Annotated in this window: 41 protein-coding genes (1 of these 41 running past the window's edge); 23 read left to right on the forward strand and 18 right to left on the reverse strand. The window is 68.4% G+C overall.

Annotation, left to right across the window (positions count from 1 at the left end; genetic code table 11):
• Both OF819_RS19610 and OF819_RS19615 read left to right on the forward strand, forming a co-directional pair.
• Positions 1–1,159, forward strand: partial view of an ATP-binding protein gene (locus OF819_RS19610; protein WP_267244887.1) — the end only. It extends 1,589 nt beyond the left edge of the window; only the last 1,159 of its 2,748 coding nucleotides appear in the window; the start codon falls outside the window, past its left edge; it ends in the stop codon at positions 1,157–1,159.
• A 48-nt stretch (positions 1,160–1,207) separates the two neighbouring features.
• Positions 1,208–1,948, forward strand: coding sequence for a hypothetical protein (locus OF819_RS19615; RefSeq protein WP_267244888.1), 741 nt, complete (start codon positions 1,208–1,210; stop codon positions 1,946–1,948).
• Here the strand turns inward: OF819_RS19615 and OF819_RS19620 are convergent.
• Positions 1,938–2,687 carry an SDR family NAD(P)-dependent oxidoreductase gene (locus OF819_RS19620; RefSeq protein WP_267244889.1) on the reverse strand — a complete coding sequence of 250 codons (750 nt, stop codon included), beginning with the start codon at positions 2,685–2,687 and terminating at the stop codon, positions 1,938–1,940. The two genes, OF819_RS19615 and OF819_RS19620, sit on opposite strands and share 11 nt — an antisense overlap.
• 224 nt (positions 2,688–2,911) lie before the next feature.
• Between OF819_RS19620 and OF819_RS19625 the strand changes: the two genes are divergently transcribed.
• Complete coding sequence (locus tag OF819_RS19625; RefSeq protein ID WP_267244890.1) at positions 2,912–3,259, forward strand: hypothetical protein; 348 nt, start codon at positions 2,912–2,914, stop codon at positions 3,257–3,259.
• Between the two features lie 93 nt (positions 3,260–3,352).
• Here the strand turns inward: OF819_RS19625 and OF819_RS19630 are convergent, their stop codons facing one another.
• From OF819_RS19630 to OF819_RS19640, 3 genes are read right to left on the reverse strand one after another with little or no spacing between them, the layout of a single operon-like run.
• Entirely contained in the window at positions 3,353–4,810 is a 1,458-nt protein-coding gene (locus OF819_RS19630) for an amidase (RefSeq protein ID WP_267244891.1), read from the reverse strand.
• Positions 4,801–6,027 carry an MAB_1171c family putative transporter gene (locus tag OF819_RS19635; protein ID WP_267244892.1) on the reverse strand — a complete coding sequence of 409 codons (1,227 nt, stop codon included), beginning with the start codon at positions 6,025–6,027 and terminating at the stop codon, positions 4,801–4,803. The genes OF819_RS19630 and OF819_RS19635 overlap by 10 nt, the downstream gene beginning before the upstream one ends.
• Positions 6,028–6,030: 3 nt before the next feature.
• Positions 6,031–6,525, reverse strand: coding sequence for a hypothetical protein (locus tag OF819_RS19640; protein WP_267244893.1), 495 nt, complete (start codon positions 6,523–6,525; stop codon positions 6,031–6,033).
• A 404-nt stretch (positions 6,526–6,929) separates the two neighbouring features.
• On the opposite strand from OF819_RS19640, the gene OF819_RS19645 reads away from it, so the two are divergent.
• From OF819_RS19645 to OF819_RS19685, 9 genes are all read left to right on the forward strand, one after another.
• Complete coding sequence (locus OF819_RS19645; protein WP_267244894.1) at positions 6,930–7,313, forward strand: DUF6083 domain-containing protein; 384 nt, start codon at positions 6,930–6,932, stop codon at positions 7,311–7,313.
• 121 nt (positions 7,314–7,434) lie between these two features.
• Positions 7,435–9,117 (forward strand): SWIM zinc finger family protein, encoded by a 1,683-nt coding sequence (locus OF819_RS19650; RefSeq protein WP_267244895.1) that lies wholly within the window; start codon positions 7,435–7,437, stop codon positions 9,115–9,117.
• Positions 9,118–9,460: 343 nt separating this feature from the next.
• Positions 9,461–10,447 (forward strand): alpha/beta hydrolase, encoded by a 987-nt coding sequence (locus OF819_RS19655; RefSeq protein ID WP_267244896.1) that lies wholly within the window; start codon positions 9,461–9,463, stop codon positions 10,445–10,447.
• 38 nt (positions 10,448–10,485) lie between these two features.
• Positions 10,486–12,024, forward strand: a complete 1,539-nt coding sequence (locus OF819_RS19660) for a peptidoglycan DD-metalloendopeptidase family protein (protein WP_416370577.1) — start codon at positions 10,486–10,488, stop codon at positions 12,022–12,024.
• A 28-nt stretch (positions 12,025–12,052) separates the two neighbouring features.
• A complete protein-coding gene (locus OF819_RS19665; RefSeq protein ID WP_267244898.1) occupies positions 12,053–14,083 on the forward strand; it encodes a family 43 glycosylhydrolase in 2,031 nt (676 codons plus the stop codon).
• A 70-nt stretch (positions 14,084–14,153) separates the two neighbouring features.
• Positions 14,154–15,815 (forward strand): peptidase M23, encoded by a 1,662-nt coding sequence (locus tag OF819_RS19670; RefSeq protein ID WP_267244899.1) that lies wholly within the window; start codon positions 14,154–14,156, stop codon positions 15,813–15,815.
• A gap of 95 nt (positions 15,816–15,910) precedes the next feature.
• Positions 15,911–16,828 (forward strand): hypothetical protein, encoded by a 918-nt coding sequence (locus OF819_RS19675; RefSeq protein WP_267244900.1) that lies wholly within the window; start codon positions 15,911–15,913, stop codon positions 16,826–16,828.
• 162 nt (positions 16,829–16,990) lie between these two features.
• Positions 16,991–17,413 carry a peptidase inhibitor family I36 protein gene (locus OF819_RS19680; RefSeq protein ID WP_267244901.1) on the forward strand — a complete coding sequence of 141 codons (423 nt, stop codon included), beginning with the start codon at positions 16,991–16,993 and terminating at the stop codon, positions 17,411–17,413.
• A 229-nt stretch (positions 17,414–17,642) separates the two neighbouring features.
• Positions 17,643–18,557, forward strand: coding sequence for a phosphotransferase enzyme family protein (locus OF819_RS19685; protein ID WP_267244902.1), 915 nt, complete (start codon positions 17,643–17,645; stop codon positions 18,555–18,557).
• Between the two features lie 9 nt (positions 18,558–18,566).
• Here OF819_RS19685 and OF819_RS19690 read toward each other — a convergent pair whose 3' ends face one another.
• Positions 18,567–19,808 carry a hypothetical protein gene (locus OF819_RS19690; protein ID WP_267244903.1) on the reverse strand — a complete coding sequence of 414 codons (1,242 nt, stop codon included), beginning with the start codon at positions 19,806–19,808 and terminating at the stop codon, positions 18,567–18,569.
• A 424-nt stretch (positions 19,809–20,232) separates the two neighbouring features.
• Here OF819_RS19690 and OF819_RS19695 point away from each other — a divergent pair, with 424 nt between their 5' ends.
• Entirely contained in the window at positions 20,233–20,784 is a 552-nt protein-coding gene (locus tag OF819_RS19695) for a bifunctional DNA primase/polymerase (protein WP_323748945.1), read from the forward strand.
• Positions 20,774–21,091 (forward strand): hypothetical protein, encoded by a 318-nt coding sequence (locus tag OF819_RS19700; RefSeq protein ID WP_267244905.1) that lies wholly within the window; start codon positions 20,774–20,776, stop codon positions 21,089–21,091. The genes OF819_RS19695 and OF819_RS19700 overlap by 11 nt, the downstream gene beginning before the upstream one ends.
• 320 nt (positions 21,092–21,411) lie before the next feature.
• Here the strand turns inward: OF819_RS19700 and OF819_RS19705 are convergent, their stop codons facing one another.
• Both OF819_RS19705 and OF819_RS19710 read right to left on the reverse strand, forming a co-directional pair.
• On the reverse strand, positions 21,412–23,619 hold the full coding sequence (locus OF819_RS19705) for a GmrSD restriction endonuclease domain-containing protein (RefSeq protein ID WP_267244906.1): 2,208 nt from the start codon (positions 23,617–23,619) through the stop codon (positions 21,412–21,414).
• A gap of 1,202 nt (positions 23,620–24,821) precedes the next feature.
• Complete coding sequence (locus OF819_RS19710) at positions 24,822–24,971, reverse strand: hypothetical protein (protein ID WP_267244907.1); 150 nt, start codon at positions 24,969–24,971, stop codon at positions 24,822–24,824.
• A 212-nt stretch (positions 24,972–25,183) separates the two neighbouring features.
• Here OF819_RS19710 and OF819_RS19715 point away from each other — a divergent pair, with 212 nt between their 5' ends.
• From OF819_RS19715 to OF819_RS19735, 5 genes are read left to right on the forward strand one after another with little or no spacing between them, the layout of a single operon-like run.
• Entirely contained in the window at positions 25,184–25,894 is a 711-nt protein-coding gene (locus tag OF819_RS19715; protein ID WP_267244908.1) for a restriction endonuclease subunit S, read from the forward strand.
• Positions 25,895–25,907: 13 nt separating this feature from the next.
• Positions 25,908–28,433 carry a type I restriction-modification system subunit M gene (locus OF819_RS19720; protein ID WP_267244909.1) on the forward strand — a complete coding sequence of 842 codons (2,526 nt, stop codon included), beginning with the start codon at positions 25,908–25,910 and terminating at the stop codon, positions 28,431–28,433.
• Between the two features lie 40 nt (positions 28,434–28,473).
• On the forward strand, positions 28,474–29,658 hold the full coding sequence (locus OF819_RS19725; RefSeq protein WP_267244910.1) for a hypothetical protein: 1,185 nt from the start codon (positions 28,474–28,476) through the stop codon (positions 29,656–29,658).
• 11 nt (positions 29,659–29,669) lie between these two features.
• Positions 29,670–33,029 (forward strand): type I restriction endonuclease subunit R, encoded by a 3,360-nt coding sequence (locus tag OF819_RS19730; RefSeq protein WP_267244911.1) that lies wholly within the window; start codon positions 29,670–29,672, stop codon positions 33,027–33,029.
• Positions 33,022–33,756, forward strand: coding sequence for a M48 family metallopeptidase (locus tag OF819_RS19735; RefSeq protein WP_267244912.1), 735 nt, complete (start codon positions 33,022–33,024; stop codon positions 33,754–33,756). The genes OF819_RS19730 and OF819_RS19735 overlap by 8 nt, the downstream gene beginning before the upstream one ends.
• Before the next feature lie 104 nt (positions 33,757–33,860).
• Here OF819_RS19735 and OF819_RS19740 read toward each other — a convergent pair whose 3' ends face one another.
• The 11 genes from OF819_RS19740 to OF819_RS19790 all read right to left on the reverse strand — a co-directional run bounded on the left by OF819_RS19740 (position 33,861) and on the right by OF819_RS19790 (position 44,557).
• Entirely contained in the window at positions 33,861–34,703 is an 843-nt protein-coding gene (locus tag OF819_RS19740; protein ID WP_267244913.1) for an IS3 family transposase, read from the reverse strand.
• Positions 34,704–34,818: 115 nt separating this feature from the next.
• Positions 34,819–35,589: a transposase gene (locus tag OF819_RS19745; RefSeq protein WP_267244914.1), complete on the reverse strand. Its 771-nt coding sequence runs from the start codon at positions 35,587–35,589 to the stop codon at positions 34,819–34,821.
• Positions 35,590–35,632: 43 nt separating this feature from the next.
• Positions 35,633–35,899, reverse strand: a complete 267-nt coding sequence (locus OF819_RS19750) for a transposase (RefSeq protein ID WP_267244915.1) — start codon at positions 35,897–35,899, stop codon at positions 35,633–35,635.
• Between the two features lie 160 nt (positions 35,900–36,059).
• Positions 36,060–37,196, reverse strand: coding sequence for a glycine amidinotransferase (locus OF819_RS19755; RefSeq protein ID WP_267244916.1), 1,137 nt, complete (start codon positions 37,194–37,196; stop codon positions 36,060–36,062).
• 49 nt (positions 37,197–37,245) lie between these two features.
• Positions 37,246–37,440, reverse strand: a complete 195-nt coding sequence (locus tag OF819_RS19760; protein WP_267244917.1) for a ferredoxin — start codon at positions 37,438–37,440, stop codon at positions 37,246–37,248.
• A gap of 26 nt (positions 37,441–37,466) precedes the next feature.
• A complete protein-coding gene (locus OF819_RS19765; RefSeq protein ID WP_267244918.1) occupies positions 37,467–38,648 on the reverse strand; it encodes a cytochrome P450 in 1,182 nt (393 codons plus the stop codon).
• Entirely contained in the window at positions 38,645–39,934 is a 1,290-nt protein-coding gene (locus OF819_RS19770; RefSeq protein ID WP_267244919.1) for a PLP-dependent aminotransferase family protein, read from the reverse strand. Before OF819_RS19770 ends, OF819_RS19765 begins: the two co-directional genes overlap by 4 nt.
• Before the next feature lie 7 nt (positions 39,935–39,941).
• Positions 39,942–41,312, reverse strand: coding sequence for a (3,5-dihydroxyphenyl)acetyl-CoA 1,2-dioxygenase DpgC (gene dpgC, locus OF819_RS19775; protein ID WP_267244920.1), 1,371 nt, complete (start codon positions 41,310–41,312; stop codon positions 39,942–39,944).
• The gene (dpgB, locus tag OF819_RS19780) at positions 41,309–42,043 is read right to left on the reverse strand and encodes an enoyl-CoA-hydratase DpgB (protein WP_267244921.1); all 735 of its coding nucleotides are present in this window, start codon (positions 42,041–42,043) and stop codon (positions 41,309–41,311) included. The genes dpgC and dpgB overlap by 4 nt, the downstream gene beginning before the upstream one ends.
• Before the next feature lie 20 nt (positions 42,044–42,063).
• The gene (gene dpgA, locus OF819_RS19785; RefSeq protein ID WP_267244930.1) at positions 42,064–43,137 is read right to left on the reverse strand and encodes a 3,5-dihydroxyphenylacetyl-CoA synthase DpgA; all 1,074 of its coding nucleotides are present in this window, start codon (positions 43,135–43,137) and stop codon (positions 42,064–42,066) included.
• A gap of 259 nt (positions 43,138–43,396) precedes the next feature.
• Complete coding sequence (locus OF819_RS19790) at positions 43,397–44,557, reverse strand: glycine amidinotransferase (protein ID WP_267244922.1); 1,161 nt, start codon at positions 44,555–44,557, stop codon at positions 43,397–43,399.
• A gap of 342 nt (positions 44,558–44,899) precedes the next feature.
• Here OF819_RS19790 and OF819_RS19795 point away from each other — a divergent pair, with 342 nt between their 5' ends.
• The 4 genes from OF819_RS19795 to OF819_RS19810 form a co-directional block, all read left to right on the forward strand.
• On the forward strand, positions 44,900–45,940 hold the full coding sequence (locus OF819_RS19795) for a methyltransferase (RefSeq protein ID WP_267244923.1): 1,041 nt from the start codon (positions 44,900–44,902) through the stop codon (positions 45,938–45,940).
• A gap of 205 nt (positions 45,941–46,145) precedes the next feature.
• The gene (locus tag OF819_RS19800; RefSeq protein ID WP_323748943.1) at positions 46,146–46,364 is read left to right on the forward strand and encodes an MbtH family protein; all 219 of its coding nucleotides are present in this window, start codon (positions 46,146–46,148) and stop codon (positions 46,362–46,364) included.
• A gap of 34 nt (positions 46,365–46,398) precedes the next feature.
• On the forward strand, positions 46,399–47,208 hold the full coding sequence (locus OF819_RS19805; RefSeq protein ID WP_267244924.1) for a phytanoyl-CoA dioxygenase family protein: 810 nt from the start codon (positions 46,399–46,401) through the stop codon (positions 47,206–47,208).
• 36 nt (positions 47,209–47,244) lie between these two features.
• The coding region (locus OF819_RS19810; RefSeq protein ID WP_267244925.1) for a non-ribosomal peptide synthetase at positions 47,245–52,231 on the forward strand (4,987 nt) is incomplete at its 3' end.

Genomic DNA, 52,231 nt, shown 5'->3' on the forward strand with positions numbered 1-52,231 from the left:
CTCTGAGGCGAGCGCGGCCGCCGAACGCACCGGAGATCCCGCCCTGCGCGCCCGTGCCCTCTTCCTGGAGGGCAAGACCCTGCTGCGCACCTCCGGCGTGGACGAGGCGCTGCCCCGGCTGCGGGAGGCCGTCACGCTCGCCGAGGCGGGCTGTGATGTCGTCACCCGGTTCATCGTCACCGCCGAGTACGGGCATCAGCTGGCCAAGCAGGACCTACGGGCCGGGCTGGACCTGCTGCACCGCGCCGAAGCGCTGTATGACGGAAGCCCTGTGCTCTCCGCGAGCGACGACCCGACGGTCGCTCATATACTCGACGAGGCGCGGATGCAGCTGGGCATCAACAGCTTTGACGTCGGCGACTTCCAGGACGCCACGCGCCGCATCGACGCCTGCGTGAGCAGCCTGCGGGCCCGTGACCGACGTGCCGAGCTGGCCGGGGCGCTCAATTACCGGGCGCAGATCGAACTGGCCCTCGGCGAGCTGCCGCAGGCGGTCGTCTCGCTGCGTGAGGCCATCGCCTCCGAGGAGAGCCGGGACGAGGAGCGGACCGGCTGGTTCGCGTGGAATCTGGGACTGCTCGCCCGCACGCTCGCCCAGCAGGGCGAACTGGACGAAGCACGGCGGCTGGCCGACGCCGCCTGGGCGGACGCCCAGCGCCTCTGGCTGATCAACATCGTCCCGATCGTGCGCATCTTCCACGCTGAGGTGTCGATGCGGATGCTGCCCGACGCCGCCGCGTGGGACAGCGCCCACACCATGCTGAGGGCAGCGCTGGACGATGCTCGCAGCGGAGGGCTGCCGCGCAGCCAGGTCAACGCGCTTTCCCTGCTCGCCCGGTTGCGCCGCTATCACGGCGAGCCGTCGGAGGCCCTGCCGCTGAGCACGTCGGCAGTGGAAATCATGGAGCGCTGCGGCCCTTTGTCCACTGTCCGCAGCGAGGAGATCCTCTTTCACCATGCGTGGATTCTGCATGCCGACGGCAATGCCGACGACGCCCGTCACTGGCTGAATCGCGCCTGGGAGGAGATCCGGCGAAAATCCGCCTCGATCGCCCAGGAACCCGCGCGCCGGAGATTCCTCGAATCGGTTCAGCTGAATCGAGACGTAGCTCTCGCGCGCCGCCTCGGTTTCAATCGCCTCAGCGGATACGGCTGGTGACCGCCGGCCTGCGTACTGCCGCACACATCCGGATCAGGGAGGCTGTCGGTGCGATTGCACGAGCTGGAGGGGCGGCTTGCTGAAGCAGTGCGCTCTCATGAGAACGGCAGTGCCCAGGCTCTGTCGGATGCGATGCACGGCCTCACTGAAGCCGAGATGCCGCATACGCTCATCCACAGCGTGCGGGCGACTCCCGAGCTTCTCTCGTCCGCCGCCGAACGCTCGTATCTCCATGCCAACGGCTTTACGAAGATTGTTCTTCTGGCCGGGGAGTCCTACAAATTGCGGCTTCATCTCTGGTGGCCGGGCGCCGCCTTTGGCGGTCGCGACGTCGAGGATATCCACGATCACCGCTGGGACTTCGCGTCCTGTCTGCTGGCCGGGTCATACAGATATCAGGAGTTCCATCCCGGCTCGGTAGGCTCTGGCTGCTCGGCGGAGACGTATCACGCGTACACCTACCGGTCACCTGGAGACGCTTCGTCCTTTCCGCTCACCTCGCTGGGCCGCCAGAGGCTGAGCTGCGTCTTCGACGCCACGCTCACGGCGGGCACTTCCTATGTGCTGCGGGCCGAGGTGCCGCACCGTGTGATCAACGACCCTGGGCGGTTCACGGCGAGCCTGATGCTTCAGTGCACGGCCCGCCGCTCACAGACCCATGTCTACACCGCCCGCGACCTGGGGCCCGGAGTCGACGTTCCGATCACCCGGCTGACCCCTGACGACCTTGACGAGCAGTTACGCAACTACCTGGCACACACGGGACGGCCCCCCGATGTCAGATCTTGAGCAGCTGTCCGCCGTCGACAGCGATGATCTCCCCGCAGATGAAGGTCGTGCGGACGAGGAACGTGACCGCCTCGGCCACTTCTTCCACCGTGCCCAGCCTTCCCAGGGGGGTGGTGTCGATCGACCACTGAACCAGATCCTCACCGGCCGATCGCGTCAGCTCCGTATCGATATTCCCCGGAGCCACCGCATTGACCAGAACTCCCCGAGGACCGAGCTCGGCGGCCATGGCCCGCGTCACCGTGTTCACACCGGCCTTGGCAGCCGTATACGAGAGCACCGGGGCAGCGCCGTTGAACGAGTACGTCGTCGTGATGTTGACGATGCGGCCCCATCCGGATTCCACCATCGGCCGAGAGAAGGCGCGCATCCCATGAATGACCGATTCCAGATCCACAGCGAGCGTCCGTCGGATCTCATCCGGTTCCTGTACGTTCCACTCTCCTGGACGCAGGATCGTGCCCGCATTGTTGATCAGAATTGCGGCATGGCCGAGATCGCGCTCCACTTCCGTGCGCAGTTCCGTGAAACGGCCGGATTCGGCGGCTTCCACCTGGTAGGCAAAGGACTTGCGGCCCAGTGAACGAATCTGCTCAACGACCTCTTCGGCCGACTCGCGTCGCTCGCGGTACGTCACTGCGACGTCGCAGCCGAGACCGGCCAGAGCCACGGCTGACGCGCGGCCGATCCCGCGTGAACTCCCGGTGACCACGGCCACCTTGCCATCGATATTCTCCAATGGCCAACCCTCCCAGCGCTTTTCGCATCAGAGCGGCCCAAGGTACTCCGTCCGCAGTGCCCGTGGGTGCGGTTCACCCTTTCGAGCTTGAACTCTTGCCGAGAATTGGCCGTTCCCCTCTCGCGATGCCCGTACGAAGGTCACGCTGTGGCCGTTCGCTGACCGCAATCTGGTCATTTTCATCAACCCAACCACCAGCACAACCATCAACGAAGGCGGCTGTCTTGATCAATCGACTGAGCTCCGAAGCTCCTCGCTTCGCCGCGGACGACGCCATGACCATCACCGACCTCCTGCCCTCGACCGACTCACCCGACGTCAGCCTGGTGACCGGCCGCCTCAACGGCCTCCACGCCCCCCGGGTGAACCATCGCAGCGCCAAGGTCTACCTGCTGCTCAGCGGCTCGCTGACCGCCAGGACCCCTGCCAAGGAGGTGTCACTCGAACCGCGTGACCTGCTGATGGTTCACCCGGGAGAGGAAGTGACGCTTGAGGGGGATGACGCCGATCTCGTCATCGTCTGCAGCCCGGGCTTCGACCCGGCGGACGAGAAGGAGACCCAGGCCGACTGACCACCGCGCTGACCCGGCCGGCGGCGGACCCATGGGCCCGCCGCCCCTGGCCGCGGCGGACCGTCTGCCCCGGCAGGGAGGAGTCCCGTGCCCTCAGCGCTTTTGCCCGGGGCGCGCGCACCCCGCCTGAGCGAGCAGCGCGGCCAGGTGGGTGACGGTGTGGTCGGCGAGGTAGGGGCCGATGATCTGGAGGCCCAGGGGCAGGCCGTCGGCCGTGCTGCCCGCCGGGAGGGTGGCCGCCGGGAGGTTCGCGGGGCCGGCGAGGTTGAGCCAGGAGGTCTGGTCCCAGTAGCTGCGGCGCTCACCGTCCACGGTGATGTAGCGCTCGGGGACGGGCACGCCGGTCTGGTCGGGCACGGCGGCCGTCGGGGCGGCGGGCGTGATGAGGACGTCCACGTCGCCGAAGTACGCCGCCCACTGCCTGCGCAGCTGCTGGCGTTCCTCGTTCGCCAGCAGCCAGTCCCGGTGCGGCATGGTGCGGGCCCGCAGGTATGCAGCGCCGGGGTGGAGGTCGTCGGGGGCCAGGTCCCGCGCGGCCGCGAGCTCGCCGGCGAACGCCTCGGGGGAGGCGCTGGCGGACGAGCCCGCGAACATCAGGGTCTGGAAGAGCCGGTCGGAGGCGGCCATGCCGACCGGCCGCGTCGATTCGTCGACCTGGGCGCCGGTGTCGCGCAGGGTCTTGCAGACGCCTTCCAGCAGCGCGCGGGTCTCGGAGTCCACCGGGCAGTACGGGTCATCGGCCCAGATGCCGATGCGGTAGTCACGCAGCCGCTCGCGGCGGGGGGCGGGCAGCTCCAGCCGCCAGGCCGCGCTGTCGTCGGGGGACGGGCCGGCCAGTACGCCGAGGGCGAGATCGAGGTCGGCCGCGCTGCGTGCGACAGGGCCCACGGTGAGCATGTCGGAGGCCGACAGCCAGCCGGGCGGGCGGGGGATATGGCCGCGGGTCGGCACGATGCCGTAACTGGGGCGCAGGCTGTAGACGCCGCAGTAGTGGCCCGGCAGCCGCAGTGACCCTCCGAGGTCGCTGCCGATGCCCAGGGAGCTCAGCCGGGCCGCCACGGCCGCCGCCGCGCCGCCTGAGGAGCCGCCTGCGGTGCGCCGCGGGTCGTGCGGGTTGGGAGTGGCCCCGAAGAGCGGATTGCCGGTCTGGAGGTCCTGGCACATCGGCGGGGTGTTGGTCTTGCCCAGGATGACCGCGCCGGCCGCACGCAGCCGCGCCACGGCGTCGGCGTCCCGTGCGGGTATGTGGGCGGCCAGGTCTGCCGCTCCGCACGTGGTGCGCAGCCCTTCGGTCTCCAGCGAGTCCTTGAGGACGATCGGCAGCCCGAGCAGCGGGCCGGGCGGCGGCCCGTCCGCCCGGCCCCGGGCCCGCCGCTCGTCCGCGGTCGCGGCCGCGGCCAGCGCGCCCTCGTGGTCGGCGGTGACGACCGCGTTGTACTCGGGGTGCCGGGCGATGCGCTCCAGATGCGCGGCGGTCAGTTCGCGGCTGGAGACCTCTCCGCTTTCCAGCGCGTGCAGTTGCTCGGAGGCGGAGTGGTGCGTCAGGTCCATGAAGGAGCGGCTTCCTGTGCGTCGGGTGCGGCGGGTGCGGAGGTGAAGTGGACGGCGATACGGAGCAGCGCGCGCACATCGTCATCCGGGGTGCGCACGTCCTCCCGGGTCGCGGCGTCGGCGTATTCGGTCGGGCGCTGCGGGGATTCGCCGCGGCTGTAGGCGGCGAGCGCGGCGCGCAGCTGGTCGGCGGTGACGGCGTCGGCCAGTTCGACGCCGGTGAGACCGGCGGCGCGACGGCGCTGCTCGGCCGCGCTGCGTACGGATTCGTCCAGATGCTGCTGCAGGGCCCATTGGCCGTCCCGTATCTCCACGGCGCGGCGGTACAGCCGCCAGGTGATGTCCCAGACGCGCAGCCCGGTCACGGCGTCGGCGCGGGAGGGCTGGAGGGCGATCGTGGGCATGGCGTGGTGCACGGCCTTCCACAGAGGGGCCAGCCGCCGGTAGTCGCGGTGCGCACGCAGCCAGGCGCGTGTCTGCGGGACGGCGTGTACGGCGAGCGTCGGGATGAAGAACCCGGCAAGCGTGAGCGTGGTGCCGCCGTCCGCGCAGATCCACGCGAAGTTCTCGGCGGCCGCCGACGGAGGGGTGAGGTCCAGCAGGGAGGAGCCGACTCCGGCGAGGCGTACGCCGCTGTAGCCGAAGGTCAGCACCGCGCCGACGCCCACGACCCGCAGCCCGCGGGCGACCCACACCTGGTCCGTACGGCGGGCGGCCGTCCAGCAGCCCACGGCGAGCACGGTTTCGCCGATGGTGTAGGCGACGATGTAGAGCGTCAGATACGCCTGATACGCGCCGGTGTGCAGATAGTTGGCGGTGAAACCCTGCGGCGTCGACCGGCCGGCCGGGGTGAGCTGGAAGAACAGCACCGCCAGGGCCAGGATGACCACGGCCCCCGCCGCCAGGCACAGGCGCGCCCGCTTCCGTGCTTGCTCCGGGGGCAGCGCCCAGTAGGCGAGGACGACCGGCTGGAGGGCCAGCAGTGCGACCACGGAGCCGAACGCTCCGAGGATTCCGGTGGAGGGCCGGCCGGTGATGTCGTCCAGGAGCCGCCAGACCGGCTCCAGGGACACCAGGAAGGAGAGGGCGGAGAAGCCGTAGACACCGGCGAGCGCGGCCAGCGCGCGGTCCTGGCGCAAGTGCCGCGGGGGCCAGCACAGCAGCAGGAAACCGGTGACGGCCAGCGCCAGGCATATGGGATGGAGGATTTGCTGCACGGCTTACTGTCTCCTCCTGCGCAGCAGCGTTTCCGCCGCGCGGTCGTGATCCGCGATCTGCCGGGTGTGCCGGTGAACATGGCGCTGCAGATAGGAGCCGATCAGTTCGGCCTCCCGCTCGTCCCGGTAGGCGTATTCACTGCGGCCCAGCATCATCTTCACCACCTCCGGGTCGATATGAGTGAACAGCCGCTCCGGAACCGGACTGACCGTTGAAAATCCCGGACTTTCATGATGGTTGCGCAGGATATGTGCAATTTCATGCGCGAGAATATGATCCTGGTGCGCGCGGCTCGTATTCTCGTGGATGAATATGTAGTCAATGTCTTCCACGGTCCGTATCCACATGCCGCACACGCCGAACGCGCTGCCGGCGGGTGCGGGCAGGAGGTGGATGGGGTAGCCCGTCCGCTGCTCGATGACCGGCAGCAACTCCCGGATGCTGCCCGCCGGGGGCAGGCCGAGGCTCTGAACGAAGCGGCGGCTGTCCCGCCGCATGGTGTCCCGGCCCCTCACGGCCCGTCGCCCGCGACGCTCGCGCCGGACGAGCCGCGGGGCAGCCCTTCCCCGTCACGCCTGTTCAGTCGCTCACCGAAGCTGTCCTCCGGCACGAGGGCCTCCCGGCTGTGATTGATCTGAGTCGACTCTGGAGTACTGGAGTATAGGCCGCGTCAGATGAACTGAGATAAAAGGGGGTGGTCCTGCCGTGCTGTCCGGATGACCTCCACCGTCCAGAATTCAACGGTCCGGGCCGCGTTTCATCTCGGCCTCGTCGTCGTCAGCCGAAGGTTGCCGGTGGCGCCTGGCGCGTTGTTTTCCGTTTCACCGGTGAACGTCCGCCCCAGGCGTTCTGTCCGGTGTGCGCTCTACGCATATGCCGCCGGGTTGTCGACCCTCGCCGTATGGGGGTTTTCGAGGAGCAACCGCGACGACTGGGTAAGGAGCAGCCGCGCTGCTCATACTGCGGGCTGCCCCAGGAGCGGGCGGCGACGCTGGAGTACGACTGGGTGCTGTTGGAGCCGGACATGGCTCCGCTGGCCCATACGGTGCCGGCGGAGCATCGGTGGATCATGCTCTCCGACGGACGTGTGGCCGTCTACGCGGTGTGTCCGCCGGACCCCTTCCAGCGGTGCCGCATCGAACACCGGCTGGCCTGCTCGGCACAGCCGCTGCCGGACCTCTGGCCGTGGCTGACGACCCTCCGCACGGAAAACGCACGGCGGGCGGACCGCCAGGCGGACCCACCGTCGCCAGAGCCCTCGGAGAGCTGGCCGGACGCCGGGTAGCCGCGCCGTACGGGTCACCCGTGAGGCTGTTCTCCAGGCGGCTCGCAGGGGGACGGGCTGACCGGCGGCCCTATGCTGAGGATCGTCACAAACGAAGCTGGCGGCAGGGGTTGGACGAGTCGTGGACGGCCTGACCGAGGCGGATCTCAGGGCGTTGGCCGGCGCCCGTTCCTTCGAGCGCGGGCTCGGGTACCTCGACGCGGTGTCCGGGGTCGAGGTCGGTGACTCCTGGGTCACCGCGACCGTCCACGGCACTGAGCGGTACGAGGTGGAGCTCACTCTGGACGGGCTCCGGGGGCCCCGGGGCGTGACCGGCGAGTGCGACTGCCCGTACGGCATGGAGGGCAACTTCTGCAAACACCTGGTCGCGCTCGGTCTGACCGTGCTCGCCCAGCGGGAGAGCCTGCCGCGGCAGCGGAAGGCGGCCCGCGACCGGGCGCAGGACCTCGACGCCTGGCTGTCCGGCCTGCCGAGGGAAGAACTGCTCACCCTCGTACGGGAGCTGATCGCCGAGGACCGGCAGCTGCGGCGTCGTCTGGAGCTGCGGGCCGCGAGCGCCCGAGGGGACCTGGCCGGGGTCCGGGCCCGCGTCCGCGAGCTGCTGGACGTCTCACCGTTCGCGCGGTACGGGTACGTCGAGTACGCCGACGCCCGCGCCTATGCCGACCAGGCAGGGCAGGCGCTGTCAGCGATCCGCGGGCTCACCGGCTCGGGCCGGGCCGACGACGCGATCACGCTGTCACGCGAGGCGATGCGGCTGCTGGCGGAGGCGGCGGAGAGCGTCGACGACTCCGACGGCTGGCTCGGACAGCTGGGCGCCGGCCTTGCCGACGCCCACCTCGACGCCTGCCGTGCGGCACGCCCCGACCCCGGGGATCTCGCGCGCTGGCTGGTCGGCCACGCTCTCGGCGGCCTGGACGACGGCCTCACCGACATCGACCCGCTCGACTACGAGGACGTCCTCGGCGACGAGGGAATGACCGTCCTACGGCAGCTGGCCGTCGAGGCATGGCGGGGCAACCGCCGCGGCTGGGCGGAGAAGTGCCTGATGGAGCGTCTGGCCAAGGCGGGAGGCGATGTCGACACGATGATCGCCGTGTACGCGGCCGACCTCGCGCCGAACGGCCACACCCACCTGACCATCGCCCGCGAGCTCGATGCCGCCCGGCGCTCCGACGACGCCCTGCGCTGGGCGGAACGCGGCATCCGGGACACCCGTGAACTCTCCGCCGTCGACACCGCCCTCGTCGACTATCTCTGCGACCGCTACGGGGCGGCCGGCCGGCTCGCCGACGCCGTCGCCCTGCGCCGCGACCACTTCCGCGCCCGCCGCTCCCTGCTCGCCTACCAGCGGCTCCGCGCCGCCGCCCGGGCCGCCGACTGCTGGCCTGCCGAGCGTGCGGGCGCACTGACCCTGCTGCGCGCCGACGCAGAGCGCCAACAGGGCCGGCACGGCGGCCCCGTCCTGGTCGACGCCCTGCTCGACGACGAGGACGCCGACGCCGCCTGGCAGGCCGCAGCCGCCACCGGCGCCTCCGACGCCCAGTGGCGCACCCTCGCTGACCAGACCCGCGCCACTCGCCCCGCCGACGCCCTCGCCGTCTATCTGCGGCTGGCCGAGCCGCTGACCCGGCAGACCGGCAACACGGTCTACGAGCACCTGGTCAGCCTGCTGCTGAGCATCCGGGACTGCCACTGCCGCCTGGGGACACATGACGACTTCACCGCGTACGTCACCACCCTGCGCACCGCCCAACGACGCAAGCGGAACCTGATGCGGCTGATGGACGACCACGGCCTGTGAAGCGGACCTTGAGGCCGCCGGGTGATGCGTCGCCCTGCCGACCGGCCTGCGGTCGGCCTGTGGTCGGCCTGCGGTCGGCCTGCGGTCGGCCTGCGGCAGGTCGATGCGGGCCGATGCAGGCCGGTCGCAGGCCGATGACGAAGCCGGGGCGCGGGATGAGCCGCCGGCCGTCAGCAGGCCGCACTCATCTGCCGCCTGACCGCGCGTAACGGACACGAGTCGTGTCTGTCAGCCCGTAAGGTTCCGGATACTCCTGCCCGGCAGGCATCGCTACCTTCCGAACCGCCCGTGCCGCCGGGACTGCGGCCGGCTCCCCAGCCATGCTTGCCCACAGGAGGTCACCGTGACCGCGCAGAATCCCACCCGCAGGAGCATCCTCAGGACCGCCGGCGGACTCACCGCCGCGGCGGCCCTGGGCGCCGGAGGCGTCCTCGCGGGAGCGACCACGGCCGCTGCGGTCGGCGACGGCCGCGGCCTGCGCATCGTGCAGCGCGACGAACGAGACCACCGGATGTGGTACTACCGGTTCCAGACCGACGCGATCGCCTGGGACCCCGCTGTCAATGTGCTGCTGCCCGACGGCTACCACACCAGCGGTCGCCGCTACCCCGTCCTCTACCTGCTGCACGGTGGCCAGCAGGACTTCATCACCTTCGACGCGCATCACAACATCCGCGGTCTGACCGCCTGGAAGGACCTCATCGTCGTGATGCCGGACGGCGGACGCGCGGGCTGGTACTCCAACCCGGTCAGCTCCACCGTCGGCCCCCGCAACTGGGAGCACTTCCACATGGCGCAGCTGCTGCCGTGGATCGACGACAACTTCCGCACCTACGCCGAGTACGACGGCCGCGCCGTCTCCGGGTTCTCCATGGGCGGCTTCGGCGCGCTGAAGTACGCGGCCAAGTACTGGGGCCACTTCGCCTCGGTCAGCGCCCACTCCGGCCCGGCCCATCTGCGCGGGCCCAACGGCGACGTGGTGACGCACTGGGCCAACGCGTCCTCCGCGGCCGTGGAACTGGGCGGCGGCACGGTCTACGGGGTGCCGTGGGACCAGGCCAGGGTCAGCGCGGACAACCCGGTGGAGCGCATCGAGAGCTACCGCAACAAGCGGGTCTTCCTGGTCGCCGGCACCAGCCCCGAGCCCATCAACTGGTGGGACCAGGCCAACGAGCGAATGGTGCTCGCCACCCAGCGGGAGTTCCGGCACCACCTCGACCGGGTGGGCATCCCGCACGAGGCGCATGAGCTGGGCGGTGGCCACTTCGTCCGCCCCGAAATGCTGGAGCGCGACATCAACGGCGTCATCGCGCGCCTGCGCAAGGCGTGACGGGAGGACGTCACGTGTTGCTCGGTCTTTCCCGACGCCTGACGGGACACAGGCACAGACGTGCTGTCGGCGCGCTTCTCACTGCGGTCGCGGCCCTGCTGCCGGGACTCGCGGTGGCGTCGCCAGCCGAGGCGCGGGCCGCCTCCGCCCAAACCCCCGCCCGGGCAGGCGGCTTCGCCGCCGCCTGCCCGGCCACGGGTGACATCACCCAGGGCTACAGCCAGGGCCACAACGGCATCGACATCGGCGACGACCACGGCACCCCGATCTACGCCGTGGGCGACGGCGAGGTGACCATCTCGGGGTACGACCCCGGCGGCTACGGCCAGTGGATCCGCATCCTGCACCCCGACGGCAGCACCACCGAGTACGGCCACATGTACCAGCGGGACGTCCAGGCGGGGGACCGGGTGACAGCCGGGCAGCGGATCGCGCTGATGGGCAGCGAGGGCCAGTCCAGCGGGCCCCATCTCCATCTGCGGGTCTGGCTGAACGTGGACACGCGTGTGCACACCGACCCGATCCCCTACCTGGCGGAACGCGGCGTCGAGATGCCCTGCACACCCGGCGACCCCCGTCCGGCGCCGCTGGAGCATCCGGCGGAGTCGGGGCGCGTGGTGTCGGCGCTGTCGGCGGACGGGCGTCTTGAGGTGTTCGCCGCCGGGTCCGACGGCGTCCATCACGCCTGGCAGGAGAGCGCCAACGGGGCATGGTCCGACTGGGTGCCGCTCGGCGGACCGCCCGGCGCGCGGCTCGCCATCGGGCCGAACGCCGACGGCCGGCTTGAGCTCTTCGCCATCAACGGCGACGTCTTTCAGCACCGCTACCAACGTGAGCCCTCGGGCGGCTGGTCCGGCTGGGAATCCTTCGGCGGCGGCGGGCGTGACATCGCCGTCGGCGCCAACGGCGACGGTCGCCTCGAAGTCTTCGCCTCCGGCCCGGACGGAGTGCTGCACAGATACCAGACCGCACCCAACAGCGGCTGGTCCGGCTGGGAGGGCACCGGCGGCGGACCCGCCGACAGCCGCATCGAGATGGAGAAGGCCCCCGACGGACGGCTGGAGGTCTTCGCACTCAACGGCGGCACGTTCCAGCACCTTTACCAGACGGCCGTCAGCGGCGGCTGGTCGGCCTGGCAGCCCTTCGGCGAAGGCGGACACGACCTGACCCTGGACCACAATCAGGACGGCCGCCTTGAGGTCTTCGCCTCCGGACCCGAAGGCGTCTTCCACCGATACCAGACCAGCCCCGACAGCTGGTCCGGCTGGGAGAAGTTCGGCGGTCCCGCCGACTCCCAGCTCACCAGCCAGCGCGCCGCCGACGGCCGTGTCGAGGTGTTCGCCATCAACGGCGCCACAGCCCAGCACATATGGCAGACCGATGTGAACGCCCCGTACGGCACATGGGAGTCCTTCGGCGAGGGCGGCACCGAGATCACCGCCACGGCCAACGCCGACGGCCGCATCGAGGTGTTCGGCACCAACCCCACCGGCGTCTTCCACAGATGGCAGACCGGATTCTCCACCTGGTCCGGGTGGACCTGGCTCAACAGCACCCCGGGACCCGGACTCGACTGACCCGCCAGGGTCCCTCTGGAGCAGCCTCGTGCATCCGATCAGCAGGCGGCGTCTGCTGGGGGCGGCCGGAGCGGGAGCCCTCGTGCTCCCGCTCACGGGCCGCACCGCGGCCGCCGCCTCCCCCGGTGACCGGCCGTCCCGCCCATGGGTGGGCGCCGGCTCCTTCACCCACGTCCACGACCCGTCCACACCCGGCCGGCGTCGCTACCTCAACGACCACAGCCTGATCCGGGCGAACGGCCGGTGGCACCTGTTCAGCATCGTCGGCGACAGCGCGGCGCCCGGCGAGGCCCCGGACAGCGCGGCCGAGGCCGCCTTCGCCCATGCCTCCGCGCCCGACCCGTACGGCCCGTGGACCACCCACGCCGACGCGCTGACCGTCGCCCCCTCCTACCACGGCGAGGAGCACCTGTGGGCCCCGCACGTCATCGAAGCCGGCGGCACGTACTGGATGTTCTACGCCGCCGGCGGCAGCACTGGGGCCGCGATCAACCTCGCCACCTCTGCCGACCTGTTCACCTGGACCCGTGTGCCGTCGGGGCCGCTGTTCCGGGGGCTCGCCGCGCGTGACCCCATGGTCGTGCGGATCGGCGTCGAGTGGGTCATGTACTACACCGAGCTCTCCGCGGCCGACGGCCGTCACCTGGTCTGCTACCGCCGGTCCGACGACCTGCTGCACTGGAGCGAGCCCGGCGTCGCATACGCCGACCAGATCACCGACGCCACCGGAGTCTCCGTCACCGAGTCGCCCTTCGTGGTCGAACGGAACGGTTGGTACTACCTGTTCATCGGGCCACGGGGAGGATACGACGGCACCGACGTCCTCGCCTCCCGCGACCCCTTCCGCTTCACCCTCGACGGGTCGGCGGGTCATGTGCCCGGTCACGCCGTCGAACCGGTCACCGACGGGAACCGGTGGTACGCGAGCGCCGCGGGCTGGTTCCGGCGCGGCCTGTACCTGGCCCCGCTGCACTGGCGGGACACGCCGCCCCCGTGGCAGAGCCCGGACAACCCGGTCGCCGCCCTGGACGTCCGGGACCGCCTGACCGTGTTCGCCCTCGACGCCGGCGACCGTTCGATGCTGCGGCGCGTCCAGCTCGACCCGGACGCCGACACCTGGTCGGAGTGGGAGGAGTTCGGCGGACCGGCCGGCGCGGTCCCCACGCTCGGCCGCAATGCCGACGGCAGGCTGGAGGTGTTCTCGCTCGCTCCCGGCGGCGTCAACCTGCACCACCGGGTGCAGCGACCGGACGGCGGCTGGCACGACTGGGAGGAGTTCGGCGGACCGGCCGGGGCCGCCCCCGCCGTCGCCCGCGACGCTGGCGGCCGGCTGGAGGTCTTTGGGCTGAGCCCCGGCGGCGCTGTCATCGCCCGGCGGCGGCAGCGGTCGCCCGGGTCACTGACCTGGGACCCATGGGACGCCGGATTCGGCGGCCCGGCCGGAGCACCGCCCGTCGTCGCGGTGAACGCGGACGGCCGCCTGGAGGTGTTCGTCCTCGAACCCGGCGGCGCGGAGATCCGCCACCGGTGGCAGCGTGCGCCGGGCGGCGACTGGTCCGCGTGGAAACGATTCGGCACCGCGGCAGGCGCGGCTCCGCGGGTGCTGCGCGACGGCAGCGGCCGGCTCACCGTCACCGCGATCGCCCCGTCCGGCGTGGCGTCCTTCCACCGCCGCCAGGCGCAGCCGAGCGGCGGATGGGGCGACTGGCGGCCGCTGTTCGGCTGGTCCGCCGCGGCCCCGCTGCTCGTTCCCAGCGCCGACGGTCGGCTGGAGGCGTTCGCGCTGTCTCCCGGCGGCGACCGGCTCGATCACCGCTGGCAGACCGCGCCCGGCGGCGGCTGGGACCCCGGCGGGGAGTTCGGCGAACCAGGCGTCGTGCTCGCCGCCACACCGTCCGCCGCGGCCGACGCGACCGGGCGGGTCCATGTCTTCGCGGTGACCGCCGAAGGCCGGGTGCGCACCCGCGTGCAGGTCCGCCCGAGCAGTGGCTGGCAGCCCTGGATCCCGTTCGGCGACCGGGTGGCAGCTCCCCTGCGGTCAGGAGCTCCCGCTCCATGACAGGCCGCCCCGTACGGCGTGGGGCGTATCGCCGTACGGCATCTGAGAATTCACGAGGGAAAGGCACTCCGTGGCAAGAACCAGCCTGCACCGCATATTCACCAGACTGGCCTGGATGGTCGGCATCTGGGCGCTGGTCATCGGGACGACCGCCTCGGTCGCCGTCGCCCAGCCCAAACCTGATCCGCGGCCGAAGGACGACCGCACCGGCGTCTCCCGGTATTTCAGCGGCCCGCAGGGCATGGCCATCGCGACCGCGCCGTGTGATCCGGCCGGTCCGTCCGCCCTCGACGGCGTCATGGCCGACCAGCTCAACCCGCAGCTGAACGCGAAGATGGCCGGTTATCTGAACGCGTACAAGATGTCCTGCGCGCGGATGGTCACACAGGCGGTGAAGGACCGGGGGCTCAACCCGAGAGCCGCGGCGATCGCCATCGCCACGATCATCGTGGAAACCAGCATGAACAACTACTCCCAGGCCGTCGACCACACCAGCATCGGACTGTTCCAGCAGCAGGACTGGTGGGGCACCCGGGAGCAGCGTCTGGACCCGGTCTACGCCACCAACGCCTTCCTCGACGCGATGGAACAGGAGTTTCCGAACGGCTCGTGGAACACCGCACAGATCGGTGACGTGTGCTGGCGTGTACAGAGGCCGAGGGAAGACCTGCGCGGCCTGTACGCGCTTGAGGCGGGCGACGCCACGCTGATCGCCAATGCCCTGTGGTCCGGTGCCAGGAGCGGCCCCAGGCACCCGTACGCCTCCGGCCGGGTCGTCTCCGGGCAGTCCGCGGACGGGCGTCTTGAGGCTTTCGCCGCCGGTGCGGACGGCGTCTATCACGCATGGCAGACCGAGGTGAACGGCGCTTGGTCGCAGTGGCGGTTCGCAGGCGGCCCGCGCGACGCCCAGCTGGCGGTGGCGGCCAACGCCGACGGCCGACTGGAGCTGTTCGCGCTGTCGGACAGCACGTTCGAGCATATGTGGCAGACCGGGCCCAGCGCCGGGTGGTCGTCCTGGGAGACCTTCGGCACCGGCGGGTACCGGCTGACGGCGGGCAACAACGCCGACGGCCGGATCGAGGTGTTCGCCTCCAACTCCGAGGGTGTGTTCCACCGCTGGCAGACCGCGCCCAGCGGAGGCTGGGACGAATGGGAAGGCACCCACGGCGGCCCGCCCAACGCGCGACTCGCCATGGAGAACGCGCCCGACGGGCGTCTTGAGGTCTTCGCGTTGTCCGACTCGACGTTCGAGCACCTGTACCAGACCAGCGTCAACGGCGGGTGGTCCGCCTGGGAGGGCTTCGGCGAGGGAGGACACGCCGTCGCCGCCAGCTACAACCAGGACGGCAGGCTTGAGGTGTTCGCCTCCAACTCCGAGGGCGTGTTCCACCGCTGGCAGACCAGCCCGACGTCGTGGTCGAAGTGGACAGGCACCGGCGGGCCCCGCAACGCCGAGCTCGCCACATCGCGCTCGGTCGACGGGCGGGTGGAGGTGTTCGCGATCAACTCCAGCACCGCGAGCCATGCCTGGCAGACCGCCCCGAACGCGGAGTTCTCGCAGTGGGAGACCTTCGGCGGCGAGGGCACGTCGATCGGCACGGCCAACAACGCCGACGGCCGCATCGAAGTCTTCGGAACCAACCCCACCGGCGTCTACCACCGGTGGCAGACCGGCTTCGCCACCTGGTCGAAATGGGCCTGGCTGAACGACTCCGGCCCCGCGATCACCTGACCGCCCCACGGCCGCCGCCCCGGGACGTACCGCAGGACGTCATCCCGCGAGCTTCCGGACGGCGGCGGCCACCATCGACGACATGAGGAGCTTCGATGAGCGGAAAGGATCTGCTCCGGATGATCCCCGTGACGGGCCTGCTGCTCGTCACGGCCTGCTCCCCGGCTGACTGGCCGTCCCAGGACGCCGGCGGCCCGCTGCGCACAGGACTGAACGAGGCGGAACGCACGCTGCTCGGCGAAGCGGAGCAGCGGCTGATCACCCGTTGTATGCGGGACAAGGGCTTCCAGTACCGGCGCGACCCCGCCGGGCCGCGCAGCGAGGCGCCCGAACGCCGATTCGGCCTGGACGACGTCGACTGGGCCCGCCGCCATGGCTACGGTCTGGCCGAGGCGGCCCGGTCCAAAGACCGGGGCGGGAAGGCCGCGGCCGAGAACAGCCCCCAGGAACGCTACCTCGCATCCCTCCCGCCACGGCGCAGGGCCGAATTCGACCGTGCCCTGAACGGCGCCGACCGCGCCGCGATCGTCGTCCAGGTGCCCGGCCGCGGCCGGATCTTCACCAGCGCCGACGGCTGCCAGGCCGACGCGCGCGGACGGCTCTACGGCGATCTGCGCAAGTGGACCGAGGCCAAGGCGGTCGTGGTGAACCTGGAGTACCTCACCTTCGACGAGGTGGTGGCGGAACCGCGGTACACCAAGGCACTGGCCGACTGGCGCGCCTGCATGAAGGCACGCGGCCTGGCCTACCCGAACTCTTCGGAGGCCATCGGCGCCGTGGCGAAGGAGAACCGGACCCGCACCGCCGAGGACGCGTGGAAGCGCGAGGTGACCGTCGCCGTCGCCGACGCCGAGTGCAACCGCGCGGCCGGGCTGGCCAGGACGGGCGACCGCCTGCAACGGCAGCACGTACAGAACGCCGCGCGTGACGAGTTCGCGCGCCAGACCCGCTACTACACCCAGGCGGTCACGACCGCGCTCGACCGAGCCCGCTCCGTCATCGACTCCGGCTGAGCCCGCACCGCCCCACCGAACCCGCCCACCGAACCCGCCCACCGAACCCGCCCACCGAACCCGCCTACCGAACCCGCCTGCCGAACCCGCGCGCCCGGCCGCAGCCGACCGGGCGCCGACCCCCGGCGCACGCCGGAGGAAACCCACCAAGAGGAGAACAGCATGCGCACCAGCAAGCGCGCCCTGCTGGGGCTGGCGCTGGCCGCCGCCCTGCTTCCGATCGCCGCCTCCACCGCCCAGGCCGGGGGCACGACCCCCACCTACAGCCAGTGGAACCCGGGCAACTGCCCGGTTGGGCAGCTGTGCGTCTACAAGGACGCCAACTACGGGCAAGGCGGCGTCGGCATCGCCATGTTCAAGTACGACAACCCCATCTGGTCGGACACCAGAAACGCGTACATCGCCCACGAGGACTCATCCTGGTTCAACAACGGCACCGGCACCTCGTACAGCTCCGTCGTGGTCTACGCGGACAACGGCTACGGCGGGAACTCCTTCTGCCTGGACAAGGGCTGGGGCAACACCTGGGACCGCGTGGCGAACGACCAGGGCGAGGCCAACCGCTGGGTCAACGGCCCCTGCTAACTCACCCACCCCGCCGCCCCGCCCCACCGCTCGCGCCGACCCACCACCGGCGCGAGCGGTGAACTGCAAACCTGCGCACACGGCTCCAGAGCCCAGCTGAGCCCGGACCGGCTCTGCGCCGCTGACCCGCACGGCGGCAACGGAGCGCGGACCCGCCCGAAAAGATCATTACGTCCCTAAGACGCGGGGGCTCTGTCGGGGCATGACGGGCCCCCGTATCGTCGAAGACATGATCTCGGGCGACGGCGGCAGCGTGGAGTTCACGGCGGACGGGGTGGGCGCGGTCCTCCGAGAGTCGTGTGCGGCTGCCGGACTGGACCCGTCCGGGGCCGAGCTGCTGCGGCTCGGGTCGAACGCCGTCTACCGCTTATCGTCCGCCCCCGTCATCGTGCGCATCGCCCGAGACCCTGACGCCCTGCCCGAGATGGAACGGGCCGTGCGGGTGGCCCGATGGCTGGAGGCGGAGCGCCTGCCGGCCGTCCGCGCGCTGAGTGCCGGCGGCCAACCACTCGTTGTCGGCGGCCGGGTGGTGACCTTCTGGGAGAGCGTCCAGGAGCGCGAGGAGTACGGCACGGTCGCGGAGCTGGCAGACCTGCTGCGTCGGTTGCACTGGCTCGAAGAACCCGAATCCCTGAGGCTGCCGTACTTCGATCCCCTGGCCAAGCTGTGGGGCTCACTGCGCCAGATGGACGGCGTGGACGACGACGACCGCGCGTTCCTGGAGGAGCGGGCCGATCGGCTGGCCAAGGAGTACGACCGGCTGGACTTCGTCCTGCCCTTCGGGATGATCCACGGAGACGCGAGCATAGGCAACGTGATCCGCCACCGCGACGGGCATGCGGTGCTGATCGACCTTGACGGCGTCGCTTTTGCCCCACGCGAGTGGGATCTGATCCAGACGGCCATGTACTACGAGCGATATCGCTGGCACACACGCTCTGAGTACGAGGAGTTCGTGCACCGGTACGGCTTCGACCTGATGAACTGGCCCGGCTATCAGGTGCTCGCCGATCTGCGCGAAGTCATGATGGTGGCCTGGATCGGCCACCAGGTCGCCGTGAGCGAGAAGTCCGCCGTGGAGTTCAGCCGACGTGTCCACTCACTGCGAACGGGGGAGGGCCGCGACGCATGGAGCCCCTTCTGAGCTGACGGCTCACAGGGCGTCGGACGCTATCCACAGCCTGTGTTCCGCGGCCTGTTCCTGGAGCTCCCGTACGGCGCTGCTGTCCTCGGCGCGTGGCAGGTGCTGCCGGAACTCGGCCAGATAGCTGGCGCATCGGGACGACTTGAGCTGTTCGCCCAGGTCCAGGGCAACGAGGGCGACGCGACAGGCTTCGTTCAGATCCCCAGCATGCAGGTGGGCGTCCGCGAGAACCATGGTCGCGAAGAAGTCGCTGCGGACATGGCTGCCGCTCCTCGCGTTCTGTCCGTGCTCGACTGCCTGGCGGGCACTGTTGACGTCGCGGAAGCAGTGCGCGGCCTCGGCGGCGAGCTCCGACTCGTCGAAGTACGTGATCCACTCCGGCTCGTCGTCGCTGTTCCGGCTCTCCAGCGCCTGTGTCGCTGCCGCGAGCGCGAGTTCGCACGCGCGACGGTCACCGGTACGCGCGAGGGCGCGGGCCTCCATCGCATGGAACTGGGCCCGCAGAGTCGGCGTGGCGACCGGAGAGATGCCCATCAGCGCCGCACGGGCGAGGGTCGCCGCCTGCGTGTAGTAGCCCAGGAAGGTGGCCTGGTGGCTCATGGCCGACAAGATGCTCCCGGCCAACCGCCGATCGTTGGCGTCCTGCGCGAGCCGTAGCGCCTGGAGGAAGTACCGTTGGGCGAGTCCGTGATGGCAGGCGTCGTACGACATCCAGCCGGCCAGCAGCGTCGCCTCGGCAACCGTGGAGAACAACGCGCGCCCGATGGCCTCGGTGCACTGCCCGCTCAGCAGAGGAGCCACATCACGGCTGAGGAACTGGATCACCGCATGGCGCGCGTGATCTCCTCCGAACCGGTCGTCGAGCTGAGCGAACAGATCAGCCGTCGTCTTGACCGTGGCGACGTCGGCCAGTCCGACCCGCACCGCATCGCGTGCTTGAGCGGCGGGGAACGACGGCTCGGGGGCGACCAGCCACCTCAGTGACGCTTCGTTCCACGCGGGTTCGGCGGGCTCCGCCTGGACCAGCGGCTCATAGCCGTTGAGGTCGGCTCGCCATAACCGCCCCACGCTCTCGATAGCGGCATCCGGACTGGTCGGATAGCCGGCCTCCAGGAGGCTGGTGTCTCCCGCACCGATTGAACTGAGCCCGAGCTCCGCCGCTCCGGCACACAGCGCCTCGCTCAGCAGCGGCCCGTAGAAGTCGTCCGGGACGCTGTGCGAGTTCTCCCAACTGGCAATACGGCGCTTCACGCTCGCATCGGAGGGAAGCTGGTGCCCGCGACACGCGGCTACCTGTCTCAGCTCCCGTACCAAGCGGGGCTGGCTCCGCCCGCGATTGGTGCGCGCTTCGCGTAAGCGTGCTCCAGTCGGTTGCGTCGGTTGCGTCGGTTGCGTCGGTTGCGTCGAAGACGTGACCGTCCTTCCGTGCGCATGCGCGGTACGACGACTCAGTCTCACAGCCGAATCCACGCGCAGACAGCCCTCGCACACTGCCCGTAGTCGCCAATCCCTCCGCGGTGGATGGGTGACGGAGGATGACGCGCACGGCCGCCCCTCGTCATCCCTCGTCACCTGTTGTCATCTGCCCTGCTCAGGGGCTTCTCCATAAGCCTGGTGTCACGGTGGCAGAGCGGCCGCCGGTCGACTCCGACTGAGGTGGGATGACGTGGAGGGGATGACCCGAAGGGGAGTCCAGTGGCTGTCCGCTGCGGCTGACGATCCGGAGACATGCCGGGCGCGCTGGGCGGATGACCCGCGTACGCCGTGCATGCTGCCGGCCGGACGATACTTCGACGTGGTCACGGTCGATCAGCGCATCGGCCTGGAAGCGTTCGATCAGCTGGTCCGCCGGGAGATGCCGCTCGGACCGGTCCTCGTCGACCACCATGCGCGCCGCGTCGGCTTCTTCCTCAACTCCCGCTGGCAGGAGCGCTTCAGCGAACTGGTCCGTCGCACGACCGACGCACCACCCCCATACAAATACCTGAGCGAGGGCTCGCTCGTGGTCGTTCCCGGCCCGTTGCCCATGTCCGGCGACCGCTACCAGTGGCTCCGCGCCCCTCTCCGCCGCCCTGAGGCGAACCCCCTGCGTCCGGCAGCGCTGGCGACCATGCTCGTCGCCGCTGCCGATTTGATCGCTCGCGTCGACCATTACGGCGAGCAGTACCCGACTCCGGCGGCGGTCGCGTCCCTGGCGCGGAAAGGCATGGTCTCCGATGAGCAGTGACATCAACGACTGCCACGACTTCGCCCAGTGGTCGCCACTGGAGAGCCAGGGGTGGTACGCCGCCCGCGACGCGACAAGCGCACTGCGCGACGTCCTGACCGCCGCAGGCATGGAGAAGGACTTCCCCTACCTCCGGGCCGACCTGAACGCCTTCGGCCACGGGCTGATCGAGCTGGGCCGAGTGTCCCCCGAGACCGCCGAACGGCTGGCGGAGCTCCTGCGCCGCGCCACCTCCTGCCGACTGGACAACCGAGGCGAGTGCAGCGGCCCTGTACACGTACAGCAGAGGGAGCGGCGACGAACATGACGGACCGGCGGGCGTGGTCGCGCAGCGGGCGGGGACCTTTAAGTGATCACTGTCACGGCGCTGCGTTCGGCGGCATCCGTCTGCGCATACGACAAGACCCCGTCCTCAGCGTTCAAGCTGGTGGCGGGGTCTTCAGGCACTCGATGCGAAGTGCCCCCGGCAGGGGACCCGGAACATGGGAACGGGGGGACGGGTCGACGCCCGGAGAGCTCGTGATCCGGGAGAGCGTCCGGCTTTAGCGATGGCGGATTCGAGTCCTGTCAACGAACCCCAGCAGCCGAGCGAGTTCTTCAGGTTTCGGCTGCTGGGTGCCCCGTGCGTTACGAGGTCTGATCGAGTAGCCCTCGTTCAATCGCCTTCTTACGAACTGCTGCGAGCGGAATGTGGTTGCCGTCGGGCTGAGCGATGTGCCAGAAATCCCATCCTGGGCTGGACCCGCTGCCGGTAGCAGCGGCGCCGGCGGCTGATAGGGATTTGAACTCCTCACCGCTCGGCTCGAGACGAATCCGGCCGTTACTGGCCACCGTGGCGTCGAATACACGCCGCGAACGTTTTAGTTCGCCACGCAACTTCGTACCCTCACTAAGGAGGCCGACGCGAATCAAGTCGATGATTTGTACGCCGTAGCGAGGCTTCTTTCGGGGTGATGAGCTTCGCCGCTGCGTGGCAGGCAATGTCTCCTCGACGAAGCCGAGTCGGTCAATGCGCCACACTCGTTCGCAGAGTTGCCGGTACAGGGCGCCGCGCTGGTCGATTGCCTTCCTGTCAAAACTGTCCGGATATGGAATGAAGGACTGTTCGAGGTTCCATTTCTTCCGGAACTTTTCGAATGTTGGATTGCGCTTATAGGCGTTGGGGTGCAGCGACGCGGCGAGCAGGTTCTGCCGGAAGTAATGGGGCAGTTTTTCGCTGTAGATGTCCGCACCGAAACTGGCGTTAATTGACTTTTCGAGTAGGAGTAGCGCTCCCAGTCGGTTTCTTTCCCGCTTGAAGTCCTCCTCATTCGCCACTCCCGTTTGAACGTGGAGAGTGTATTTATTCGCCCAGATGTGTTCGATCTCCCACGGAGGAAGAGCCTGTGTAATGGCCGCCGGTGACCCGAGGTACCGGTCAGCTTCGTCCGGTCGCCCGCTTTCTGCCTCAACGAAGGCCGTGATTCGTGCAAGCAGGTAGCGGAGATGCTTTCGGTTGTTGTGGAGGCTGAGCTTTTCGATGCCTGCGAACCCGTCTGGAAGGCCTGCAGCCTCGCGTCCCAGTAGAACACGCAGATCGTCGACATTCGATGCGCGGCGAACGGCTGGCAGGAGCCGCTGGACCTCCTCTCGGAAGTCCTGCACCTGCACGGCGTTGTCGTTGTTGGCGACACGGAGAACGAAGAACAGATCGAGATAGTTGGCGATGAGTTGTGCCTTATCGCGAACCGCTTGCTCGGAGTCCTCTAGTTGCAAGGCGGCCAGAATGAGAAGAAACTGTGACTCGATTCCGTTGGTCGCGTTGTAGTAGACGCTATGAAGGCCGGCGGTTCGAGTCTGAGCGGCCTCAAGAAGGTTGCAATACTGCTCTGCGGAACGGGCGACGGTTTTCAGGACAAAGTCGCTGTAGTCCTGGCCCCGGCGCATTATGCCTACACGTTGCGGGTTGTTTCGTACCCATTCATGGAAAGCGCGCTCGATCTTTTCGTCATCGCTTCCATCCGGTGCTGCATAACGGGCGAGGAAGAGGGTCTCAAAGAACTTGCTGGGGTAGTGCCGCCCGAAGGTGCTGAGGTCCGTGACCATCTTCCGCCAGGCATCGTTTATGCGATCTTGCTCGCGGTCCACTTGAGAGAGGACGAAGCTCTTCAGGAGGTCGAGGGAGGTAAGACCGGCGCCACGGTCGTTCATGGTCTCGAAGATCTCCCAGCCCAGATCCCGGTCATCCACGGAGATCTCGACGAGGAAGACGCGATCCGCCAGCCAGTCCGCGAATATGGGAAGGCACTCATCCCGCAGCGTCGTGGGCAGGGCCTCGGCGATGTCCTGGGCTCGCTGCCACAGGTTCTGCACTGAGACGGTGGAACCGGTGGGATCGAAATCGGTTCCAGTGCGAAGAGCCTCCAAGCATGCTCGACGTTCTTCCACATCGATTGCGTAGTGGTACTGCCCAGCTGCGTACCTTCGGACCATGCTGCCCACCATGCCGGCGGCGCCTTCGTTGCCTTGCTCCTTGAGCAGCCGCTCGATGTGGATGAGTAGGAGGTGAAGCGTGGTGAAGCGTTGCTGCCCATCGATTAGGTTCTTCTTCACTCCGACGGTGTGGCAGACAAACGGGCCGAGGAAGTAGGGGCGGTATCTGGCGTAGCGCTGCCCGTCGTGGTCGACCCTCCAGTCGCGCAGAAAGGCGTTGGCCAAGTCGGTCACGAGCTCCACGACGTGGCGCCGCTCCCAGGTGTACTCCCGCTGGTAGGACTCCAGCACGTACTGCTTGGTGAACAGCTCGCGGACCGCGTGGTCCTTGCCGTGCAGCCCTTGCTGCGTGCCCTCGCTCATCCCCACACCCAATCTGCCGGCTCCGACGCGGCCATCCTGTGCGCACCCCTCGGTTGTACCTGATGGCTCTGACACCGGGGTGTGTATCGGCCAGAAAGGGCATGCCCGACGCGGCGTCCAGCGCGGCCACGGCCTGTCTGCCCCCTCCAGGCGTGTGTGCGCCACGCCTCAACGTCCGTCGTCTGGTGGCCTGCTTCGTCTCCAGCGGGTCCGCATGGCCGTAACCGTCGGCACATACTCGGTCGCGTAGGGGAAGTTTCGGCGGCTATCCGGGGCCGCGGTGAGGCGTTGCGACACGTCGAACCTAGCCGCGCCATGGCTGGGCCCTGCAAGAGGGTGCCGCCGCTGTTCCCAGGCAGCACCGCAGCGCTCCCTTGCTGGTTGCCGCATGCCCGTGGGGATGAGGGCGAGACGACGACGTTCTTGGTGGATCGGAAGCTCGGATACATCCCTTGTGGCACCGGAGGGCCACTTGCTTCCGTAGGCTAGGGCGGTCCGCCTGTCGGCTCATCGCCGTGCCGGACATCACAATGACTGGTGGCAGGAGCCGCGACCAAGGGCAGGTCGGGCCACACCACCCGTGACGTGCGGAGATTCGCTCGTCGTGACTACGTCGAGGCATCTGCCGAAGACGCGGGTCGGCTGACACGCTGATCACGCTGGTGCTTCTCGTGCTGTACAGCCTCGAACCCTCGGCGAGGGAGCACTGGATGGGAACGGGGTGACCGGCTGACGCCCGGCGGAGAGCTCGTCATCCAGGAGGTCGTTCAGCTACAGCGATAGCCGTGCGTAGGTTCGACTTCGGGGCAGGGGCACCGGAACCACGGGGTGCTGATCTGCGGATTTGCGCCACAGTGCGGGTGCGGGGCGATCCCGTGAGTGTCGTGGGCGCCCAGAGCATCATCCTTGTGGGTGGTGATCAAGCCGCCCCGCACAGCGTCACCCGTCTGCCATTTGACCCTTAACGGAGGTTTCATCCTGCTAAACGCCGAAATTTATCCCAGTGAGCCCTGCGTCTGACTTGCAGTTTCCAGGCGGTTCCCCCGCCTTTGGGTATGCCGGCTGGGATTCCGGGACGCGCGGGGTGGTCAGCGGCGTACGGAGTTCGATACAACTGAAGGCCCCGCCGCTGGCTGCGGCGGGACCCAGATGGAGTGACTGTCAGTCCCCTCGGAGGGCAAACCGAATCTGGGGGCTGGCGGTCACGTCCACTTCCGCAGCCACAGCACGAGGCGGCCGAGGTTGTACACGGCGGCGCTCACTGCGGCGATGACGGACGCGGACTTGCGGAGCTTCTGCCACCGCGGTTCGCGCGGCGGCTCGTCCTGGCGGTTCCCGCTATCCTCGGGCACGGGCATTCCCCTTCCAGGGTGTCGGTGTATTCGGACGGGCCCCTGTTCCGGAGGCATGCGAGGCCGCAGCTTCGGGCAGGCAGGGGCAGCTGGGGTGAGCCCCATGCGTGCTAGGATCCCCCCTGGGCTCTACGAACAGTACAGATGTCCTGATGCACCTTCAAGCAGAACACCCCCTGAGGGTAGTTGGATACACGGGATCTGTTCAGGCGATGGTGCTGGCCGGCAAGGGAGAGGACGGATGCGCAGTGCCCCGTATACAACGGCTCGGTGAGCTGAGCGATGTCACCCCCAGCCCCTCCAGTGATCAGTTCGAGGGGTTGGGTGAGGCTCTTCACGGGACACCCGTGATCTCTCCGGGAGACCTGGCGGACGGGAAGGTTGCGGAACGCTCGCGGATGCGCTGCCTTGGCGTGGTGCCCGAGGGGCTGAAGCGCTTCCTGGTGGAGCCCGGAGATCTGATCATGGTTCGACAGGGTGCGGTGGGGCGCATGGCACTCGTGGAAGAGCGCTCGCGCGGCTGGCTCTACCACTTTGCGTGCGTCCGGATCAGGCCGCGCCGCGAGCTGGTGGACCCCGGCTTCCTGATCGCGTACCTGTCGCATCCGAAAGTACTGGACCAGCTTCTCGCGCAGGCCAACGTCGGTACCGTAGCGACGGTGACGACGCGCATGGTCGCTGAGCTGCCTGTGGCGGTGCCCGCGATCGCTGAGCAGCGGCTGCTCGCCGGGGCACTGGGGGAAGTGGACACCCAGATGGACATCTGTCGGCGGTCGCTGGCGCGGCTGGAAGCACTGCGCCCGGCGTTGATCACCCACATGCTCGGCGGTGAGGTCCCCGGCGAGCGCCTGCCGGTACCGACTACCGCACTCGAGCCGGCCCGGCGTTCGGGGCGCGGGCCGCGCACGAGGAGATTGTCGTAGGTCGCCCCTATTCTTGGGGCGGCTCGGCCAGGAACCGATCGCGTACGGCGCGAAGTGGATACGGATCAAGGAGAAAACACTCGTGGCGCAACTCACGTTGCCGCAGTTGGAGAGGCATCTGTTTGCCGCTGCGGACATCCTGCGCGGCAAAATGGACGCCGCGCAGTACCAGGACTACATCTTCGGAATGTTGTTCCTGAAGCGGGCCTCCGACCAGTTCGAGGTAGCCCGGAATGCCGCGATCAAGCGATTCGTCCAGCTGGGCATGGACCGAGCCGAGGCCGAGCTGAAGGCCGAGTCCCCCTCGGCGTACCGTTCGCACCAGTTCTTCGTTCCCGACGTCTCACGCTGGGAGACGATCAAGAAGGCCTCCCGCAAGGACCCGGCCGAAGCATTGAACGTCGCCCTGGCCAACCTGGAAGCCGACAACCGGTCGCTCGACGGGGTGCTGGAGTACATCGACTTCAAGCGCGGCGCGGCCAACACCAAGCTGAGCAGGCCGGTCCTTCAGGCGTTGATCGACCACTTCGACCAGTACCGACTGAGCAACGACGACTTCGAGTTCCCCGATCTGCTCGGATACGCGTACGAGTACCTCATCGGCGAGTTTGCCGACGAAGGTGGCAAGAAGGGTGGGCAGTTCTACACCCCGCGCTCGGTCATCCGCATGATGACTCAGCTTGTCCAGCCGCAGGAGGGCATGTCGGTCTACGACCCGTGCTGCGGCTCCGGTGGCATGCTCATTCTCAGCAAGGAATACGTGCAGGAGCACGGTGGCGACGCCGCCCACGTGTCCGTCTACGGTCAGGAGGACAACGGCAGCGCCTGGGCCATGGCCCGGATGAACCTGCTGCTGCACGAGGTCGCCGACGGTGACATCCGGCACGGGGACACCCTCGCCGACCCCAAGCACACCAGCACGAGCGGCGAGCTGATGCGCTTCGACCGTATCCTGACAAACCCGCCCTTCGCACAGAACTATCGCCGAAAGGAGATGCGGCACCCTGAGCGGATGCGCTACGGCTGGTGCCCGGAGTCGGGCAAGAAGGCCGACCTCATGTTCATCCAGCATGTACTCGCCGTCCTCAAGCCGGACGGCATCGCGGCCTCCGTCATGCCTCACGGTGTTCTCTTCCGAGGCGGTGAAGAACAGAAGATTCGCCAGCAGATGATCGAAGAAGGGCGTCTGGAGGCCGTCATCGGCGTTGGGCCCAATGTCTTCTACGGCACGGGCATTCCCGCCTGCATCCTCATCCTGCGCGGCCGCGACGGTGCTCCCGAGGGTCGCCGGGACGGTGTCCTGTTCATCAATGCCGACCGCGAGATCACCGCCGGCCGCGCCCAGAACCTCCTCGAAGCCCAGCACGCCGAGAAGATCGTCTCCGCCTACCGCGAATGGGAGAACGTCGAGGGTTTCGCCCGCGTCGTCCCGTTCGAAGAGCTGGAGAAGAACGACTACAACCTCAACATCCGCCGCTACGTCGACAACTCTCCGCCCCCCGAGCCGCAGGACGTGCGGGCACACCTGTACGGCGGCGTCCCCAAGTCGGAAGTCCGCGGCCGAGCCGGCCAGTTCCGAGCCTTCGGCATCGACCCGGGCGCCCAGCTCTTCCGCGAACGAGACGAGGACTACTACGCCTTCCCCGAGGAGGGATTCGAGGCCGTCGCAGCCCGGATCCCCGAACTCGCAGGCAAGCGTGAAGCCGAGCTCGGCGATGCCTTCGAACAGTGGTGGCTGGAACACCGGCGCCGTCTGGACGAACTGCCGAAGCACCAGCAGCTCGCCGACACCCGAGCTGAGCTGCTCACCACCTTCACCGAGGCTCTGGAGCCGCTGAAGGTCCTCGACTGGTACCAGCTCGCCGGCACGGTCGCGGCCTGGTGGTTCGACTCCCGCAACGACCTGCGCAGCCTTGCCCTCACCGGCTTTTCCGGCGTGATCGACCGCTGGGTTATCGGTATCGAATCGGCCTTCGCCGACGCACCGGAGAACGCCGACGCCAAGGCGAAGGCTCGCATCCGCGCCGCCCAGCGTAAAGCCCGCGACCACCGGCTCGTCCCCGAACTGATCCCCGCGTACGTGGAACGCCTGGAGACGGCGGAGGCGCTGGTCGCCGAACTCGACGCGAAGATCAAGGCTGGTTCGCCGCCGAAGAAGGCGAAGGGTGCCGAAGTAGACGACGAGGAAGAGCCTGACCACACGGGAATTCTGTCACCCAAGGAACTCACCCGGCTGAAGAAGCAGCTGACACAAGCGAAGAAGGACCTGGCGGTCGTCAAAGCCGACTTCCTCACCGAACTGCGCGACGCTGCCGAACACCTCACCGCCGATCAAGCCCAGCACATCGTCCTCGGCTTCCTCAAAGCCGATCTCCGTGCCCGCATGGACCGGTTCCTCGCTACCGACCGCCGCGCCATGATCGACGCGTACCGGAACTGGGGCGAGAAGTACGCGGTCACCCTGGAAGACCTGGAGCGGGAACGGGAAGCCTCCGCAAAGCGGCTTCGGGCGTACCTGAAGGATCTGGGTTATGCGTAACGGATGGCGGCGGGTAACTCTCGGACAGATCACTCGGGAAATGGGCGACAGGGTCGGAGAGCTTGCGGATCGTGCCGTCGTGCTGTCTTCGACAAAACACCATGGACTTGTCCGCTCAGACGAGTACTTTAAGAATCGCCAGATTTACAGTGATGATATCTCTCACTATAAACTGGTCCGACGCGGATGGTTCGCCTATGCGACCAATCACCTTAATGAAGGGTCGATTGGCCTTCAAAGGGGATTCGATTACGGTTGCGTGAGTCCAATCTACACGGTCTTTTCTTGCGGGCCGCAGGTCGACCCATCCTTCCTATTTCGAGTTCTGAAGAGCGAGAGACTCGTTTCAGAGTATCGACTTCATGATCAAGCTTCGGTCGATCGCCGCGGAGCTGTTCGCTATCGCGACTTCTCGCGAATCGAAGTTGACCTCCCATCTCTCGAGGAGCAGCGACGCATCGTCAAGATCCTCGATGAAGTGGATTTCCAGCTTGATCGTGCGATGCGGCAGCGCGAAAAGTTGGCTGTCGCCGCGTCGGCCGATGTTGCCGCGATCCTGCATGCCGTCTCTTCTGTTTCGAGTGTTGAGTGGACCACTCTCGACCAAGTGGCTGCCATCTCGGCTGGTGTAACGCTTGGCAACGATGAGCAGGAAGCTGCTGCGGTGACTCTGCCATACCTGCGTGTCGCTAACGTTCAGGATGGCTATATCGACACCGCCGACATTAAGTACGTCACGATTCGATGTGCTGAAGTTGAGCGCTATCGACTCCGCGCCGGTGACGTGCTTCTAACTGAGGGTGGCGACCTCGACAAATTGGGGCGGGGGGGAGTATGGGAGGGGCGGATCGATCCCTGTCTGCATCAGAACCACATCTTCAAGGTTCGGTGTGACCGAGACAGGATTCTTCCGCGATTCCTTGCCGAGTATCTGGCATCGCCATCCGGTAAGAGCTACTTCCTCGGCGTCGCAAAGCAGACGACGAATCTGGCAAGTGTTAACTCGACTCAGGTGAAACGCGTTCCCATTCCACTCGTTCCGCTGGGCGGGCAGAGGAGCGTACTTGCCTCAATCGAAAAGTGGGAGCAGAGGATTGCCGTAGCTGATCAGGAGATCGTGAAGGTGGCGGCCTTGAAGCAAGGTTTGTTGAGTGAGCTTTTGAGTGATTCGACCGCCTGCTGCACTACCCCCTCGAACGTGGCATCTCTGCCATCACCAGCGTGAAGGAGTCACCAGTGGTTGAGTCTGATCCTGAGCACCGCTACGTAGAGGCTCCCCTGATTGCCCAGTTGGCCAACTCAGACATGGGATGGCGGCATGTGCGCGGGACTACGGGTGTCGAGTTGCAGGCTCCCAGCATGCCATTGTATGTCCGTGACGGATACGAGGACGCGGTGCTGGAGAGGATTCTGCGGGCCAAGCTCGTGGAGTTGAACCGGCGGCCAGACGGCACCCCTTGGGTGGATGAGGCGCGGGCGGATCAGGCGATCTCCGCGCTGACACGGGGGGCGGTGGCGGCCGGCGGGGGACTGGTGGCCGCGAACGAGGCGGCTACCCGGGTGCTGCTGGAGGGAGCGGACGTTCCGGGACTCGAAGACTGGGACGGCGGCCGAAACCAGACCGTGCGGTTCATCGACTGGCAGAACCCGGAGCGGAACGACTTCCTCGCGGTCTCGCAGTTCAGAATGGCGATTCCCGGTAGCCAGGGCGAGACAATGGTTGCGGACGTGGTGCTGTTCGTGAACGGCATCCCGCTCGCCGTGATCGAGTGCAAGAAGCCCGCTGCCGTTGGCGGTGACGTCTTTCGTGCGGTGGATCAGTTGCGCCGGTACGCGAACCAGACGGAGGACACCATCCTTCCGCGTGGAAGTGACCGGCTCTTCCGTACGGTGCAGTTGACGGTGGCCACCACCGGCGACAAGGCCCTGTTGGGGACGTTCACTGCACGCCGCCAGGACTACGTGCTGTGGCGTGATCCGTATCCCCTGAAGGCCGATGAGGTTGCCGCGAGGAGCTACCACCCATCGGACCGGCTGTTCGCCGCGCAGAAGATCCTCGCTGCTGGCGTACTGCACCCGCAGCGACTACTGGATATCGTGCGGAACTTCGTACTGTTCCGAGATGTCGAGGTCGCCGAGGAGCGCACGGCCCGGGTGAAGATCGGCCCCCGATATCAGCAGTACCGGGCGGTCTGCAAGGCCGTCGAGCGGCTGCATCGCGGCGAGACCAAGGCGGTCCACGGCAAAGATGACAAGCGCGGCGGGATCATCTGGCACACCCAGGGCTCGGGCAAGTCGCTGACGATGGTGTTCCTGGTACGAAAGCTGCGAGCGACCCCCGGGCTGGAGCACTTGAAGGTCGTGGTGGTCACCGACCGCAAGCAGCTTCAGGAACAGCTCTCGGACACAGCCGTCCTCACGGGGGAGAAGCCAGACACCGTTACCCGGGCCGATCAGGTGCCGGTTGTGCTCGCACGCAAGGGTGCCGGCCTGGTCTTCGTGATGATTCAGAAGCAGCAGGACGCCGAGAAGGCTAAAGCTCAGAGGGCCGCCTCGGTGGCATCGGTGCGTCCGAAGACGAAGGTGCCAGGCTGGGGACTGGTCAACGATGACGAGGGCATTCTGATCCTCGTTGACGAGGCGCACCGCTCGCACGGCTCCGACCTGCACGAAAACCTCATGGAGTCGCTGCCGAACGCCGCGCGGATCGGCTTCACTGGCACGCCGATCATCATGAACCGGCGGAAGTTGACCGAGACCACGTTCGGCGACTTCATCGACAAGTACCGCATTGCGGACGCCGAGCTGGACGGTGCGATCGTCCCAATCTATTACGAGGGCCACATCGCCAAGGGGGCGGTCCAGGACGGCGACGCGTTGGATGAGGCGATGGAGGAGGAGTTCGAGGAACTCACCGACGAGCAGTATGACGAGCTTCAGAAGCGCTATGCCACCTCCACCGCGGTGCTTGGAGCGGACCACATGATCCGCCGCAAGGCCCGCCACATGCTGCGCCACTACGTGCAGAGCGTCCTGCCCGAGGGTTTCAAGGCGCAGGTAGTGGCTCATTCGCGGGGCATCGCGGTCTGCTACCGCAAAGCTCTCCAGGATGCCCGCGACGAACTCGTGGACGAGGTGGAGGCACTCTCGGACAGCCGGCTCAAGCGGCTGCTCGATACGCGGCCGGAGGACCTCAAGCCCAAGCAGAAGACTCTGGTGTCCGCCTACCGAAACTTGCGGCTGCTGAAGGCCATCGATTTCGTGCCCGTCATCTCCGAGGGCGAGAACGACGACAGGTCCTGGCAAAGGTGGACGAAGGAGTCCGATCAGAAGAAGGCCATCAAGTCCTTCCGCAGCCCCTTCCCTGCTGCGGACCAGATAGACGAGACCAGCAGGCCGGTCGCGTTCCTCATTGTGCGGACCATGCTGCTGACCGGATTCGATGCCCCAATAGAGCAGGTCATGTACCTGGACCGGCGGATGAAGGAGGCAGAGCTCCTCCAAGCCGTCGCCCGCGTCAACCGCACTGCCGACCGCAAGACCGCCGGGATCGTCGTGGACTACGCGGGTGTCGCTAAGGCCCTTGTGGATGCGATGGCCGTCTACGCTGCCGATGAGCGCGAGGGCAAGCCCATCGACTTCGAGGTCGAGGAGAACCGGCTGGAGACCCAGTGCGCCGCCCTACGCCACCATTTCCAATTGCCGAGGGAGCTCATCGACCCCGACGACGTGGACGCGGTGAACCGCCTGGTCGACACACTGGAGGAAGACAAGCACCGCTTTGAGTTCCGCCGCCTGCTGCGCGACTTCCTGGAAACCTATGCGGTGGTCACTCCGCGCGAGTCAGCCCGTCCCTACGCGGCAGCCGTGCGGCTGTTCACCTTCGTCGCGGGCCTTGCCAAGCAGCGCTTCAGTGAGGAGGACGGCTTCAACCCGGCTGCCTACGGCAAGAAAGTTGAGCAGCTCATCAACCAGCACGTCCGCGCATTGGGTGTCGACAAGATGATCGAACCTAGTCGGCTGACCTCAGAGGAGTTCAAGACCAGGGTTGAGCAGCTCCCGGGGAGCCGTGCCAAGGCGTCCATGATGAAACATGCCCTGCGCAACCACATCGACCTGCACTTCGGGAAGAACCCCGTCGCCTACGAGAAGCTCCGTCAGCGTGTGGAGGAGATCCTCAAGAAGCACGCCGACGACTGGGAGGCCCAGCTCGCAGCCTTCGAGCAGCTTGCCCAGGAAGCTAAAGACGTGGACAAAGGCGCGGGTCGTGACCTGCCGGAGGACGTACGCGGCCTCAGTTCCCTGGAGCAAGCCCTGTACCAGCAGCTCACTGCCGTCCTCACCGACGGCGTCATCGACGACGCGATACGCGGTGCCTTCGTCACCCTCTCTCAGAAGGTGCACGATCTTGCCGTGCGCCACAGCGTCAAACCGGGCTTCTGGACCAACCCCGCAGCCCTGCACGACTTCCGCAGCGACATCTGGTTGGAGGTCGTGACCTGCCCGCACACCCGTGAAAAGGCCGACTTCCTTGCCGACGCGCTCCGCGACATCATCCAGCACAACCAGAAGGAGCTCGGCCGCCCTCGTGCCTGATCTCGCCATGATGAGCGTTGGTCCGCTCCAGGTCGGTGGACTGGAGATCGAGCTCGACCCCGATCGTGCACGCACCAGCGTCCGCATCACGGTCGAACGCGACGCCCGCGTCATCGCCAAGGTCCCCGCCGACGCCGACCGCGACGAACTGGCCACGCTCATCCGAGGGCGACTTCCGTGGCTCTACGCCAAAATCAACGCCCGTCGCGCCGAGGCCGCTGAGCGGCCTCGCCGTCGCTTCATCGACGGCGAGGGCTTCTGGTACCTCGGTCGCAGCCACCGCCTCAAGCTCACCGACGAAGGCACCAGACCCGTGGCGTTGAAGGGCGGACGGCTACTCCTACGCCGCGACCATTACGAAACCGCACAGCAGGACCTTGTGGCCTGGTACGTCACCCGCGGCCGGGACTGGCTACCTGGGCGCATGCATCCCTGGGCCCAGCGCATGGACATCCCTGACGCCGACCTAAACGTCCGCCCCCTCGGGTACCGCTGGGGCTCCTGCTCACACCATGGCACCGTCAACATCCACTGGGCCACCATGCAACTCCCCGCCCGCCTGATTGACTATGTCCTCGTCCATGAACTCGCCCATCTCCGCCACGCCAACCACTCTCCGCCTTTCTGGCGCACCGTCGGACGTGCGCTGACCGACTATGAGCGCCGCCGCAATGAACTGGACGGCTGGGGAGCGGGGGTCTGGCTGCCGGAGGAAACCAGCGGGTAAGCCACGAGATGCTCGCGCCAGCCGGTGGATGCCGTCCGCCGCAGCGGGGCCAGAAGACCAGTGAGGGGCCTCGCCTTCTTCGGACAGGGAGCTGACTCTCTAATTCACGCGACGGCTCGCAACTTCACATGTTCGGCGTGCACTTCTCGCGGAGGGCGATAGCCGACAGCCGAGTGAAGGTGTTCGCGATTGTACCAGAATTCGATGTACTGGCTGATGTCGTGTCGGGCCGCCTCGCGGGTCAAGTACGTCACCCGAGATACACGTTCGTTCTTCAAGGTCCCGAAGAACGATTCCGCCATGTCGTTGTCGAAACATATCCCGGTTCGGCCGGCCGACCGGCGAAGGCTCAGCCCTTCGAGGACCTTGGCGTACTCGGCGGACATGTAGTTGCTGCCCCGGTCCGAGTGAAATATGGCGTCCTTCACCAGCTCCCTGTTCCGTGCTGCGTTGCGGATGGCCCGGGATATCAGCGGCGTTTGGTAGTGGTCGTCCATCGCGTAGCCGATTACCTCTTTGGTGCAGTAGTCGATGATGGTCGCTAGATACAGCCACCCCTCGCCGGTGGGAACGTAGGTGATATCGCCGACGAGTTTTTCGCCCGGGGCTTGCGCGGTGAAGTTGCGCCCCACGAGGTCCGGCACCGACCCCGGCGCCCCTTGGGTCAGCGACCACCGCTTCGGCCGCGGCTGACAGGACACCAGGCCCACGTCGCGCATCAGCTGGCGGACCAGCTCCGGGCCGGCGGCGACCCCCAGCGCAGCAGCTGCGCGTGGACGCGCCGATATCCATAGGTGGCGCCGGACATGTCGAACGCCTTCTTGATGAGCAGTCGCAATTCCTCGCGCCGCCGGGCGGTTGCGGAATCGGGCCGGTTTCTCCAGTCGTAGTAGCCGGTCTTGGACACGCCGAGTTTTCTGCACATGAACTCGACGGAGTACGCGCACTCCGCGTCGTCGAGCCGCATCGAATCGATGAACTCGTACTTGCTCGCTAAGGGCTGTCCCGTAAATGATCTTTGGGTTGCCTCGGGAGGAGTAGGCCGCGATACGGCCCGCTGGCCTATCCGGCGAGGGCGAGGTTGTGCGTCCGGGCGATGCCGAGCATGGCGTGGTGGACGCCGTCGCCTTTGAGGCGGCAGTCGCGGAGGATCCTCCAGGTCTTCATGCGGGCGAAGACGTGCTCGATGCGGGCGCGTACCTGTTTGTGGGACTTGTTGTGTTCCTTTTTCCAGTCCGGGAGTTCGGCCTGGCCGCGCTGTCGGCGGTGAGGGATGACGAGTCCAGTGCCCGGGTAGCCGCCGTCGGCGATCGTGAGGGTCTTGCCGACGGCGGCCTTGGCGCCGGATTCTTCCCATGCCTTGCAGTCGTTGCGGTTCCCGGCCAGCGGTCGGCCAACCACGACGACCAGGCGGGTGTCGGCGTCGATGACGACCTGGTGGTTGGTGGAGTACCGGTAGTTCTTCGACCGCTCGGCGATCGTGTGGTCGCGGGTGGGCACGAGGGTGCCGTCGACGATGAGCACGGTGTCCTTGGCGAACCGTTTGCGGGGCTGGAGCGCGAGCATCGGCCCGAGGTGGTCGATGATCCGGTCCGCCGCCGACTTCGAGATCCCGAACAGCGGCGCGAGCTGCCGCATGGTGAGGTTCGTGCGCCAGTACGTAGCGACCAGCAGTGCCCGGTCCTCCAGCGGCAGGCTCCACGGCCGACCCATGCGGACCGCGTCTGCACCCTCGCGGCGCAACACGGTCACCAGCTTGCCGAACTGCCGCGGGCTCAGCCCGGTGAACGGGGCTATCCAGGACGGCTCCGACGCCGTGATCACACCAGCCACAACAACATCATCTCACCCGTGACCAGCAGTTACGGGACAGCCCTTACCGGGGAGCCCTCGCGAAGTACGCTGCGGCTTTTTTCAGGAAGGCGTTCTCCTGCTCAAGCTCTCGGTTCCGGCGTCGCAGCTCCTTCAATTCGGCACGCTCGTCCACCGGCAGCGGCCCGTCCTGCTGTCCGTGCTCGCGCTCATACTGGCGCACCCAGGTGCAGAGCGTCTCGGGATTCACGTTGAGTTCCCGGGCGACGTGAGCGACCGGCTTGCTGGATTTCAACGCCAACTGGACCGCTTCTTCACGGAACTCCGGCAAGTACGGACTTGGACGTGCCACTTGCTGCTTCCCGCGATTCCTTACAGGACAACCCTATTGGGTCCCTGTCCGGGATCTTCGGGGCCCCTCAGTACGAGGCGCCTCCCACGCCTCGTACGCCGGACCCCGTGTCACGCGGACCCCTCGGGGTCACGGGCCCTCAGGACAGGTAGTCCTCACCGCCACCGCTGCGGACTGTGTCCAGGGTGAAGCAGTGGAAGCCGCCGCCGAACAGGCGCCGGTGGCGGTGGCGGACCGGGACCACGGTGAACTTGTGGTCCTCCAGCGTGCGGATGAGCGTCTTGCACGCGTCGTTGACCATGACGGTCGACTCGTCGATCGACAGGACGTTGAGGTCGATGTACGGGCTCGGCGGGATCGGGTCGCCGTTCTCGTACTGCGGGTAGTCCTCCAGCGCGGGCGTCGGCGCGATGATGGTGTCCCAGGAGCGCAGCTCCTTCGGCAGGTACTCCAGCGCACCCTCGGAGCGCAGCAGCAGCGTGCCCGGCCGCAGCGCGACCACCACGCTGTCGATGTGGCTCTGCGTCAGCTTGTGCATCCGGTGCACCCGGAAGCGGCCCTCCAGATGACGCTCCAGCCAGTCGACGGCCAGGGCGTGGTTGGCGTTGGAGATGTTGACGATCAGGTCGCGGCCCAGGCGCAGGGCGTTCGCCCCGTCGATCATCATCTCCAGGCCGACGTCGTACGGGGACGCCTGCGGGTCCACCGGCCGCTCGATGTTGGGCGCGGCGTCCGTGTTGGCCGGGTCGAAGGAGTGGTCGGTCATCATCGGCCGTGGCATGGTCGTCCACCGGGCACCCTGCTCGAAGTAGCACATGAAGACCGGCGTCAGGAACTTGGTCTCGAAGTAGCGGGCGCGCAGCGTCGGCGGGGTCTCGATGATCTCGTCGCCGAGGATGAGGGTATTGTCCCGGACGTTCAGGGGCGGGGTCACGGGGGCGGACCAGGCGGGGGCGGTGACGCCCCGGTCGACCTTCTCCAGCGCCATCGGCCGGTGCACGGTGACCGACAGCGACTCCAGCGCCGCCGCCATGCCCTCAACGTCCTCGACCAGTTCGTCGGCGAGGCGCTGACGGAAGGCGATGCGCTCCGGCGACTCGTCCAGCCGGGCCTCGCCGGACACGCTGATCGTGGGGTAGTACCCGCGCGCGCCCGTCAGGTTGTCGCTGATGAACATCTCGAAGGTGAGGTCGCGCACGCGCTCGGCGTAGTTGTCGGCCGAGCCGACGATGATCTCTTTGAGGGGGGTGAAGTCGTCGAAGCTGTTCAGGCGCATCCGGGTGGCCTCTCTCGCACAGGGGTCGTACGTCGTTGAACGTGGGTGGTCAGTCCGTGACGGAGATGGCCTGGACCGGGCAGAGCCCGACGGCATCCCGCACGGCGGAATGGAGTTCTTCGTCCGGTCGGTCGTCGAGCAGGACGACCGTGCCGTCGTCGAGGTCCTGGTCGAAGACCTCGGATACGGCGAGCGCGCACTGGCCGGCCCCGACGCAGGCCGGCTGGTCGATACTGATGCGCACGTGTGTCCTCCAGGGGTACGGGTGGGTCACCAGGTCACGGGGAGCCGGTGGACGCCGTAGACGCTCATGTCGGCCGCCAGCTCCACCTCCTGTGCCGGTACGGCCAGTTCGAGCGTGGGGAAGCGGTGGAAGAGGGCCGGGAGCGCGGTGCGCATCTCCATCCGTACGAGGTTCTGGCCCAGGCACTGGTGGATGCCGAACCCGAAGGCGGTGTGACCGGCGGTCTTCCGGCGGATGTCCAGGCGGTCGGGGTCCTCGAACCACACCTCGTCCCGGTTCGCGGCGGGCAGGGACACGGTGACGGACTCCCCGGCCTTCAGGAGGTGCCCGGCCATCTCCACGTCCTCGAGCGGGGTGCGCGGCACACCAAAGTGGAAGACGGACAGATACCGCAGGAGTTCCTCGACCGCGTTGTCCACCAGAGCCGGGTCGGACATGAACAGGGCCAGCTGCTCGGGGTGGGAGAGCAGGGCGAACGTGCTCAGGCTCAGCGAGCTGGACGTCGACTCGTGGCCCGCAGTCAGCAGCAGCACACCGACCCCGGCGATCTCGTCGGAGTCGAGGGTGCCGTCGGCGGCCAGCATGGCCAGCAGGCCGTCGCCGCCCCCGTCCTTCGCGAGGCCGTGGAGCAGGGCGTACAGCGTGTCCATGGCCTGCGCGGCCTCTGCGGCGGTGGACTTGAGCGCGAACAGCGTCTCGCTGTTGCGCTGGAACTGGGCCCGCTCGCTGTAGGGCACCCCGAGCAGCTCGCAGATCACCAGCGACGGCACGGGCAGGGCGTACGACTCCACCAGGTCGACCGGGCCGCCGCGCTCGACCATGGCGTCGAGGAGTTCCCCGACGATCTCCTCGATGCGGGGGCGCATGTCCTTCATCCGCCGTGCGGTGAAGCGCCCGGCCAGCTGCTGGCGCAGCCGCGTGTGCTCGGGGGCGTCCATGTCGACGAGCCAGCCGGGGAGGGCGGGCTGGCCGTAGAACGGGTCGGCGCCGGGGCGGGCGACGGGGGCACGCTTGTACTCCGAGCGGGCGCTGAAGCGGTTGTCGGCCAGGATGCTCCGGGCCAGGGCGTGGCTGGTGACCAGCCAGCCGATGTGGCCGTCGGGGTAGCGCATCCGGCGGATCGGCTCGCTCTCGCGGTAGCGCGCGAGTTCCGGCGGAGGGTCGAAGGGGGTGAGCCGCACGGTGGGGTGGGCCTCGACCTGCGTCATGTCGGGATCTCTTTCCTCAAGAATGCGGCCAGCCGTCGCACCCCTTCCTTGATCTCCTCGGAGCCGAGGTAGCTGCACGAGAGTCGCAGCTGGTGGGTGCCCGCGCCGCTCAGATAGAACGGGGTCATCGGCGTCCACAGGACGCCGTACTTCAACGCCGAGATCTCCAGCAGCGCCGTGTCCGCGGCGACCGGCAGACGCAGACGGACGAAGAAGCCGCCCTCGGGACGGCTCCAGTGGATGCCCGGCGGCAGCCCCTCACCGAGGTGCCGGTCCAGCGCGTCCATGAGATGCGTCAGATTGCGCCGGTACAGCTCGGACTTGGAGCGGCTAAGCTCGGCCAGCGAGCCGCCGTGTTCCAGCAGCATCCCGCCGATCACCGCCTGGCACAGCGGGGAGGTGTTGACGGTGACCATGGTCTTCAGCGTGGCCAGCTCGTCGGCGAGGAGCCGTACCGTCCCCTCCGGACCCGTGATCCGCTGATCGGCCACCACGTAGCCCACCCGCGCACCGGGGAAGGCGACCTTGGCGAACGTGCCGACGTGGACCACCCGCCGGCCCGTGTCCAGGGCCTTCAGGGGCGGCAGCTCGGACCCGGCCGGGGCGGTGAACCCGTAGGCGTTGTCCTCCAGTACGAGGAAGTCCTCGCGCTCGGCCAGGTCCAGCAGACGGCGACGGCAGCCGAGGGACATCCGGCCGCCACCGGGGTTGGAGAAGTCCGGCGCCGTGTACAGGGCGCGGATGGGCCGCCCCGCGCGCCGGGAGGCACGGCAGGCTTCCGCGAGTCCGTCGAGGTCGATGCCGAGCGGTGTCTCGGCGACCGGCACCACGTCCAGGTCGAGGAGCCGGGCCGCCCCGGTGACGCCGACGAAGCACGGGTCGGCCACCGCCAGCACCTGGTCGCGCGACCGGAACAGGGCCCGCAGCACCAGGAGGAGGGCCTCCTGGGCGCCCACGGTGATCACCAACGCGTCGGGGGAAGCCTCGATGCCGTGGTCCCGGCGCAGCGCCTCGTGGACGACGCCGTTGACGAGGCCACGGCTCGGTCCGTACTCGAACAACAGCCGCCGCGCCTGGTCCGGGCTGCGGCCCTCCTGGACCAGATGGCCGAGGAAGGTGTCGACGTACCGCTGGATGTCACCGTCCGGGAGCGTGTTCGGGTGCGGGGCGCCCGGGGCGAAGGAGATGGCTTCCGGATAGCGGCCCATCACCTCGTTGAGGAACGACAGCGACCCGATGACAGGGTCCTGGAGCGAGCCGTGCAGGGAAAGGTGGTCGATGAACACCGCGCCCTCACCTCCGGGAACGGGAGCGCTGCCAGCGGCGCTCGACCTTCGCCAGGACGTCATCGCTGTACGCCCTCGCCACCTGGGTCACGGCGAACTCGGCGAGGTACTCGCGGAACAGGTCCAGCGGCTCCTCGGACAGGTTCAGCATCCGCCGGTTGGCGGCCACGGCGGGCGCGGACAGGTCGCGTACGGCCCTCTCGACCGCCTCGTCCAGCTCCTCGGCGGGCACGATCTCGTCGCAGACCAGCGACGCCTCGCGGTCCCGCATTGCGATGCGCCGGCCCCCGAGGATCACCTGCCGGGAGAGCCGGGCCCCGGTCAGCCTGCCCAGCCGCAGATTGCCCAGGCCGGGGACGATGCCTTCCTCGGCGGCGGGGAGGCTCACATAGGCGTCCTCCTCCGCGATCACCCGGTCCAGGACCAGCAGCAGCTGCATGCCACCGCCGATGGCGAAGGTGTCGACGGCGCCGACCCACGGCTTCTGCGTGGTGCGCTCGGCCCACGCGGCCGCTTCCGGCGCCACGCACAGGCCGCGCAGGATCTTGTTGAGGTAGCCCAGTTCCCGGCCCATCAGGAAGTCCAGGAACGAGATGGCGCCGTCGCGCAGGTCCTTGAGGTTGATCCCCGCGCTGAACACCCGCCTGCCCTGGTACTTGGGGTGGTCCACCTCGCCGCCGCGCAGCACACCGACCCACACCTGGTCGTCCAGCAGGGCTAGGTCGACCGCCGTCTCCAGGTCGGCGATCAGCCGGTTGTCCTCGGCGTTGAGGCAGTGGGTGTTGCGGAACGTCACGTGTGCGGCGCCGCCCCGGCGTTCGACCACGAGGGAGTCCAGGGCCGCGCGGCCCGTGGCGCGGAACTCCTCCAGCAGTTCCAGGGCGCGGGGCGTCGGCATCAGCATCGCGTCGATGAGGTGCCGGCCGACCGAGGGGGAGCGGAGGAGGGCGCCGCACAGGAGGCCCTGGTCGATCTCCCTGCCCTCCTTGTCGGCCTGGATGTACGCGCGTTCGGCGTCCATCTGGGCGCGGGTCGGCGCCAGGCCGGGGAACCGGTCGGCCACGGCGTACACCACGTCGGGCAGCCGCAGGTGCCGCGAGCGGTTCGCGGTCACCGCGTCGTACACGGCCTCGGTGTGCGCGGCCAGGAAGGCGCGGCGGGCCGCCCGGGTGCCGGCGAACACCTGGTCCGCGAGGTCCCGCTGGGCGGGGTCCCGCTTCGCCGGGGCCGGCAGCGCGGCGAGGACGTCCTCGGCCGCCTCGGCGTAGCGGTCGAGCGCCGCCGCGTCCGCGTCCAGGTCACCGATCGGCTGTACGGGAGCCGGACCTGCGCCGGCCGCCCAGTCCGTGGCCGGATCGCTGTGCGCTGCTCCGGTCACTGGGCGGCACTTCCCGCCAGCTGCGCGTCCCCGGACGAGGCGTCGCGGTCGTCGAGGCGCCGCAGCTCACGGTCGCAGGCCGCCAGGTGCACGCCCAGTGCCTCGTCGTAGCCGGTGGTGACGGCCTCGTTCAGCAGCTGACGGCGGATGGCGAGTTCGCGGTCGGAGATCCGGCCCATCAGGACGGTCGCCGTGTGGACGGCGGTGTCGACGTCGTCGGAGAGCTGGTCGACCAGGCCCAGCGCGCTCGCCTTCTCGGCGGAGATGTCGTCGCCCCACAGCACCAGCTGCCGGGCGCGTGCCACACCGAGGTGCTGCACGAGCCGGTAGAGCGACATGCCGGGCCAGAAATGCCCATCGTTGACCGGCGGCATCAGCAGCATGTCCGGGGTGCCGACGCGGAAGTCGGCGGCGAGCAGCAGGTCGAGCGCGGGCCCGCCGCACGCGCCCCTGACCACCGCGATGTTCATGGCGGAGAGCTTCTCCAGGCGACGGACAGCCCGCTCCCAGCGGTTCACGTCCGAGACGCTGACCCCTACGGGCCATTCCCTGCTGTCGCGGGGCTCCGGATCGAGGAGCAGTACCACGACCGTCCTGTCCTGGCGGCCCTCCACCCCGTCGCACACGGCGTTCACCGTGGCGGTGAGTTCCGCCAGCGGCCGTGTTCCGTCGATGGTCGCCGTCAGGGCCAGCCCGTCGGTCAGCTGCTCCCGTACAAGGTTCGTCGGCATCGCCGCTGCGTTTCCTTTCCTCACCAGCCCACCAGAGCCATTTCGATCGTGGAACCAGGACCCATGGTCATGAACACGCCATATTCGCCGGGTGCGGCGATGTCCTCGGCGCGCAAACGCTCGTACGAGAACAGGAACGACCCGCTGGACACGTTGCCGTGGTCCCGCAACACGCCCGTGGTGTGCCGGACGTCGTACCGGGAGAGCCCCAAGTTGACCCTGACGGAGTCGATGACCTTCTTGCCGCCGGAGTGCACCACCCAGTGCGAGATGTCCGAGCGCCGCAGCCCCGTGCCCTTCAGCAGCCGGTTCACGGACAGTTCCGCGTGGGCGCCCACGACATAGGGCACCTCCGGGTCCAGGTAGAAGCTGAACTTGCCGTGGAGGTCGTCCCAGTCGTACCGCATGGCGTCGACGGCCTCCGGGATGATGCAGCTGGAGAACCGCATCAGCGCCGGGCCGTCCCTGTCCTCGGCTGTCTCCGGCTCCTCCTCGGCGGCCATCACCGCGATGGCGGCCGAGCCGTCACCAAAGAGGCTATTGACCACGGAGGAGCGCATCGTGCCGTCGAAGACGTACGCGGCGGAGCAGGCCTCCACGCAGACCATGACCGCCAGCTCGCCCGGGTGTGCCGCGGCCCAGCCGGCGACGGCGGTCAGGGCGTTGAGCCCGGCGTTGCAGCCCATCCCCACCACGTCAAGCCGGGAGCAGTGCCGGTCGATGCCCAGCTCCTTGATCAGCAGAGCGGAGAATCCCGGTGTGAGGAGTCCGGTCGAGGTGACGCACGTCAGGTAGCGCACGTCTGCGAGGGACGCGCCGGCGTCCTTGAGGCAGGCTTCGACCGCCTCCCGCCCCATGGCCAGGCCGGTCGTGACGTGCTTGTGGAGTAGATCCCCCTGGGACTCCTCCGTCCTGGAGCCGTCCGGGCCCACCGGGGGCAGGGTGAGCCCGCGTCGCTCGATCGCGCTGTTCAGGAAGATCGACCGGATACGGGGGTCCGTGATGTCGAACTCGTCCAGCATGTCCCCCTGGGTGTACGTGGTGGGCGGCACCGCCGTACCCGCGCCCCGGATACGAGGTAGTGGTCTGTCCATCACTTTCACGTCTGCTCCCGATGTGCGTCTGCGTCGGAACGACACCGCGGTCATACCGCCGCGGCGGATGCGCGTGTCCCCATGCGGGATCGATGAGGGAGCATGGGGAACGCGCCGAGAACTGGTACGGCGCCAGACACGGGCATCGTGCTGAAGACTGGGACGGTGCCGAGATCCGGTACTGCGCCGAAGATCCGGGTGCGGCGCCGAGCCGCGCGGCCGACCGGTGGGCGCGGGGCGCGCCCACCGGGGCCCGGGGTCAGCCGAGGTAGTCCTCGGCCCCGCCGTCGCGGACCATGTCGAGGGTGAAGCAGTGGAAGCCGCCGCCGAACAGCCGCCGGTGGCGGTGGCGGACCGGTACGACGGTGAACCGGTGCCGCTCCAGCTCCCGCATCAGCTCCGGGCACGCCTCGTTGACCAGCACCGTGTCCGGGCTGACGGAGAGGACGTTCAGGTCGATGAACGGGCTGGTGAGAACCAGGTCGTTGTCGTCGTACGAGGGGAAGTTGTCGCGCTCCGGCGGCGGGGGCACGATCAGGTCCCAGCTCCGCAGCGGCGCGGGCAGCTTGTCGGCCACGTCGCGGGACCGGACGAGCAGGGTGCCGGGGCGCAGCGCGAGGACCATGCTGTCGATGTGGCTGTCGCTCAGCGCGTCGACGCGGTGGACGCGGAAGCGGCCCTCCAGATGGCGCTCCAGCCAGTCGGCGGCGAGCGCGTGGTTGACGGTGGAGACATTGGCGACGATGTCCCGGCCGAGCCGCAGGCACTGGGCGCCGTCGAACATCATCTCCAGGCCCACGTCGCACCAGGAGGGCTGCGGGTCCTCGATCGGCTCGGTGGGGCCGCCCGCCGTCATGGGGCCGCGTACGTAGGAGAGGTCGAACGAGGCGTCGGTCATATGGGGCCGGGGCATGACCGTCCAGCGGGCGCCCTGCTGGAAGTACCGCTGGAAGACCGGCTTGAGCAGCTGGGTCTCGAAGTAACGCGAGCGGATCATCGGGGGCGTCTCGATGATCTCGTCACCCAGGACGAGGGTGTTGTCCCGTACGTTCAGCGGGGGCACCACTGAGGCGGACCAGGCCGGGGTGCGCACCTCGGACGTGGCGGCGTCCACGTCCAGCGGCCGGTGGACGGTGACCGACAGCTCGGTGAGCGTGTCCACGAGGCCCCGCAGGTCCTCGTTCAGTTCGTCCACGTAGCGTTGCTTGATGGGTACCCGCCGGCCGTCCCGGCCCGTGTCGCCGGTCCGGCTCGACAGCCGGGGGTAGTACCACTCGGACTTGGTGGGATTATCGTTGGCGATGTTGTCGTGGAAGAACAGGTCGAAGGAGAGTTCCCGCTCGTGGGAGACGTAATTCTCGGCGGAGCCGACAATTACTTCCCTGAGCTGCGACCATTCGTCATAACTGTTCAACTCCACTGTTTCCCCCGGTGGACTTATTAGCAAGCGGATCGGCGCATGCCCGGCACGATGCAGAACGTGTGGCGCGGCAGGAAGCGGCTGATAAGCCGGGTCTTTCCGCATTCATCGCGTGGCCGGGAGAGTCGCAAGGGCGGCGCGACTACGGGGCGCTTCTCCGTCCATCGAAGCACACAGGTTAGGGGCTTTGCAACGAAAATGATCATGTGGCTCACGTCACATCAGGGCGTCGTTGACGTCACTTCTTCAAAACGGCAAGGTTGCAGCTCGTTTGCTTTTCTGGAGATGTGAAATCAGTCCAGGTTGAGCTATGTATGCTGAATATGGGGGATAGGTAACAAATTGGACATCTCGCGCGAAGGTGACCCTGTTTACCAGCAATTCAACTTTTTGGTGAATGCTCCGGCGCTCTTCAATGCTGTCACCACGGCGGTGGAGCTCCGAATCTTTCACTTTCTGGCCGAACGTCCGAAAGCAGCTTTCGAAGAGATTCTGGAGCATGTTCGGATTCCCTCGCACCAGCTGAGGGTGCTCCTCCAGGCGGTCTGTTCCACCGGACTGCTGCGCCGCGAGAACGGCGCCTACCTCAATTCGGTGGTCGCCGAAGACCTTCTGGCGTCCGACGCCGAGGACAGCTGGGGGCACATCCTCATCGGCTGGAAGGAGGTCTACTACCCCGCATTCGCGCAGATGACGAAGGCCCTCAAGGCCGGCACGAACACTGCCCTCGACGCCTTCCCCGGGGACGAACCCACGCTCTACCAGCGACTGTCCCGCACCCCTGAGCTGGAAGCCGTCTTTCATCGCGCGATGAGCGCCTTCACTCTCCGCTCCGTCGACGCGCTCGTCGAGCGTGAGGAGTTCGCCGAGGTCCGCCACCTGCTCGACATCGGCGGCGGCGACGGTACGACCTCGGCCAAACTCGCCGCCCGCCACCCCCACCTCAGGTCCACGGTCTTCGACATGCCCAGCGTGTCGAAGCTGGGCGAGGAAAAGGCCGCCGGGGGCTTCCCCGACCGGGTCGAGCTGCACCCGGGCGACATCTTCAGGGACGAGTTCCCGCGCGGCGCCGACACGGTGCTTTTCAGCCATGTACTGGAGATCTTCTCCGAGGAGCAGATCCTCGGGCAGCTCCGGAAGGCATACGATGCCCTTCCCGTAGGCGGGCGCGTCTTCATCTACGGCTACAACGTCTCCGACGACGAGACCGAAGGCATTTTCGGCGCACGCCTCGGCCTGTACTTCAATGTCCTCGCCAGCGGCCAGGGAATGGCCTATCCCGCCCGAGACTACGAGGCATGGCTGGCGAAGGCCGGATTCCACGGCGTCCGGACCGTCCACGGCCTCCCCTATGAGCACGGGCTCAGCATGGGAACCAAGTAACCGGCCCTCCCGACGGCTCCCTCGACGGTGCCGAAATCGGCGGAGGGTGCGCAACCCCAGCGCGTTCGCGCACCTTCCGCCCTTCCATGGGGCATTTTCCTTCCGTTCCGTGGCCCCGTCACGCCGCTTCGGCGTGCCCGCTGTTCCGCCCTGCGGGTTTCCTTTCCGCCACCCACCAGATCAGGCCACCACAGAGGAGTTTCTGATGGCCAATCCCTTCGACGACCCCGACGGACGCTTCCTCGTTCTGGTCAACGAGGAAGGCCAGCACTCGCTCTGGCCGGACTTCGCGGACGTTCCCGACGGATGGACCGTTTCCTTCGGCCCGTCGGACCGCACCTCCGCCGTCGACCACATCAACGCCACCTGGCAGGACATGCGCCCGCGCAGCCTCGTCGCACAGCTGGAGCAGGCCGGTTCCTGAACGGAATCAACGGAAAAAACGACTGGGGGAGCACATGTCCGTATCCACACCAGAGTTGCGGGACGCGAAGGTCCGCTACGGCCGCGACGGCTGGCTGCCGCTGCCGTTCGCGTTGAGCGACGTGGACGTCAAGCAGCTGCGGGACCGCATCGAGGAGATCAGCACCCAGCGCCGCCCCGAGGTGGTGTACGAGGAGGACTCCCCGGTCGTCCGGGCGCTCCACGGATGCCATGACTTCGACGACGTCTGCCACCGCCTGGTGCGCCTGCCCGTCTTCCTGGACTACGCCGAGACGATCCTCGGCGGACCCGTCTACGTCTACCAGTTCAAGGTCAACATGAAGCAGGCGCGGGAGGGCGCCGCCTGGCCCTGGCACCAGGACTTCGTGTTCTGGCACCGCGAGGACGGCATGCCCGACCCCCACGCCGTGAACATCGCGGTCTTCCTCGACGACGTCTACGACACCAACGGCCCGCTCGAGGTCATCCCCGGCAGCCACCACCTCGGACTCATCGACGTGACCGCCGAGTCCGGGGAAGGCCCCAGCCACGACTGGCACGCCCACGTCTCCGCGAAGCTGGAGTACACGGTCCCCGACGAGGTCGCCGAGCCGCTGGCCGCCACCTACGGCACCCAGCGGTTCACCGGAAGCGCCGGCAGTGTCGTCGCCTTCCACCCCAACCTCGTCCACTCCTCGTCGAACAACCTGTCGGACTACCGCCGTTCCATGCTGCTGATCACCTACAACAAGGTCAGCAACGCCCCGGCCCACCCGACCAGGCCGGAATTCCTCGTCAGCAGGGACACCACGCCCGTCGTCCGCGTCGACGACAACCACCTCTAGTACCCAGTCGACCACCACAACGGGGAGCACAGAAGAATGATCGTGGGTTCGGTGCAGGAGTCCTTTGAGGCGCAGGCGCGCCGCACACCCGACGCCGTCGCCGTACGGTGCGCGGGCCGCAGCCTGACCTACCGGGAACTGGACGAGCGGGCCAACCGGCTGGCACACCGGCTGATCGCCGAGGGCGCGGGGCCCGAGCGGCCCGTACTCGTGCTCACGGACCGTACGGTCGAACTGGTCGTCGGCCTGCTGGCCGTGCTCAAGGCCGGTGCCTTCTACCTGCCGCTGCACACCGCGTTCCCCCAGGAGCGCATGCAGTGGATCGCCCAAGAGAGCCAGGCCCCGGTCCTCCTCGCCGACACCACGATGCGGGACCGCTGGCTGCCCGACGCCCCGGTCACGATCCTCGTCGACCGGCCGGAGGAGTGCGCGGACCATCCGCCCACCCCTCCGGCCGTGCCGGCCTTCCCCGACCAGCTCGTCTACGTGATGTACACCTCGGGCTCCACGGGAACGCCCAAGGGCGTCGCCATCACCCAGCAGGACATCATCGACCTGGTGAACGACCGCATGTTCACCGTCCCCGGCGCCCACGACCGGGTCCTCCTCGTCGCCTCGTACGCCTTCGACCCCTCCACGTACTCCTTCTGGTACCCGCTGCTCCACGGCGGGACGGTAGTCGTGGCGGCCGAGGACGAACTCACCATCGACCGTCTCGCCCGCCTCTTCAGCGCCGAGCGGATCACCGGCGTCGACATCACCGCCGGACTGTTCCGCGTGATCGCCGAGGAGCACCCCGAGTGCTTCACCGGCGTCCACGAGATCATCACCGGCGGTGACGTCATCTCGTCTGCCGCCGTCCGCCGCGTCCTGGAAGTCTGCCCCGACATCACCATCCGCGGCGCGTACGGCCCCACCGAGACCACGCTGTTCGCCACCCAGTCCCCGTGGACGGACGCCTCGGTGGTGCCCGAGCAGGTACCCATCGGCCGCCCCCTCGATGGGATGCGGGCCTACATCCTCGACGACACCCTCACCCCGGTCGGCGTCGGCGTGGCCGGCGAACTGTACATGGCCGGAGTCGGCCTCGCTCGGGGCTACTTCAACCGCCCCGACCTGTCCGCCGAACGCTTCGTCGCCGACCCGTTCGGCCCGCCCGGCTCCCGCATGTACCGGACCGGCGACGTCGCCCGCTGGAAGGCCGACGGGCTGATCGACTTCGTCGGCCGCGTCGACAACCAGGTCAAGATCCGGGGCTTCCGCATCGAACCCGGCGAGGTCGAGTCCACCCTCGCCGCATACCCAGGCCTGCGCCAGGCCGCCGTCGCCGTACGCGAGGACCAGCCCGGCGACAAGCGGCTCGTCGCCTACATCGTGCCCGAGGAACCCGGCACCGCCGACGTCGCCGCTGTACGGGAGTACCTCGAACAGCAGCTGCCCGCCTACATGGTGCCGTCGGCCATCGTCGCCATCGACAACCTGCCGCTGACCCCCAACTTCAAGGTCGACTACCGGGCCCTTCCCACGCCGCCCACCGAGGTACCGGACAGCGCCGGGCGCGCCCCCCGCGACGAGCGCGAGAAGACGCTGTGCGACCTGCTCGGCGACGTACTCGGCCGTACCGGCATGAGCATCGACGACGACTTCTTCCAGCTCGGCGGGCACTCCCTGCACGCCACCCGCCTGGTTAGCCGCATCCGCTCCACCTTCGACATCGACCTGGGCGTCGGCGCGGTCTTCGACAACCCCACCGTCGCCCGCCTCGCCGAGGTCGTCGCCCAAGCCCCCGCCGCCCGGCCCGCCCTGCTGCCGGCCGAACGGTCCGAACGGGTACCGCTGTCGCCCGCCCAGTACCGGCTGTGGTTCCTCGGCCGCCTGGAGCGCGGCTCCGCCACGTACAACCTGCCCATCGCGATCCATCTGCGCGGCGCACTCGACCGGGCCGCCCTGGAGGCCGCCCTGGGCGACGTGTTCGCCCGCCACGAAAGCCTCCGGACGATCTTCCCGGAGTACGACGGCGAGCCCCACCAGGTCGTCCTGCCCCCCGAGCGGGTACGCCCCGCACTGCCGCTGGAACACGTCGACGACCTCGACGCGGCAGTCCGCGACGCCGGACTCCTCCCCTTCGAGCCGACCACGGACGTCCCCATGCGCGCCCGGCTGTTCTCGGCCGGCGCCGACGACGCGTACGTCCTGCTGCTGACCATGAACCACATCGGCAGCGACGGCTGGTCGATGGAGCCCCTGACCCGCGACCTCGAACGCGCCTACACTGCCCGCCTCGCCCAAACCGCCCCCGATCTCCCGCCGCTCCCCGTCCACTACGCCGACTACACCCTGTGGCATCGGACGCTGCTCGGCTCCGAGGACGACCCGGCCAGCCTCTCCGCCCGGCAGCTCGACTACTGGCGCACCACCCTGGACGGCTCCCCCGAGGAGTTGGAGCTTCCCGCCGACTTCCCCCGGCCGCCCGCCACCAGCTCCCGTGGCGGTGCCGTGCCTGTGGAGATCGGCCCCGAACTCCACGACGCCATCGTCGCCCTCACCCGCACCACCAACACCACCGTCTTCATGACGCTCCAGGCCGCCGTCGCGGGCCTGCTCACCCGGCTCGGCGCGGGGACCGACATCCCCATCGGCAGCACCATCGCCGGACGCACCGACTCCGCCCTGGACGACCTCGTCGGCTTCTTCGTCAACACGCTCGTCCTGCGGACCGACACCTCGGGCGACCCGACGTTCGGCCGTCTGCTGGAACGCGTCCGTGAGACCGACCTCGCCGCCTACGAGCACCAGGACGTGCCCTTCGAACGGGTCGTCGAGGCGGTCAACCCGAGCCGCTCCCTCGCCCACAACCCGCTGTTCCAGGTCATGCTGGTGCTCGAGAACCCCGGCGGCTACCGCTTCTCCCTCCCCGGCGTCACCGCCGAGTCCGAGGAACTGGGCACCGGCACCGCCAAGTTCGACCTGCTGTTCAGCTTCACCGAGCAGTACGACGCGAACGGCGCCGCCGCGGGCATCATCGGACGGCTCGAGTACTCCGCCGACCTGTTCCAGGAGAGCACCGCCGCACTCCTCGCCCGCCGCTTCACCGCCCTGCTCACCGCCGCCCTCGCCGACCCCAGGCAGCCGCTCTCCGACCTCGACCTGTTCCTCGACGGGGAACGCGACGAGGTCCTCACCCAGGGGAACACCACCCAGGTCCAGCTCCCCAGCACCTCCCTGCCCCGGCTCATCGAGGACCAGGCCGCCCGCACACCGGACGCGCTCGCCGTCTCCGCCCCCGACGGCGAACTGACGTACGCGGAGTGCGACGAGCGGGCCAACCGCCTCGCACACCTCATGCTCGCCCAGGGCATCGGCCCCGGCAGCACGGTCGGCGTGGTCCTGCCCCGGGGCACCCGGCTCATCGTCGCCTACCTCGCCATCCTCAAGGCGGGCGCCGCCTACCTGCCCATCGACCCCGCCTATCCGCAGGACCGGATCCACTTCATCCTTGACGACGCGCGCCCCGCCCTCGTCCTCACCACCGCCGAACTGTCGGCCACCCTGCCCGGCGAGACCCTCGCCCTGGACACCCCCCCTACCGCCGGCGCCCTCGCACGCGCCGCGACGCACAACCCGGACGACACCGACCGGCCGGCCCCCCTCATCCCGGACACGCCGAACTACGTCGTCTATACCTCGGGCTCCACCGGCCGCCCCAAAGGCGTCGTCCTGCCCGCCCGGGTCCTCACCAACCTGCTCGCCTGGAACGCCTCGGTCTTCCCGTACGAGGAGGGCTCACGCGTCGCCCAGTTCAGCGCCGTGAGCTTCGACGCCTCCGAGCACGAGATCCTCACCGCCCTCCTCAACGGCAAGACCCTGTGCGTCCCCGACGAGGACACCCGCCTCAACCCGGCCCGGCTCGCCGCCTGGCTCGACCGCGAACGGGTCACCGAGTTCTTCGCCCCCGACCTCGTCATCGCGGCCGTCTACGAGGCCGCCACCGAGCAGGGCCTGGAACTCGCCGCCCTCCGCCACGTCCTCCAGGCCGGTGAGGCCCTCCAGCTCACCCCGAAGGTCCGCGACTTCCACCGCGCCCGCCCCCACCTGCGCCTGCACAACCACTACGGCCCCTCCGAGACCCACGTCGTCACGGCCGCCACCCTGCCCGCCGACGTCGACGCCTGGCCCGTCACCGCGCCCCTCGGCACCGCAATCTGGAACACCCGCACCTACGTCCTCGACGAGCGGCTGCGGCCCGTGCCCGTCGGCATCACCGGCGAGCTGTACCTGGCCGGGGACGGCCTCGCCCACGGCTACCTGGGCCGCCCCGACATGACCGCCCAGCGTTTCGTCGCCGACCCCTTCGGCGCCTCGGGTGCGCGCATGTACCGCAGCGGCGACCTCGCCCGCCTGCGCCCCGACGGCACCCTCGAATACCTCGGCCGCGCCGACGATCAGGTCAAGGTCCGGGGCATCCGGGTGGAACTCGGCGAACTCAACGCCGTGCTCACCGCGCACCCCGCCGTCGGCCAGGCCGCGACTGTCCTGCGCGAGGACCGGCCCGGCGACAAGCGCCTGGTCTCCTACGTCGTCCCCGCGCCCGGGCGGAGTGCCCCGCCCGCCGACGAACTGCGCCGTCACGTCGCCGCCTCCGTGCCCGAGGCCGTCGTGCCCTCGGCGTTCGTCGTACTGGACGCGCTGCCGCTGACCAGTAACGGCAAGCTCGACCGGCGCGCCCTGCCGGCCCCCACGTACACCGGTGTCTCCGGCCGCGCCCCCCGCACGCCCAACGAGCAGATCCTCTGCGTCCTGTACGCGGAGATTCTCGGCGCCCGGTCCGTGGGCGTCGACGACAGCTTCTTCGAGCTGGGCGGCCACTCGCTGCTGGTGACCCGCCTGGTCAACCGGGTCCGCGCCACCCTCGGCGTCGACCTCGCCATCCGCGCGGTGTTCGAGGCGCCCACGCCCGGCGCCCTCGCGCGGCGCCTGGACGAGGCGGGCCACGCCCGTCCCATGCTCGTCGCGGTGGAGCGGC

It is taken from the genome of Streptomyces sp. PR69 (genome assembly GCF_026420845.1).
Classification (GTDB): Bacteria; Actinomycetota; Actinomycetes; order Streptomycetales; family Streptomycetaceae; genus Streptomyces.

Bases quoted from the DNA above. Each gene is read 5' to 3' on its own strand.
- OF819_RS19800 (WP_323748943.1), top strand. From the start codon at position 46,146: ATGGCCAATCCCTTCGACGACCCCGACGGACGCTTCCTCGTTCTGGTC.
- OF819_RS19725 (WP_267244910.1), top strand. From the start codon at position 28,474: ATGGGCGACAGGGTCGGAGAGCTTGCGGATCGTGCCGTCGTGCTGTCT.
- OF819_RS19685 (WP_267244902.1), top strand. From the start codon at position 17,643: ATGATCTCGGGCGACGGCGGCAGCGTGGAGTTCACGGCGGACGGGGTG.
- OF819_RS19695 (WP_323748945.1), top strand. From the start codon at position 20,233: ATGACCCGAAGGGGAGTCCAGTGGCTGTCCGCTGCGGCTGACGATCCG.
- OF819_RS19705 (WP_267244906.1), bottom strand. From the start codon at position 23,619: ATGAGCGAGGGCACGCAGCAAGGGCTGCACGGCAAGGACCACGCGGTC.
- OF819_RS19640 (WP_267244893.1), bottom strand. From the start codon at position 6,525: ATGCGGCGGGACAGCCGCCGCTTCGTTCAGAGCCTCGGCCTGCCCCCG.
- dpgB (WP_267244921.1), bottom strand. From the start codon at position 42,043: ATGCCGACGAACCTTGTACGGGAGCAGCTGACCGACGGGCTGGCCCTG.
- OF819_RS19700 (WP_267244905.1), top strand. From the start codon at position 20,774: ATGAGCAGTGACATCAACGACTGCCACGACTTCGCCCAGTGGTCGCCA.
- OF819_RS19675 (WP_267244900.1), top strand. From the start codon at position 15,911: ATGAGCGGAAAGGATCTGCTCCGGATGATCCCCGTGACGGGCCTGCTG.
- OF819_RS19630 (WP_267244891.1), bottom strand. From the start codon at position 4,810: ATGGACCTGACGCACCACTCCGCCTCCGAGCAACTGCACGCGCTGGAA.
- OF819_RS19765 (WP_267244918.1), bottom strand. From the start codon at position 38,648: ATGACGCAGGTCGAGGCCCACCCCACCGTGCGGCTCACCCCCTTCGAC.
- OF819_RS19645 (WP_267244894.1), top strand. From the start codon at position 6,930: ATGGGGGTTTTCGAGGAGCAACCGCGACGACTGGGTAAGGAGCAGCCG.
- OF819_RS19715 (WP_267244908.1), top strand. From the start codon at position 25,184: ATGGTGCTGGCCGGCAAGGGAGAGGACGGATGCGCAGTGCCCCGTATA.
- OF819_RS19805 (WP_267244924.1), top strand. From the start codon at position 46,399: ATGTCCGTATCCACACCAGAGTTGCGGGACGCGAAGGTCCGCTACGGC.
- OF819_RS19680 (WP_267244901.1), top strand. From the start codon at position 16,991: ATGCGCACCAGCAAGCGCGCCCTGCTGGGGCTGGCGCTGGCCGCCGCC.
- OF819_RS19755 (WP_267244916.1), bottom strand. From the start codon at position 37,196: ATGCGCCTGAACAGCTTCGACGACTTCACCCCCCTCAAAGAGATCATC.
- dpgA (WP_267244930.1), bottom strand. From the start codon at position 43,137: ATGGACAGACCACTACCTCGTATCCGGGGCGCGGGTACGGCGGTGCCG.